This is a genomic window from Actinoplanes sp. 13 (genome assembly GCF_056134165.1).
The window spans coordinates 170594-217791 of record NZ_JBVYOQ010000012.1; the positions used below are offsets into that span (position 1 = coordinate 170594).

At 71.5% G+C, this 47198-nt stretch carries 44 protein-coding genes (1 of these 44 cut by a window edge); 23 read left to right on the forward strand and 21 right to left on the reverse strand.

The features are described from left to right. Together AC0NH5_RS23680 and AC0NH5_RS23685 are read left to right on the forward strand one after the other, a co-directional pair. Positions 1-545, forward strand: the 3' portion of a protein-coding gene (locus tag AC0NH5_RS23680) for a zf-HC2 domain-containing protein (protein WP_474407508.1). It extends 178 nt beyond the left edge of the window; the window shows 545 of its 723 coding nt (coding positions 179-723); its start codon lies beyond the left edge, outside the window; it ends in the stop codon at positions 543-545. 13 nt (positions 546-558) lie between these two features. Continuing rightward, the gene (locus tag AC0NH5_RS23685) at positions 559-1605 is read left to right on the forward strand and encodes a S66 family peptidase (protein ID WP_474407511.1); all 1047 of its coding nucleotides are present in this window, start codon (positions 559-561) and stop codon (positions 1603-1605) included. A 3-nt stretch (positions 1606-1608) separates the two neighbouring features. Here the strand turns inward: AC0NH5_RS23685 and AC0NH5_RS23690 are convergent, their stop codons facing one another. Beyond that, positions 1609-2085 (reverse strand): response regulator transcription factor, encoded by a 477-nt coding sequence (locus tag AC0NH5_RS23690; protein ID WP_474407512.1) that lies wholly within the window; start codon positions 2083-2085, stop codon positions 1609-1611. 54 nt (positions 2086-2139) lie between these two features. Between AC0NH5_RS23690 and AC0NH5_RS23695 the strand changes: the two genes are divergently transcribed. Continuing rightward, a complete protein-coding gene (locus AC0NH5_RS23695) occupies positions 2140-2643 on the forward strand; it encodes a GNAT family N-acetyltransferase (protein ID WP_474407515.1) in 504 nt (167 codons plus the stop codon). A gap of 73 nt (positions 2644-2716) precedes the next feature. Further along, positions 2717-3733 (forward strand): NADPH:quinone reductase, encoded by a 1017-nt coding sequence (locus tag AC0NH5_RS23700; RefSeq protein WP_474407518.1) that lies wholly within the window; start codon positions 2717-2719, stop codon positions 3731-3733. Between the two features lie 15 nt (positions 3734-3748). On the opposite strand, the gene AC0NH5_RS23705 is transcribed toward AC0NH5_RS23700, so the two are convergent. From AC0NH5_RS23705 to pseB, 6 genes are read right to left on the reverse strand one after another with little or no spacing between them, the layout of a single operon-like run. Beyond that, positions 3749-4741, reverse strand: coding sequence for a PseG/SpsG family protein (locus tag AC0NH5_RS23705; RefSeq protein ID WP_474407521.1), 993 nt, complete (start codon positions 4739-4741; stop codon positions 3749-3751). A 28-nt stretch (positions 4742-4769) separates the two neighbouring features. Continuing rightward, the gene (locus tag AC0NH5_RS23710) at positions 4770-5498 is read right to left on the reverse strand and encodes a cytidylyltransferase domain-containing protein (RefSeq protein ID WP_474407622.1); all 729 of its coding nucleotides are present in this window, start codon (positions 5496-5498) and stop codon (positions 4770-4772) included. Next, positions 5492-6979, reverse strand: a complete 1488-nt coding sequence (locus AC0NH5_RS23715; RefSeq protein WP_474407524.1) for a hypothetical protein — start codon at positions 6977-6979, stop codon at positions 5492-5494. The genes AC0NH5_RS23710 and AC0NH5_RS23715 overlap by 7 nt, the downstream gene beginning before the upstream one ends. Then, complete coding sequence (locus tag AC0NH5_RS23720) at positions 6976-7821, reverse strand: hypothetical protein (RefSeq protein ID WP_474407527.1); 846 nt, start codon at positions 7819-7821, stop codon at positions 6976-6978. The genes AC0NH5_RS23715 and AC0NH5_RS23720 overlap by 4 nt, the downstream gene beginning before the upstream one ends. Before the next feature lie 3 nt (positions 7822-7824). Beyond that, positions 7825-8943, reverse strand: coding sequence for a DegT/DnrJ/EryC1/StrS family aminotransferase (locus AC0NH5_RS23725; RefSeq protein WP_474407529.1), 1119 nt, complete (start codon positions 8941-8943; stop codon positions 7825-7827). Continuing rightward, positions 8943-9923, reverse strand: a complete 981-nt coding sequence (gene pseB / locus AC0NH5_RS23730) for a UDP-N-acetylglucosamine 4,6-dehydratase (inverting) (protein ID WP_474407530.1) — start codon at positions 9921-9923, stop codon at positions 8943-8945. Before pseB ends, AC0NH5_RS23725 begins: the two co-directional genes overlap by 1 nt. A 190-nt stretch (positions 9924-10113) precedes the next feature. Between pseB and AC0NH5_RS23735 the strand changes: the two genes are divergently transcribed. The 9 genes from AC0NH5_RS23735 (at position 10114) to AC0NH5_RS23775 (ending at position 21222) form a co-directional block, all read left to right on the forward strand. Then, the gene (locus tag AC0NH5_RS23735; RefSeq protein WP_378027657.1) at positions 10114-10356 is read left to right on the forward strand and encodes an acyl carrier protein; all 243 of its coding nucleotides are present in this window, start codon (positions 10114-10116) and stop codon (positions 10354-10356) included. Next, a complete protein-coding gene (locus AC0NH5_RS23740) occupies positions 10353-11084 on the forward strand; it encodes an SDR family NAD(P)-dependent oxidoreductase (protein ID WP_474407533.1) in 732 nt (243 codons plus the stop codon). Before AC0NH5_RS23735 ends, AC0NH5_RS23740 begins: the two co-directional genes overlap by 4 nt. Then, positions 11081-12313, forward strand: coding sequence for an AMP-binding protein (locus tag AC0NH5_RS23745; RefSeq protein WP_474407535.1), 1233 nt, complete (start codon positions 11081-11083; stop codon positions 12311-12313). Before AC0NH5_RS23740 ends, AC0NH5_RS23745 begins: the two co-directional genes overlap by 4 nt. Further along, a complete protein-coding gene (locus AC0NH5_RS23750; RefSeq protein WP_474407537.1) occupies positions 12310-13347 on the forward strand; it encodes a LuxE/PaaK family acyltransferase in 1038 nt (345 codons plus the stop codon). Before AC0NH5_RS23745 ends, AC0NH5_RS23750 begins: the two co-directional genes overlap by 4 nt. Continuing rightward, the gene (locus tag AC0NH5_RS23755; protein ID WP_474407539.1) at positions 13344-14531 is read left to right on the forward strand and encodes an acyl-CoA reductase; all 1188 of its coding nucleotides are present in this window, start codon (positions 13344-13346) and stop codon (positions 14529-14531) included. The genes AC0NH5_RS23750 and AC0NH5_RS23755 overlap by 4 nt, the downstream gene beginning before the upstream one ends. Further along, positions 14528-16825 (forward strand): hypothetical protein, encoded by a 2298-nt coding sequence (locus AC0NH5_RS23760; RefSeq protein ID WP_474407542.1) that lies wholly within the window; start codon positions 14528-14530, stop codon positions 16823-16825. Before AC0NH5_RS23755 ends, AC0NH5_RS23760 begins: the two co-directional genes overlap by 4 nt. A gap of 77 nt (positions 16826-16902) precedes the next feature. Next, positions 16903-18207: a sensor histidine kinase gene (locus tag AC0NH5_RS23765; RefSeq protein ID WP_474407544.1), complete on the forward strand. Its 1305-nt coding sequence runs from the start codon at positions 16903-16905 to the stop codon at positions 18205-18207. Positions 18208-18310: 103 nt separating this feature from the next. Next, a complete protein-coding gene (locus tag AC0NH5_RS23770; protein ID WP_474407547.1) occupies positions 18311-18955 on the forward strand; it encodes a LuxR C-terminal-related transcriptional regulator in 645 nt (214 codons plus the stop codon). Positions 18956-19026: 71 nt separating this feature from the next. Next, positions 19027-21222 (forward strand): MMPL family transporter, encoded by a 2196-nt coding sequence (locus AC0NH5_RS23775; RefSeq protein WP_474407549.1) that lies wholly within the window; start codon positions 19027-19029, stop codon positions 21220-21222. Between the two features lie 5 nt (positions 21223-21227). On the opposite strand, the gene AC0NH5_RS23780 is transcribed toward AC0NH5_RS23775, so the two are convergent. The 9 genes from AC0NH5_RS23780 to AC0NH5_RS23820 form a co-directional block, all read right to left on the reverse strand. Continuing rightward, positions 21228-21587, reverse strand: a complete 360-nt coding sequence (locus tag AC0NH5_RS23780; RefSeq protein WP_474407551.1) for a fluoride efflux transporter FluC — start codon at positions 21585-21587, stop codon at positions 21228-21230. Further along, on the reverse strand, positions 21584-21931 hold the full coding sequence (locus AC0NH5_RS23785; protein ID WP_474407554.1) for a fluoride efflux transporter FluC: 348 nt from the start codon (positions 21929-21931) through the stop codon (positions 21584-21586). The genes AC0NH5_RS23780 and AC0NH5_RS23785 overlap by 4 nt, the downstream gene beginning before the upstream one ends. A 145-nt stretch (positions 21932-22076) precedes the next feature. Beyond that, positions 22077-23063 (reverse strand): hypothetical protein, encoded by a 987-nt coding sequence (locus tag AC0NH5_RS23790; protein ID WP_474407556.1) that lies wholly within the window; start codon positions 23061-23063, stop codon positions 22077-22079. Further along, positions 23060-24079 carry a hypothetical protein gene (locus AC0NH5_RS23795; protein WP_474407558.1) on the reverse strand — a complete coding sequence of 340 codons (1020 nt, stop codon included), beginning with the start codon at positions 24077-24079 and terminating at the stop codon, positions 23060-23062. Before AC0NH5_RS23795 ends, AC0NH5_RS23790 begins: the two co-directional genes overlap by 4 nt. Then, positions 24076-25632, reverse strand: coding sequence for a hypothetical protein (locus AC0NH5_RS23800; protein WP_474407559.1), 1557 nt, complete (start codon positions 25630-25632; stop codon positions 24076-24078). Before AC0NH5_RS23800 ends, AC0NH5_RS23795 begins: the two co-directional genes overlap by 4 nt. Position 25633: 1 nt before the next feature. Beyond that, entirely contained in the window at positions 25634-26650 is a 1017-nt protein-coding gene (pseI, locus tag AC0NH5_RS23805) for a pseudaminic acid synthase (RefSeq protein WP_474407561.1), read from the reverse strand. Then, positions 26647-27120, reverse strand: coding sequence for a GNAT family N-acetyltransferase (locus AC0NH5_RS23810; protein WP_474407563.1), 474 nt, complete (start codon positions 27118-27120; stop codon positions 26647-26649). Before AC0NH5_RS23810 ends, pseI begins: the two co-directional genes overlap by 4 nt. Then, positions 27117-28178 (reverse strand): glycosyltransferase, encoded by a 1062-nt coding sequence (locus tag AC0NH5_RS23815; protein ID WP_474407565.1) that lies wholly within the window; start codon positions 28176-28178, stop codon positions 27117-27119. Before AC0NH5_RS23815 ends, AC0NH5_RS23810 begins: the two co-directional genes overlap by 4 nt. A 66-nt stretch (positions 28179-28244) precedes the next feature. Next, positions 28245-30518, reverse strand: coding sequence for a putative bifunctional diguanylate cyclase/phosphodiesterase (locus AC0NH5_RS23820; protein ID WP_474407568.1), 2274 nt, complete (start codon positions 30516-30518; stop codon positions 28245-28247). 87 nt (positions 30519-30605) lie between these two features. Here AC0NH5_RS23820 and AC0NH5_RS23825 point away from each other — a divergent pair, with 87 nt between their 5' ends. Beyond that, the gene (locus tag AC0NH5_RS23825; RefSeq protein ID WP_474407570.1) at positions 30606-32201 is read left to right on the forward strand and encodes an APC family permease; all 1596 of its coding nucleotides are present in this window, start codon (positions 30606-30608) and stop codon (positions 32199-32201) included. Here the strand turns inward: AC0NH5_RS23825 and AC0NH5_RS23830 are convergent. Further along, positions 32173-32673 carry a hypothetical protein gene (locus tag AC0NH5_RS23830; protein WP_474407572.1) on the reverse strand — a complete coding sequence of 167 codons (501 nt, stop codon included), beginning with the start codon at positions 32671-32673 and terminating at the stop codon, positions 32173-32175. The genes AC0NH5_RS23825 and AC0NH5_RS23830 overlap by 29 nt on opposite strands. A 171-nt stretch (positions 32674-32844) precedes the next feature. Here AC0NH5_RS23830 and AC0NH5_RS23835 point away from each other — a divergent pair, with 171 nt between their 5' ends. From AC0NH5_RS23835 to AC0NH5_RS23860, 6 genes are all read left to right on the forward strand, one after another. Beyond that, entirely contained in the window at positions 32845-34449 is a 1605-nt protein-coding gene (locus AC0NH5_RS23835; protein ID WP_474407573.1) for an alpha/beta hydrolase, read from the forward strand. Between the two features lie 234 nt (positions 34450-34683). Then, on the forward strand, positions 34684-35268 hold the full coding sequence (locus AC0NH5_RS23840) for a TMEM165/GDT1 family protein (RefSeq protein WP_474407575.1): 585 nt from the start codon (positions 34684-34686) through the stop codon (positions 35266-35268). 29 nt (positions 35269-35297) lie between these two features. Continuing rightward, complete coding sequence (locus AC0NH5_RS23845; RefSeq protein WP_474407577.1) at positions 35298-36509, forward strand: tetratricopeptide repeat protein; 1212 nt, start codon at positions 35298-35300, stop codon at positions 36507-36509. A gap of 184 nt (positions 36510-36693) precedes the next feature. Continuing rightward, on the forward strand, positions 36694-37431 hold the full coding sequence (locus AC0NH5_RS23850; protein ID WP_474407580.1) for a tetratricopeptide repeat protein: 738 nt from the start codon (positions 36694-36696) through the stop codon (positions 37429-37431). Between the two features lie 2 nt (positions 37432-37433). Further along, positions 37434-37820: a RidA family protein gene (locus AC0NH5_RS23855; protein ID WP_474407582.1), complete on the forward strand. Its 387-nt coding sequence runs from the start codon at positions 37434-37436 to the stop codon at positions 37818-37820. A gap of 65 nt (positions 37821-37885) precedes the next feature. After that, positions 37886-38611, forward strand: a complete 726-nt coding sequence (locus tag AC0NH5_RS23860) for a LamG-like jellyroll fold domain-containing protein (protein WP_474407584.1) — start codon at positions 37886-37888, stop codon at positions 38609-38611. Here AC0NH5_RS23860 and AC0NH5_RS23865 read toward each other — a convergent pair. Then, positions 38608-39810, reverse strand: a complete 1203-nt coding sequence (locus AC0NH5_RS23865) for a glycoside hydrolase family 18 protein (RefSeq protein WP_474407586.1) — start codon at positions 39808-39810, stop codon at positions 38608-38610. The two genes, AC0NH5_RS23860 and AC0NH5_RS23865, sit on opposite strands and share 4 nt — an antisense overlap. A 141-nt stretch (positions 39811-39951) precedes the next feature. Here AC0NH5_RS23865 and AC0NH5_RS23870 point away from each other — a divergent pair, with 141 nt between their 5' ends. Then, a complete protein-coding gene (locus AC0NH5_RS23870; protein ID WP_474407624.1) occupies positions 39952-42045 on the forward strand; it encodes an alkaline phosphatase family protein in 2094 nt (697 codons plus the stop codon). 6 nt (positions 42046-42051) lie between these two features. Further along, positions 42052-43233, forward strand: coding sequence for a PQQ-binding-like beta-propeller repeat protein (locus tag AC0NH5_RS23875; RefSeq protein ID WP_474407589.1), 1182 nt, complete (start codon positions 42052-42054; stop codon positions 43231-43233). Between the two features lie 105 nt (positions 43234-43338). Here the strand turns inward: AC0NH5_RS23875 and AC0NH5_RS23880 are convergent, their stop codons facing one another. From AC0NH5_RS23880 to AC0NH5_RS23890, 3 genes are all read right to left on the reverse strand, one after another. Beyond that, positions 43339-44172 carry an SDR family NAD(P)-dependent oxidoreductase gene (locus AC0NH5_RS23880; RefSeq protein WP_474407592.1) on the reverse strand — a complete coding sequence of 278 codons (834 nt, stop codon included), beginning with the start codon at positions 44170-44172 and terminating at the stop codon, positions 43339-43341. 28 nt (positions 44173-44200) lie between these two features. Continuing rightward, positions 44201-44914: a DedA family protein gene (locus AC0NH5_RS23885; protein WP_474407594.1), complete on the reverse strand. Its 714-nt coding sequence runs from the start codon at positions 44912-44914 to the stop codon at positions 44201-44203. A gap of 193 nt (positions 44915-45107) precedes the next feature. Next, positions 45108-45920 (reverse strand): RNA polymerase sigma factor SigF, encoded by an 813-nt coding sequence (locus AC0NH5_RS23890; protein WP_474407596.1) that lies wholly within the window; start codon positions 45918-45920, stop codon positions 45108-45110. A 351-nt stretch (positions 45921-46271) separates the two neighbouring features. On the opposite strand from AC0NH5_RS23890, the gene AC0NH5_RS23895 reads away from it, so the two are divergent. Further along, positions 46272-46676, forward strand: a complete 405-nt coding sequence (locus tag AC0NH5_RS23895; RefSeq protein ID WP_474407598.1) for an ATP-binding protein — start codon at positions 46272-46274, stop codon at positions 46674-46676. Positions 46677-47198 lie beyond the last annotated feature (522 nt).

Consider the following 47198-nt stretch of genomic DNA (forward strand, 5'->3'; position numbering starts at 1 on the left):
CGCGGCACCTGGGTGGCGGTGCTCCGCTCGCGGTCTCGCCGACCGCCCGGCCCAGCCCGCAGAACATCGAGGGTCTGCTCAGCCGGATGCGGGCGGAGAAGACCAGGGAGACCCGGGTGGCACGGGTGCGGTGGCTGGCCGCCGCCGCGGTCGTGCTGATCGCGGCCGCCGCGATCGGCTACGGGATCTTCACGAACGGCCGTGTCCAGCCGGGTACGGTGCCGGAAGCCCTGCCCAGCGTGACGCTCGTGACGTCGCAGTTCGAGGCGGCGCCCGGCAGCGGGATGACCGGCTCGGCCGTCCTGACCCCGAAACAGTGGGGCGTCGCGGTGGCGCTGGACGTGAGCCGAATGAGCGGCCAGGGACCGTTCCTGTGCCTGGTGCGCAACAAGGACGGCAGCACCGAGCAGGCCGCGGCCTGGGGCGACACCGCCAACGGCGCCGCCGAGGTCAGCGGTGCCAGCTCGGTGAAGATCGCTGACGTCGACGCCGTCCTGATCACCGACCGGGACGGAAAACTGCTTGGCACGGCGGCAGTCACCTGAAAGATGGGGGGGTATGCGACCCGACTTCCGCGTACCCCCGAAACTTCACCCCGGTGACCGCGTCGCGGTCGTCTCGCCCTCGTTCGCCGCGCCGGGTGCCTTTCCGGCGGTGCACGAGCAGGCGATGCGGCGGATCCGCACGGAGTTGGGCCTGGAACCGGTGGAGTTCCCCAGCACCCGGCGGATCGGCGCCACGCCGGTCGAGCGGGCCGCCGACCTGACGGCGGCCTGGGCCGATCCCGAGATCCGGGCCGTCTTCGCCACCATCGGCGGCGATGATCAGATCACCGTTCTGCCGCACCTGGACCCGGCGCCCTTCCGAGCCGATCCGAAGCCCTTCTTCGGCTTCTCGGACAACACCAACCTGCTGAACTGGCTGTGGAACCAGGGCGTCGCCGGGTACCACGGCGGATCGACCCAGATGCACCTCGGGCCGGGCGCGGCTCTTCGGCCACAGCACCTCCAGTCGTTGCGGGCGGCCCTCTTCGAGACCCGGGACCTGCTGATCGAACCGGTCGACGAGTTCACCGAGGAGGAGGTCCTCTGGGACGACCCGCGCTCGCTCACCGAGTCGGCGCCCCGCACCCCCTCCCCGGGACGGGTGTGGCACCAGCCGGACCGGGTGGTGAGCGGCCCGTCGTGGGGCGGCAACCTGGAGATCCTGCACTGGAACCTGGCGGCCGGCCGCTGGATCCGGCCGGTCGGCGACTACGCCGGGTGCGTCCTGCTGCTGGAGACGTCCGAGGAGATGCCGCCCGCCGAGGAGGTCTTCCGGATGTTGCGCAACGCGGGTGAGCGTGGGCTGTTGCAGCAGTTCCCCGCGGTGCTGGTGGCGACGGCGAAAGCCACCCACTTCGCGGCGCCGCGGCCGGTGGAGGACCGGCAGAGATACCGCGAGGAGCAACGGGAGGCGGTGCTTCGGGCGCTCGCCGGCTATCACTCGGAGGCGATGGCGGTGTTCGGGGTGGATTTCGGGCACACCGATCCGCAGTGGGTGTTGCCGTACGGCGGCCGGATCACCGTGGACGGCCCGAACCGCCGGGTCATCGCCCACTACTAGGGCCTAGGCGGTCCGGCGGTACTCGCGTTCGGGAGCCGGTGACGCAGCCGTCCTGCAGGCGGCGGCCAACGCCATCCGGGCGGCGGTAGCTGATCGGGCCGCCGGGCCGCCGGTGTGCCGCAGCAGGGCGTCCAGCCGTGCGGTGAGCTCCGCCCGGCGGAACGGCTTGGGCAGGTAATCGTCGGCCCCGGCGTGCAGCGCGGTCATGATCTGCTGCCGGTGCACGTCGGCGCTGACCACCATGATCGGGATCTCTTCGAGGTCCGGGACGCCGCGGATCCGGCGGCACAGGTCGATGCCGGAGCCGCCGGGCATCCGCACGTCGATCAGCGCGGCGTCGATGCCGCCGCCCCGGGTGAGAAGGTCGAACGCGCCGTCCGCGTCGGCCGCGGTCACGACGTCGTACCCCAGCCTGCGTAGCGCCATGGTGAGCAGCTCCCGATGATCGAGATCATCATCGGCGATCAGAACGGTGGGCACGCAGGTCTCTTCGGCACGGTAGGCAATTCACTGAGAGCGACGGAGGGTGGGCTTGTGATCAGGGTGGCTGAGGCGGACGAGATCGATCGTCTCCGGGAGATCGAGGTCGCGGCGGGCCGGCAGTTCGCCGCGTACGGCATGGACGAGATCGCGCGGGACGAGGCGTTGCCCGCTGCCGAGCTGCTCGCCTGTCAACAGGACGGCCGCGCCTGGGTGTACGTCGATCCTCCGGGCGAGCCGGTCGCCTATCTCATCGCCGAGTGGGTGGACGGCGTCGTGCACATCGAGCAGGTCTCGGTCGACCCGCGGCACGCCGGCCGCCGCATCGGCGCCGCCCTCGTCGAGCATGTCGCCGGGTGGGCCCATGACCGCGGGTCGGCGGCGCTGACCCTGACCACGTTCGCCGAGGTTCCGTGGAACGGGCCCTATTACGAGCGGTTGGGTTTCCGTCCGCTCGCTGCCGGTGAGCTGACCCCGGGGCTCCGCGAGATCCGGGCCGCAGAGGCCGCGCACGGCCTGGACCGATGGCCCCGCCTGGCGATGCGCCGCGATCTCTAGCGCTCACCCACCTCCCGGGTCGGCGTCCTCGCTCAACTGTGCGATCTCCACGAGGGCTCCTAAGGTGAGGGGCATGCGTGCTGCCGTGTTCAACGAGCCAGGTCCAGCCCAGTCCGTGCTGCGCAACGTCGACCGGGACCTGCCGTTGGCCGGTGCCGGCGAGGTGCGGGTGCGCATCGTTCTCTCCGCTGTGAACCCGACCGACACCGGCACCCGGGCGGGCCGGGGCGTTCCGGACGGCGTGGCTCCGCCCCGCGTGCCCAACCAGGACGGTGCTGGTGTGGTCGACGCGGTCGGTGAGGGCGTGCGGGATCTTGAAGCCGGTGATCGCGTCTGGGTGTGGGACGCCGCCTACGCCCGCGCCGACGGCACTGCCCAGGAGTACGTGGTGCTGCCGCGTCACCAGGTGGTGCGCCTGCACGAGGAGGTGCCCTTCGAAGTCGGTGCCGCCCTGGGCATTCCGGCGCTCACCGCGCACCGCTGCCTCACGCTCGCGGCCGACGGCCCGGATCGTCTGGCACCGGGCGCCCTGACCGGCCGGACCGTCCTGGTCGCGGGCGGAGCCGGGGCCGTCGGTAACGCCGCGATCCAGCTGGCCAAGTGGGCCGGCGCCACCGTGATCACCACGGTCAGCTCCGCGGGGAAGGGCCGGCTCGCCACCGCCGCCGGAGCCGATGCCGTGATCAATTATCGCGAGGAGGACGTTGCCGTCCGGGTCCGCGAGCTGACCGGAATCGGCCCCAACGTCATCGTCGAGGTCAACACCGAAAATCTGGACCTGGACATCGACGTGATAGCCCCGGGCGGGAACGTCGCGATCTACGTGCCCGGCAAGTTCACCGTGGCCGGCTTCAAGGCGATGCTGAAGAACGTCAGCCTCGACTTCGTCCTCACCTACACCACCACGCCCGAGGAGAAGACCAACGCGGTCGAGGCGGTGGCCGAGGCCGTGAACAGCGGCGCCTTCCGGGTGGGTGACGAGGCCGGCCTGCCGATCATCCGCTTTCCGTTCACCGACGTCGCGGGCGCCCACGAGGCCGTTGAGGGCCACGCCGTGGGAAAGGTGGTCATCGACGTGACGCCCGCCTGACCGCGCCCGCCCGCGTCAGGCGAGCAGCGCGTCGGCGACCCGCTCCACTCCGCGGCCGTCCACAGCGGACCAGCCCCGCGCGGCCAGCAGCGTCCGCTCGGCCGGATCGGTGAGCAGCCGCGCCAGGACCGAGGGGGCGGACGCGTCGAAGTCGCCCAGCCGGCCGAGTCCGGCGGCGTAACCGTTGGCGATGGTGCGCTCATACCCGAGGATCTGGTTGTCCACCACCCAGAGCAGCGCGGCAGCCCGGCCCAGGCAGAGCAACTCCCACGTCGACGTTCCGCTGGCGCTGATCACCAGGTCGGCGTCGATCAGCAGCTTGGGCAGGTGATCGGTCGGCGAGATGATCTCGAAGCGCTGCCCGGGCCCCGGTGCCACCTCGAGCAGCTCGGCGCGAAGGCTGTCGTCGGCAGCGATCACGGTGGCGTCGAACGGCACCCCGCTGTGCGTCAGCAGACGTGCGGCCTGCGGCGCGGCGCGGTAGGCGTCGGTGCCACCGAAGAAGGCCACGACCTTCGGGGTACGGGTCTCGGCGTGCACCGGTGCGGCAACCGGCCGTAACTGGCGCACCGAAGACCGCAACAGCGCGTAGTCGAGGCCGGCCAGCCGCACGTCCCCGACCTCGAGCACCGCGTCGAGATTCTGGTCGACGTAGATGTCGGCGGTCTGACCGCGCGGCTCACCGTCCACGATGGCCAGCACGCGCCGGCCCGTCCGGCGCACCGCCACGCTCTGCTGCGGCGGCAGCGTGTACGAGTCGATCACCACCGCATCCAGGTCGAGCCGCTCGACCGCCGCGACCAGGCCGACGGCGTCGTAGGGCGCGGGATGCCAGGGCAGCCCGCGCTGTTCGAGCTGGGACGCCGCCCAGGAGACGCCGCCCAGGTCGCTGAGGAAGTGCACGTCCACGCCGCGAGCGGTCAGCTCCTCGGCGAGGGCGACGCACCGCACCAGATGCCCGACCCCGGTCTTCGGTCCGGCGTCGCACCGGATCCCGACGACAGTCATGAGCGACCTCCGTCGTACCACCGAATGATCATGCCTGGTCGAGCTGCTTCTGGCGGACGTGGGAGTTGAGCGCCGCGAGGTCCGGCTGGTCGGCGAGCCAGTCGGCCAGGGTGCGGACCGCGACCGGGGCGTCGCCGAAGTGGTCGATGACCGCCTCGATCAGCTTCCAGTCGTCCTCGGTGTCCAGGGTGAGCCGCAGGTGCGAGAGGTCCGGCTGGACGGTCAGGCCGATGACGTCGAAGTCCTCCGGGTGCGAGTAGATGTACGACGTCACGTGCGTCCGATGGTGCTGGTACGCCAGCTTGTCGATCTCCTTGAGCACCCGGGCCCGGACCACCTCGACGTCCAGGCCGCGCGGCAGCGTACGCGTGATCGAGGTGGTCAGATAGTCCACCTCGGCCGCCGCGAACACGTGATGCGCCCGTGCCACCAGCCGCGGGTCGAGCAACGGGCAGTCCGCGGTGAAGCGCAGCACGGTGTCCGCGGTGTGGGTGTCGAGGACGCCGAGGAACCGGGCGAGCACGTCGTCGACCGGGCCGCGGTGCCAGGCGACGCCGATCCGCTCGCACTCGGCCACGATCGCGTCGTCGTCGGCTTCGACGGTGGTTGCGACGACCAGGTCGTCCAGGACGCCGCTGTCCCGGGCGGCGCGGACCACCCGGTCGAGGACGGTCCGTCCGGCCAGGCGGCGCAACACCTTTCCGGGAAGCCGGCTGGAGCCCATCCGGGCCTGGACGATGCCGAGAGTGCTCATGATCTTCCTTTGCGAAGGGCCTTGCGGGCGATGACCAGCCCGGCTTTGGCGGCTCGGTAGCCGAGGGATCCGCTGAACATCGCGATCTGGGCTTTCGCCCGGCCCAGTTCGGCATCGCGCTTGCCCAGCTCGGCCTCGAAGAAGTGGTTGCGTTCGGTGGCTTCGGCGAGTTGCCGGCGCAGCGTCTCCACCTGCACCTGGTGCTCGCGCCGGATGTCAGGGGCGGACTGCGGGCCGGGCACGGGCGGGGTGCCGGGCAGTCCGGCCGCCCCGGCGAGGACTTCGGTGAGCCGGTCCACGTCGGTGATTCCCGGCCAGGGGTGGGCGTACCCGCCGGTCAGCAGGGTGCGGGCGAAACGGCTGAGCGCGTCGGCGCGGTCCGGAACGCCGGGGTCGAGGCGGGCGAGTCCGGCGGCGTCCGGCGGGGACGGCACGATCACGTTGTCCGCGGCCGTTTCCGGCAGCGTGGCCATCCAGTCGGTGAGCAGCCGGCGCAGGGCCGGCAGGTCGTGCCGGAGTGCGGCGGTGAGCAGCATTTCTTCGAGCAGCCGCCCGGTCGGCAGGGGCCCGTCCGCCGCCCGGTCGCCGCGCACCACCCGCCGCTGCCATCCGTCCGGGCCGCCGGCCACCTCGACGACGGAGGTGTCGCCGGCGATCAGCGCCGGCGGCACCGGGAACGCCACGGTGGGGCGTGGGCCCAGGTGGGCGACGGCCAGCCAGCCGGGTGCCAGCTCGGTGCCGAGACCGCGGCGCACGGCCGCGGCGGCCATCCGGCGAGGATCACTCAAGACCGTTTTCGATGATTGGTACGCGGACGCGACCACCGCCGCCACGAAAGCCGCCAGCGGGTCCAGCGGCCCGTAGCGCAGCGTCTCGGGGGTGGCCAGCATCGCCGGCTCACCGGGCAGCGGCCAGACGGCGGCCAGCCCGGAGACCGGCAGTCCTTCGGCGCCGAGGATCGCGGCGAGCCGGTCTGCCCGTCCCGGCGCGGTGCCGAACTCGCCGAGCGGCCGCCAGTCGCCGGTCCCGGGCGCGGTCGGCGTCCCCGGGTCGACGAGGCGGTGGACCCCGAGCTCGTTCTCCACGGCGAGCAGCAGGGTCCCGCCGGGACGCAGGGTGCGCTTGAGGGCGCGTACCGCGTCGATCCAGTCGTACTGCGGTCCTTCGGGGGAGCAGAGCCGGCCGACGCCGTCCAGGGCGACCACGGTGTCGTAGCGTTCGTTCTCGGCGAGTTTGGGCAGCGTGCCGCAGAGCACCCGGACACCCCGCCCGGCCAGGCGTTCCGCCTCGGGCTGGGAGCGGACCAGGCAGGTCACCTCGAGCCCGGGGGCGAGCGCGTCGATCAGGGCGTCGTCGTGCGGCCCGGCGACCAGCACCCGGGTCAGGGCGGGCAGCCGGTCGAGCAGGTGCCGGTAGAGGTGGCCGCCGGCGGGCGGGCGCTCCTCCACGTATTCCGGCATCTCGCCGCCGATCATCTGGATCATGCCGCCACCTCCTCGAGGCGCCGGTCCGGCGCCGAGGTCCAGCCCAGGGTGGCCCGCAGCTCGGCGGGGGAGGCCAGATATCCGTCGCCCAGCTCGGCCAGCGCGGTGGCCAGGGCGGTCACCGGGTCCGGGGCGACGCCGTGCAGCTCCGGCCATTCGCGGCGGATCCGTTCGGCGGTCGGCGTGCTCTCCCGGGCCAGGTGCATCGGATCGCCGTAGACGGCCGGCTCACATCCCGCCGCCACGCCGTAGAGCACCGCGCTGCTCAGCCGGTTCGACGCCACCCGCCGGTGCCGGCGCAGCTCGGTGAGCTGCTTGTGCAGGAAGCGGGTGTCGGTCTGGTCCCGCATGTAGCCGCGGTACCCGTGGCAGATCACCCGGCCGGCCCGCTCGTACGCGGCGCGGATCCGGCTGTCCTGGTACTCCTGCCAGTACAGGCAGAAGGTGACCGGGCCGGGCTCGGTGGCGGCGATCTCGTCGATCAGCCGCCGGTGGTCGCCGTCGACCTTCTGCCCCTCCCAGCCGTGGAACGGGTACCAGATGGTGCCCTCCCGCGACTCCTCCGCCGCACCGGTGTCCGGTGTGGACCGCATCAGGTAGAGGAAGGGCGCGCCGATGACCGTGGCCTTCGGCCGGCCCATCGACCACGCGCGCCGCCGGGTCCGTTCGGACCAGACGAAGATCGGCAGGCCGGGCGCGTACGGCGTACCGGCGCCCAGCCCGTCCACCACGTTCCAGCCGTGCTGCAGATAGCCGTCGACCCGGGGCGGATCGGCCGGGTTCAGCCCGCAGTACCCGGCCAGCACGTGGGCGTGGCCGTAGAAGTGGTTGCCGTGGTGCACCCGCTAGCTCCCGAGGATGCCGCGCAGCACCTCGACCACGCGGTCCTGGTCGGCGTCGGCGAGGTCGGCGAAGAGGGGCAGGGAGAGCTGCTCGGCGTAGAAGGCCTCGGCCACCGGGCACATGCCCCGGCGGTATCCGAGGTCTTCGAAGACCGGGTGCCAGTAGGCCGGGATGTAGTTGACCTGCACTCCGATGCCGGCGGCGCGCATCCGGTCGTACACCTCCCGGCGGCGGCCGGCGAGGATGCGTACCGGATAGAGGTGCCGCATCGGGTCCGACTCCGGCCGCTGCGCCGGAAGGCGCAGGCCGGGCACGTCGGCCAGCAGCTCGTCGTAGCGGGCCGAGAGGTACGCGCGGCGCGCCTTGAACTCGCTCAGCCGCCGCAGCTGCGAGCTGCCCAGCGCGCACAGGACGTCCGGAAGGCGATAGTTGAGGCCGAACTCGGGCACCTCGTACCACCAGCCGCCCTCGTCGGCATGGCGCAGCTGGTCGCGGACCACTCCGACGGTGCGGAAGCTGCGTACCCGGGCCAGCAGGTCCGGCCGGATCGACGCGACCGCGCCGCCCTCGGCGGTGGTGAGGTTCTTGGTCGGGAAGAACGAGAACGTGGTCAGGTCGGCGAGGGTGCCCACCGGCCGGCCCTTGTAGGTCGAGCCGATCGCGTGCGCGGCGTCGCCGACCAGGACCGCCCCGGCGCTCTCGGTGACCTTGCGCAACCCGTCGTAGTCGGCCGGGACGCCGGCGTAGTCGACCGCGCTGATCACCCGGGTGCGCGAGGTGACGGCGGCCTCGGCCGCCGCCGGGTCCAGGTTGGCGGTGTCCTCCTCGACGTCGGCGAAGACCACCTTCGCGCCGAGCAGGGCCGCGCCGGAAGCGGTGGCCACGAACGTCATCGGGGTGGTGACCACCTCGTCGCCGGTCGTCACGCCGGCCGCCGCGTACGCCGCGTGCAGCGCGGTGGTGCCGTTCGTCACCGTGACACAGGGCGCGCCGGCGACCCGGGCCAGGTCGGCCTCGAAGTCGGCGACCCGCGGCCCGGTGGTGAGCCAGTCGCTGCCCAGGGCGGCGACCACCGCCTCCACGTCGGAGGAGTCGATGGACTGACGTCCGTAGGGCAGCATCACTTCTCCGCGAGCAGGGTGCGCATGTCGTCGACGGAGAGCCAGAGGTCGTTGTTGTCCGAGCGGTAGTTGAAGCCGTCGGCGACCGGGTCGCCACCCTCGGGAGCCTCGTAACCCCAGCTCGCGGCGACCGGCTGGACCACGTACCGGTCCTTGAAGCGCAGCGTGCGGCGGCTGTCGTCGGCCGCGATCATCTCCTCGTGCAGCTTCTCGCCGGGACGCATGCCGACCTCGTGGGTCGGTGCGTCCGGCGCGACCGCCTCGACCAGGTCGACGATCCGCATGCTCGGGATCCGGGGCACGTAGAGCTCGCCGCCGCGCATCACGTCGAACGAGTCGACGACGAACTCGACCGCCTGGTCCAGGGTGATCCAGAAGCGGGTCATCCGCTTGTCGGTGATCGGCAGGCTCTTGCCCTCGGCGGCGAGCTTGCGGAAGAACGGGACCACCGAGCCGCGGCTGCCCATCACGTTGCCGTAGCGCACCACGGCGAGCCGGGTCGGGTGGGTGGCGGCGTAGTGGTTGCCGGCGATGACGATCTTGTCGGCGGCCAGCTTGGTGGCGCCGTACAGGTTGATCGGGCTGGACGCCTTGTCGGTGGAGAGCGCGACGACCTTCTTCACCTCGGCGTTGATCGCGGCGTCGATGACGTTCTGCGTGCCGTTGATGTTGGTGGCGACGAACTCCGACGGGTTGTACTCCGCCGTGTCGACCTGCTTGAGGGCGGCCGCGTGGACGACGTAGTCGATGCCGTGCATGGCCCGGGACAGGCGCTCGCGGTCCCGGATGTCGCCGATGAAGAACCGCAGGCGCGGGTCGTCACCGAACATCTGGCGGACCTCGTACTGCTTCAGCTCGTCACGCGAGAACACGACGATGCGGTGCGGGTCCAGGTTGTCGAGCGCGTACCTCAGAAAGGCCTTGCCGAACGAACCGGTGGAGCCGGTGACAAGGATCGAGGAGCCGGCGATTTCAGACACGTTTGTTCTCCGGGGGGATCAGCGATAGGCCGGTACGAGCCGGAAGCATAACCAGCTCGATCGGCATTTCCACAGCTGCGCGGAAAGGCAAGTGTCAGTTCATTTTCAGTTAATCCGGCATTGGTCGGCAGGACTATGGGGCTGCGAGAAAGTAGGACTCCTCTGATCACCCCCCACCATGGAGTACCACGTGAGTGAGCTGCAGAAACTGCGTGACGCGTTCCGTACCGCGCTTGACCTTCCGGCGGACGCGCCCGTGGACGAGCTGCGCTACCAGGACTTCGAAAAGTGGGATTCGCTGGCTCACATGTCATTGGTCGCGACCATCGAAGATGAATTCTCGGTAATGATCGACACCGACGATGTCATCAATATGTCCAGTTTTACCGAGGCCGTGCGAATCCTCGGTAAATACGGGGTGGACGTCAAGTGAGAGTCGCCCTCGTGACGGGGGCGTCGCGCGGCATCGGCCGGGCGACCGCGCACCGTCTCGCCGAGCAGGGCTACGACCTGATCCTGCACGGCCACGGCGAGGCCGGCGTCGCCGAGGCGGCCGCCGCACTCGCCGGCAAATTCGGGGTCACGGTCGCGCACTCGGCCGGTGACATGGCCGACCCGGCCACCAGCAAAGCGCTTGCCAGGCTCGCGTTCGAGCGGTTCAAGCGGCTGGACGCGCTGGTGGTGAACGCCGGCACGCACGCGGCCGGGATGCTCGGGATGACCGACGACGCCACCATCGGGCGGCTCTTCGCGGTCAACGCGGCCGGCGCGGCGTACACGTTGCAGAACGCGGTCCGGCTGCTGGCCCGCGGACAGGACCCGGCCGTCGTGCTGACCGCCTCGATCACCGGTACGCACGGTGTCGCCGGCCAGGCCGTCTACGCCGCCTCCAAGGCCGCCGTGATCGGGCTGGCCAGGTCGGCCGCCAAGGAGCTGGGCCCGCGTGGCATCCGGGTGAACGCCGTGGCGCCCGGATTCATCGCCACCGACATGCTCGACACGTTGGACGAGGCCGGTCGCGCCGAGCGCATCGCGGACACCGCCCTCGGCCGTCTTGGCACCGCCGAGGACGTGGCCGACGTGATCGCCTTCCTGCTTTCCGATCAGGCCCGCTTCGTCACCGGACAGGTGATCGGGGTGGACGGGGGATTGACGCTGTGAACCTGCTCCATCCGGACGCCCGCGTCGTCGACGCGGTCACCGGCGAGTCCCTGACGCCCGCGCTGATCGACGCCGCGGCGGCCGAGCTCACCGCTTCGGGCGGCCGGGGCCCGCTCTTCCTGCCGATGCCGTCGACGGTGCCGGCGGTGGCGCGTTACCTGGCCGCGCTGCGACTGGGCCGGCCGGTGGTGCTGCTCGACCCGGAGGCCGACCACACCGGCCTGATCGGGCGTTACACGACCGGCGAGGTGCACCCCGATCTGGCTCTGCTGCTCACCACGAGCGGCTCCACCGGCGACCCGAAGCTGGTCCGGCTGTCCCGGTCCGCGGTGCTGGCCAACGCCGGTCAGGTGGCCGAGAGCCTGGGCATCACCGGGGAGGACGTCGCGATCACGACGTTGCCGCTGTTCTACTCCTACGGGCTGTCCGTGCTCCACTCGCACCTGCTGCGGGGCGCGACGGTCGTGCTGGAGCGGACCGGCATCATGCAGAAGGACTTCTGGACCGCCGTCGACACGCACGGGGTGACATCGCTGGCCTTCGTCCCGTACCAGTTCGAGATGCTGAGCCGGCTGCGGTTCGACCCGGCGAAGTTCCGTTCGGTGCGGACGATCACCCAGGCCGGCGGCCGGTTGCGCGCCGATCTCATCACCGATTTCGCGCAGCGGATGGCCGGCGCCGGTGGCCGGATGTTCGTCATGTACGGCCAGACCGAGGCGGCGCCGCGGATGGCCACCCTGCCGCCCGGCCGGATCGCCGACAAGCTCGGCTCGGTCGGACTGGCGATGCCCGGCGGCGCGTTCACCATCGAGGACGGCGAGGTGGTCTACCGCGGCCCGAACGTCATGATGGGGTACGCGGAGAGCGGCGCCGATCTGGTCAGAGGTGACGAACTGGGCGGCGTGCTGCGCACCGGCGATCTCGGCCGGCTCGACGACGAGGGCTTCCTGTTCATCACCGGCCGCCTCAAGCGGATGGGCAAGGTGTTCGGGGTCCGGATCAACCTGGACGACGTCGAGCGCCACTTCCCGGTCGCCGCGGTGGCCGGCGACGACAAGCTGCACGTCTTCGCCGAGGGCATCTCCGCCGACGAGGGACGGGCCCTGCGCACGAAGATCGCCGAATGGCTCGGCACCCACTTCACCGGGGTGCAAGTGCGCCCGATCGAGGCGCTGCCGCTGTTGCCGAACGGCAAGACCGACTACCGGGCGCTGGAGGCGTCGTTGTGAGTGTCTTCACCCTGCCGCAGGCCGCCAAGGAAGAAGTCCTGCTGAAAGAGCTGTCCGCGCTGGTCTCGCTGCATCGCGAGCGGTGCGAGCCGTACGCGCGAATTCTGGACGCCTCCGGCTATGCCGGGGCGTCGGAGATCGCCGAGCTGCCCTGGCTGCCGGTCCGTCTCTTCAAGACCCTGCAGCTGAAGAGCATCCCGGACGACGAGGTCTTCAAGGTCCTCACCTCCAGCGGTACGACCGGTGAGGTCAGCCGGATCTACCTGGACAAGGCCGCCGCGGCGGAACAGACCCGCCGGCTCGGCGCCACCTTGCAGACCGTGCTCGGCCCGAAGCGGCTTCCGATGCTGATGGTCGACTCGAAGGGGATCCTGAAGGACCGCCGTTCGTTCAGCGCCCGGGGCGCGGGTGTGCTGGGCATGGCCACGTTCGGCCGGGACCACCAGTGGGCGCTCGACGTCGAGGGCAACGTCGACCTGGACGGCATCCGCGACTTCCTGGCGAAGCACGGCGATCAGCCGTTCCTGATCTTCGGGTTCACCTTCCTGGTCTGGTTGCACCTCTACGAGATCGCCCGGGACAACGGCCTCGACCTGAGCAACGGCATCCTGATCCACTCCGGTGGCTGGAAGAAGCTCGTGGACCAGGCCGTCTCGCCCGAGGAGTTCCGGTCGCGCCTGGCCGGCGTCGGCCTCACGAAGATCCACAACTACTACGGCATGGTCGAGCAGATCGGGACGATCTTCCTTGAGGGACCGACCGGTGGCTCGCTGTACTGCCCGGACTTCGCGGACGTGGTGGTCCGCGACCCGGAGACCTGGGCGGAGCTGCCGCCCGGCAAACCGGGTCTCCTGGAGGTGATCAGCACCCTGCCCACCTCGTACCCGGGGCACGTGCTGCTCACCGAGGACCTGGGCGTGGTGCACGGGATCGACGACGGCGACTGGCCGGGCAAGCGCTTCTCGGTGCTGGGCCGGCTGCCCCGCGCCGAGGCCCGGGGTTGCTCGGACACGTACCGGGAGGCGGCACAGTGATCACTTTCCGATTCGGCGCCGAGGGCGATCTGACCGCTCCGTCCGAGGATCGGCTCACCGTCGGCGACCCGCGTGTCGTCGACTTCCTGGCCCGGCTCGCCCGCAAGCTCCTCGCGCCCGCGGTGGCGCGGCGGCACCCGGAGCTGGGCTCGCTGGGTTACTTCCTGCGCCCGGCAGAACTCAGCCGGGCGGTGGAGAAGATGGCCCGGCAGGACGCGCTGGTCTTCCCGCGCGGCAACGTCTTCCACGTGCCGCCGGCCAATGTGGACACCATCTTCGTGTACTCCTGGGCACTCTCCGCGCTCGCCGGCAACCACAACGTGGTGCGCATCTCGTCGCGGTCGGCGGGCGCCGCCGAGGTGATCCTCGACGCGCTCAACGAGATCGACGCGGACCCGATCATCGGGCGCACCCAGCGGATGGTCACCTACGGGCGGGACGACGCGGTCACCGGCGCCCTCAGCAAGTGGTGCGACCTGCGGGTGATCTGGGGCGGCGACGTCGCGGTGGACACCATCCGCAAGCACCCGCTGCGGCCGTCCGCGCGGGACCTGACCTTCCCGGACCGGACGTCGTGGGCGGTGCTGTCCGTGCCCGGGTGGCGGGCCGCCGACCCGGGCGCCCGGCGCACCGCGGTGGTCGGGTTCGCGAACGACGCCTACTGGTTCGACCAGGCCGCGTGCTCCTCCCCGCGGACCGTGTTCCTCGTCGGCGGGCAGGCCGATGCCGCCGAGGTGCGCCGGGAGTTCCTGGACCTGCTGCTCGACGTCGTCGACCAGCGGGGCTGGATCGTCGACGCGGCGATGGCGGTGGAGAAGCGGGTCAACGCCTACGGGCTCGCGGCGACCGGAGCGGCGTCCGCGGTGGACTTCCCGGACAACCGGATCACCGCGGTCACCCTGACCGGGACCGTGGCGGCCCCGCGCCGCTGGATCGGCGCCGGCGCGTTCCCTTTCGCCGAGGTGAATTCCTTGCTCGATCTGGTGCCCGCGATGAACCGGCAGGACCAGACCGTCAGCCACTTCGGGTTCACCCCTGCGGAGCTGCGCGCTTTCGCCACCGAGCTGGGCGGTCGCGGTGTCGACCGGATCGTGCCGTTCGGCTCGGCGTTAACGTTCGGTTCACTCTGGGACGGCTATGACCTGCCCAGCGAGTTCACCCGGCTCACTACTTTGCTGACGTGACTCAGACGCTTGCCGAGCCGGTCGTCTCCGCACCGGCTCAGCCGGCTGCCCGGCGTTTCGCGCGGCTGTGGTGGTCCCTGCTGCCCTGGCTGATCCCGGCCGTGGCGGCGGTGTGGGTGCTGCGGGACGCGGAGACGCCGGACCGGCAGATCGCCGTCTACGCGGCGTACTTCGCGCTGGCCGTGGTGCTGCCCGGCACGCTGGTGTTCCGGGCGCTGCTGGGCAGCCGCGGCAACTGGCCGGAGGACCTCGGCCTCGGCGCCGCCACCGGCCTGCTGGTCCTGCTGGTGGGCTGGGCGCTCGCCGCCGCCACCGGGCAGCAGCAGCTGCTGCCCGGCTGGCCGGCCCTGATCGTGCTGGTGTTCCTGCTGGTGCCGAGGCTGCGCCGGCACTGGCGGCCGGCGGCCGGTGAGCCGCTGCCGCTGGGCTGGTCGTGGGCGATGGCCGGGGTTCTGGTGCTGGTCGTGGCGTGGAGCGTCCCGGTGTTCAACGGGGTCCCGCGCCTGCCGGCGAGCGTCGAGCTCTATCCGGACCTCTACTACCACCTCGCGCTGGTCCACGAGATGACCCGGTCGATGCCGTTCCGGGTGCCGCAGCTGGCCGAGGAGACGCTGCGCTACCACTACCTGTCCGACGCCGACATCGCCGCGGCCAGCATGATCACCGGGATCTCCCCGGTCACGGTCTTCCTCCGGCTCTGGATCCTGCCGGTCATCGCTGTGGCGGTCGTCGTCTTCGCCGCGCTCGGCCGGAGCGTGAGTGGCCGCTGGTGGGCCGGCCCGGTGGCGGCGCTGCTCGGCTTCGTCGGCCAGACCGTGGTCGCCGGAGCGCCGGCCGGCCCGCCCGGCATCGGACTGCCGATCAGCCTGCTCAGCCCCTCCCAGACGTACGCGATGCCGCTGATCGGCCTGTTCGTGGTGATCGTGGTGGACGCGTTGCGCGGGCGATCGCTGCGCTGGGGCTGGGCTCTGCTGCCGGTGCTGGCGGTGGCCTGCGCCGGGGCCAAGGCGAGCGTGCTGCCGCCGCTTGCGGCCGGCCTGCTGCTGGCGATCGCGGTGACCCTGGTCTTCCGGCGTCGGATCCCGTGGACGGCGCTGTGCCTGCTGGCGGTCACCGCGTTCGGCATGGTGGTCGGGCTGCGCCTGTTCGCCGGTGGCGGCGCGGGCACGCTGGAGGTGCAGTTCCTCGCCACGGTGCGCTGGTTCTCGCCCTACCAGCAGATGCTCGGCGGCGAGGACGGCGTGGACCGCGGCGGGCTCTGGCCGCACGGCGTCGCGAACGCCGACGTGGCCGGCCGCTGGTTCGTCGCCTGGGCCGTGGTGTGGTGGCTGCTGGTGCAGGGGCCCCGGCTCGTCGGCCTGGTCCTGACCCCGCGCCGACGCGACGAACAGGACACCGTGCCGTGGCTGATCGCCGGCATCGTGATCGCCGGGACGCTCGCGATGTGGCTGCTGTACCACCCGTCGGCGAGCCAGATCTACTTCTTCAACGCGGTGCTGCCGTTCTGCGGGGTGCTGACCGCGTGGGCCCTCGCCGACCGGGCGCGGAGCTGGTGGGTGCCGGTCGCCGGCGCGGTGTCCGGGCTGCTCTGGGCATGGCTGGCGCCCGTGGTCGAGGCACCGGTGGAGCCGACCCTCGGCGCCTGGGCGTGGGCGCTGGCCGTACCCCTGCTGAGGACCGCGGCGCTGGCAGCCGGGGTCGCGCTGATCGCCGTGCTGATCTGGCGGCGCCGCGCCCTGCGGGCGGTGCCGGTGGCCCTGATCGCGGCGCTCGCCGCGGCCGGCCTCTTCTCCTCGGTGCAGAACAGCGTGAAGTACATCGCCGACCCGGCCGAGCCCCGGACCGGGACGAAGTCGACGGTCCGGGTCAGCGAGATGCGCGCCGCGCTCTGGCTCGACGAGCACGCCGGCCGGGATGACGTGGTCGCGACGAACGTGCACTGCATGCCGATGTGGGCGCCACACATGTGCAATGCGCGCGCGTTCTGGGTCGCCGCTCTGACCGGCCGCCGCGTGCTGGTCGAGAGCTGGGGTTACTCGGACAAGACGGTGGCCGCGAACGGCGAGAACGGGTTGCGGTACGTGTATCAGCCGGCGCCCGACCCAGAGATCTTCGCGCTGAACGAGCGGGTGTTCCGCAAGGGTGATCCGGCGGCTGTGGCCAGGCTGCGGGACGAGTACGGCGTACGGTGGCTGTTCGCGGACATCCGGGCCGGCCGGGTGTCGCCGAAGCTGGCCTCGGTGGCCACGGTCCGCCAGCAGCGTGGGCTGGTCACCATCTACGAGTTGAGGTGACGGTCGGGTTAACCCTACTGTCGATCGGGCGGCTCGCGGGATCGGAGAGGGGGCTCCGGATGCCTAGCGTAAGTGACATGACGACGACATATTCCGGTGTTGAGACGAGCTCGGGTGTGGCCCGGCGCTATCTGCGCCAGCTGGGCATCGACACCCAGTACGTGCTGCTCGGCTTCCCGCTCGGCCTGATCACGCTCGTGCTCTGCGTCACCGGCTTCGCCGTCGGCATCGGCACCGCGATCATCTGGATCGGCCTGCCCATCCTGGTCGCCTCGCTGGCGATGTCCCGCGGGTTCGCCATCCTGGAGCGGGCCCGGATCGGGCCGGTCCTGGGCCGGCGGGTGCCGCACCCGGTCTACCGCTCGGCCCGGTCGCAGGGCTGGGTGCGCCGCAGCATGGCCCCGTTGACCGACGCGCAGTCCTGGCTCGACCTGCTGCACGGCGCCTTCCGCTTCATCCCCAGCACGCTGGCCTTCGCCTTCGTCCTCACCTGGTGGGCGGCGACCCTGGTCGGGCTGAGCTACCCGCTGTACGACTGGACGATCCCGCACACGCCGGACAACTACGAGCTGCCCGAGCTGATCGGCCTGGGCGACTCGATGGCCGCCCGGATGTTCGTCAACGTCACCATCGGGCTGTTCTTCGCCGTCACGCTGTACCCGGTGGTCCGTGCCGCCGCGCTGCTCGAGGCGTTCTTCGCCAAGGGCCTGCTCAGCGGCGTCGACAAGCTGCGGCAGGAGGTCGCCCAGGCGAACGCCGACCGGGACGTCGCGCAGCAGCAGAAGGCGGCCGCGGTCTCCGCCGAGGCGGTCGCCCTGCGCAAGCTGGAGCGGGACATCCACGACGGCCCGCAGCAGCGCCTGGTGCGCCTCGCCATGGACCTGGGCCGGGCCGAGCAGCAGTTCGGCACCGACCCGGAGGCGGCCCGCGCCACCGTGGCCGAGGCGATCTCCCAGACCCGCGAGACGCTGGACGAGCTGCGGGCCCTGTCCCGTGGCATCGCCCCGCCGATCCTGGTGGACCGGGGACTGCGTGCCGCGCTGACCGCGCTCGCCGGCCGGTGCACGGTCCCGGTGGACCTGGACGCCCCGCCGCTGGACCGGATGGACCCGGCCGTCGAGTCGACCGCGTACTTCGTGGTGGCCGAGGCCCTGACCAACGTCGCCAAGCACAGCCACGCCAACGAGGTGCAGGTCAGCGTCGAGCGGATCGCCACCGGCCTGCTGGTGACCGTCTACGACGACGGCGTGGGCGGCGCCAGCCTCGCGAAGGGCCACGGCCTGGCCGGGCTGGACGACCGGGTGCGGGCGGCCGGCGGGGTGCTCGCGGTGGACAGCCCCGAGGGCGAGGGAACCCGGCTCACCGCCGCCCTCCCCATCTGAGCCCCGTGCACTTCCCTGCGTGTGGATTTCGGGTTCGTATGTGGGCCGAACTCCACACGCTGGGTGGTGCCCGGGCGATAACACGATCTGACAGCATGGCGGCATGCGGGTGGTTATTGCGGACGATGCGGTGCTTTTGCGCGAGGGCCTGATCCGGCTCGTCGAGGAGAACGGCCACACAGTGGTGGCGGCCGTCGGCGACGGGCCATCCCTCGTCTCCGCGGTCGTCGAGCACCGGCCGGACGTCTCCATCGTGGACGTGCGGATGCCGCCGTCGCACACCGACGAGGGGCTCCGCGCCGCCGTCGAGGCCCGCGCCAAGGTGCCGGGCAGCCCGATCCTGGTGCTCTCCCAATACGTCGAGGTGTCGTACGCCGACGATCTCCTGGCCGACCGCCGCGGGGCGGTCGGCTATCTGCTCAAGGACCGGGTCGCGCTGGTCGCCGACTTCCTCGACGGGCTGACCCGGGTGGCCGAGGGCGGCACCGTGCTCGATCCCGAGGTGGTCGGCCAGCTTCTGGTGCGCCGCCGGCGTGACGACCCGCTGCGCAGCCTCACCCCGCGCGAGGGCGAGGTGCTGGGTCTGATGGCCGAGGGCATGTCGAACACCGCGATCGCCCGCAAGATGGTGGTCACCGAGGGCGCGGTGGAGAAGCACGTCCGCAACATCTTCACGAAACTCGGCCTGCACCAGGACGAGGAGCAGCACCGGCGGGTGCTGGCGGTGCTCGCCTACCTGCAGGGGTAGGGCTAGCCCTACCCCGGAACGGGGTGGTCGCCATATCGATCGGCCACTTCGGACTCCATAGCGTCTTCACCATGGAGAACAGGGAAAACGTCAAGGGGATCGCGGCACGTGTCGCGATGTGGAGCGCCCGCCATCGGACGCTCGCGATCCTGGCCTGGGTCGCATTCGTCGTGGGCACCGTCGTGCTGAGCGCACAGGTGGAGACGACACAGGCCAACTACGCGCTCGCCGGGCACGGGGACTCCGGCCGGGCGGATCGGATCATCGACGAGGCCGGGTTCCCGGAGCGGCCGGCCGGCGAGATGGTGCTGATCCAGAACCGGGCCGGCAGCGACCGGGTGACCGCTGCGGAGGAGGTCACCCGGACGCTGAAGACGGTCACCGACGTCACGGACGTGCAGGCGCCGATCGAGGCGCCGGACGGCCGGTCCTCGCTGATCACCTTCAGCATCGCCGGTGACCCGGAGACGGCGAGCGAGCGGGTCACGCCGGCGCTGGACGCGGTGACCCGGGTGCAGAACGCCCATCCGGACCTCTACATCGCCCAGGCCGGTGACGCGAGCGGCGACAAGCTGATCGGCGACGAGCTGGAGTCCGGCCTCACCCGGCTGTCCATGCTCTCCATCCCGGTCACGCTCGGCATCCTGCTCATCGCGTTCGGCGCGGTGGTGGCCGCGCTGCTGCCGGTGGCGCTGGCGATCATGTCGGTGCTCGCCGCGATCGGCCTCATGGCGGCGGCCAGCCGGTTCGCGCCGGTGGTCGACGAGACCACCCACGTGATGCTGCTGATCGGCCTGGCCGTCGGCGTCGACTACTGCCTCTTCTACATCCGCCGGGAACGGGACGAGCGGCGCAAGGGCGCCGACCCGCACCGGGCTCTGATGATCGCGGCGCAGACGTCGGGACGGTCGATCTGGGTCTCCGGGCTCACCGTCATCGTCGCCATGGCCGGCATGTTCTTCACCCAGGACGTCACGTTCGTCAGCTTCGCGACCGGCACCATCCTGGTGGTGGCGACCGCGGTGCTCGGCTCGCTGACCGTGCTGCCGGCTCTGCTCTCGGCGCTGGGCGACCGGGTGGACGCCATCAAGATTCCCGGGTTGTACCGCCGGAACAGCGAGGGCCGGGTGTGGAACGCCCTGCTCCGGGTCGTGCTCGCCAAGCCGTTGATCTCCGCGGTGGTCGCGGTCGGCGCGCTCGCCGCCCTCGCCGCGCCCGCTCTCGATCTGGAGACCAAGGGGCAGCGGATCCAGGACGTGTCGCCGGACGCGCCGGTGATCCAGGCGTTCGTCGCGATCGGCGACGCGTTTCCCAGCAAGACCACTCCGGCCCGGATCGTCGTCCGGGGCGACGCTGAGGGCGCCCGGTTCGAGCAGGCGCTGACCGACTTCCGGGCCGCCACCGCGGGCAGCGGCGGCAAGCTGGTCGAGCCGATCGACGTCGAGGTCAACCCGGGCGGGAACGTGGCGATCGTGTCGGTCGGCCTGGCCGGCAAGGAGGAGAGCCCGGAAGTGATCAGCGCGGTGAACCTGCTGCGCGACCGGGTGGTGCCGGACACCTTCGGGCAGATCCCCGGCGCGACCGCCCTGGTCACCGGCAACGCCGCGGGCAGCATCGACTACAACGAGCGCCTGGCCGAGAGCCTGCCCTGGGTCTTCACCTTCGTGCTCGGACTGGCGTTCCTGCTGCTGCTGGTGTCGTTCCGCTCGGTCGTCGTGGCGATCACCGGTGTGGTGCTCAACCTGCTCTCCGTCGCGGCCGCGTACGGCATGCTGGTCTACGTCTTCCAGTACGGCCACTTCGAGAAGCAGCTGGACTTCGTCTCCGGCGGGGCGATCACCAACTGGATGCCGCTCTTCCTCTTCGTCATCCTGTTCGGGCTCTCGATGGACTACCACGTCTTCGTGGTGAGCCGGATCCGTGAGGGCCATGACCGGGGCCTGCCGATCCGCGAGGCGGTCCGGGAGGGCATCGGCAGCACCGCCGGCGTGATCACCAGCGCGGCCGTGGTGATGGTCGCGGTGTTCGGGCTCTTCGCCACGCTGCCGCTGATCGCCACCAAGGAGCTCGGCGTGGGCCTGGCTGCGGCCGTGCTGCTCGACGCCACGATCATCCGGGCGGTCCTGCTGCCGGCCGTGATGACGCTGCTCGGACGGGCGAACTGGTGGCTGCCGCGCGGGCTGCGCTGGCTGCCGGAGATCGCGCACGAGCCGCCGGCCCGGCCCGCCGCCGAGCCCACCGAACGGGAGCTGACCCCGGTGAGCTGACCGGGTCAGCCGAGCAAGGGAGCGAGGGCGCCGCCGAGCCAGGCGGCGCCCACGCCCGCGCTCACGCTGAGCAGCGGATATCCCAGGGCGGCGCCGATCGCCCCGCGCCGGGCCAGCGCCAGCGTCTCCCAGCTGAACGTCGAATAGGTGGTCAGGGCCCCGCAGAACCCGGTGCCGAGCAGCGCGACCAGCCCGGGGGAGAGCCGCAGGCCGAGCAGGAGGCCGAGCAGCAACGAGCCGGCCACGTTGACCGCGAGGGTGCCCCACGGGAAGCCGGGGCCGTACCGCGCCTGGAAGAACCGGTCGGTCAGCAGGCGCAGCGGCGCCCCGACGGCCGCGCCGAGGACCACCAGCAGCGCGGTCATCGGCGGAACACCGAGGCCGCCACGCTGCCGGCCCAGGCCGCGAGCAGGGCGCCGGCCACGGTGGCCGCCAGATAGCCGGGGCCGTCCCGGAGGATCTCGACGCTCGCGGTGGAGAAGGTCGTGTACCCGCCCAGCACCCCGGTGCCGAGGAACAACCGCGGCAGCCGACGCTCGACGAGTGTGTAGAGCACGCCGATCAGGAAACAGCCGGAGACGTTGATCAGCCAGGTCGCCCGCGACGTGCCCGGCCAGGCCAGCACGACGCCGTACCGCGCCAGGGCGCCGAGGGCGCCACCGACCGCGACCGCCAGCAGGGCGGACCGGTCCACGTCGAGACACGTCACCGCCAGCACGTTAGCTCACCGGAGGCCGGGCGGCCGGGGGGACGTGGCGGCGTCCACCCCGGCCGGTTCCGGGCGCTCACGTACGACGGAGCGTATCGGTCCACTGTAGGGGACGATCTTGATGAGTGGGCACCCGGCCCGAGTGTCAAGCCAGCGCGCAACAATCGTCGTCACTGCTGGTCGCGACGCGGATACCGGACATCTCGACGCCGGTGGCGCGCTCATACAGCACCGGTGACCACGAGTCACCGGTGCCGGTGCCGGCGAGCCGGCAGTCGCGGATCACGGCGTCGGTGTAGGCGAGCACGCTCACCACGCCGTCGATCTCGCTGCGCCCCCAGCCGGCTACGCGGACCGCATAGAGCGGGCCGGACCAGCGCACGCACACGTCGCTGATCTCGATGCGGGCGCCGACGTCCTCGGACGAGGAGACGAACCGGTCGGTGTTGTCGCCGGGGAGCAGCCGGAAGCCCATCTCCACGTCGCGCAGGCAGGCGCCGGTGACGCGGACGTCATGGATCGAGCTGAGGTAGAAGCCCTCGACGGCGTCGCGGACACGCAGGCCGGTGACGGTGAGCCGGTTCGGGTGGTACGTCGCGCCGCTGATCGACGCGACGTCGGCTCCCGCGGCGCCCCAGTGCACGGCCAGGCCGGTGTAGCCACCGGTGACCGTGAGGTCCGCCAGGTGCACCGCGCGGACAGCGCCCATCACGCCGATGCCGTTGGCGGTGCGCAACTCCCCGTGGTCCACGTGCACCCGCCGCACGTCGATGCCCTCGATCCAGGTGGGCTCCGCCGGGTACAGGTAGTCGCCCAGAGTGATGCCGGTGCCCCGGTCACCGCCGTGCTCGCCCGGGTCCGAGGCCGCCGGGCGCAGCCCCAGATCACTGATCGACACGTCGGAGCCGACCACGTGCAGCACCGGATGGCCGGTGCGCGCCTCCGCGACCAGCCAGGTGTCGGCCGCTGACACGCCGCGCACGGTCCACCCACCCGGCACTCGCAGGCCGTCCGCCAGCGGGTGCCGGCCGGGCGGCAGTTCCAGCTTGCCGGGCGGCCGGCTGTCGAGCAGGTCCTGCAGCATCCGGTGGTTCGCCACCGGGTCGGTCCCGAGCGCCGGGCGGTGGGTCATAGCTGGTCGGCCCTCTCGGTGGCGAGCGGGGCGGTCCCCGGCGCCGGGATGGTGGCGGACGGCGCGGGCACCGCGAGCGGCGTGAGCCGCCAGGAGAGCGTGGGCTGCGGCCGCACCGAGCCGAGCAGCACCGGCCCGGTGGCCGGCCCGGCCGGCCGGATCTCGGCGTGGCCGTCCCGGCGGGTCACCTTCAGCGCCACCGGTTCACCGGTGAGCAGGTCGGCCGCGACCACCTCGTCGAGTTCGCCGGGCCGGTGCGGCACCGCGCGCAGGGCCACCCGGCGGGCCGCCCGGGACAGCTTGAAGACGGCCCGGGCCGGCTTGCGCCGGGTGATCCGGTTCCGCGGCGAGATGGGCAGTGGAGGCGCGACCGGCACGGTGCCGGTCGTCAGCCGGAACGCGCTCGTGGCGCCCGGCTGCAGGACCGCGAAGTCACAACCGGAGAACCCGGCGGGGCCTTCCGTCACGGCGGGTGCCGGCTGCTCCCGTACCCCGATGGTGTTGAACCGCAGGCCGATCGCGGAGCGGGCGCTGAGCCGCCCGGCCGCCCACGACGGATGCCCCATCTCGCCGATCTCGACGATCAGCAGACCGTCGCCGTCCAACTCCTCTGCCGTCAGGTCGAAGGAGATGGTGGCCTCGGCGCTCGCCGCGCCGCGCCAGCCCTGCCGCCGGGCCAGCACGGCGGCGCCCCGGATCCTGCCCTGGGCGCGGAGACCGACCAGGCGGGGCAGTTCCGGCGCGAGCCGGGAGGGCCGCACCCGGTCGGCCCACCAGCGGGTGGCGACCTCGTCCAGGCCGATCGAGACGCTGACCCGGACCGGGTGGCCGGTGCTTCGCACCTTGACCGCCACCGCGCCGAAGTCGCCGGTGACCCGGCCCACGATGCCCTGGCCGCGGACCACCTGGTCGAGGATGGTCACCGACGGGTCGAAGCCGCGGGTCAGGTTCAGCGGCAGGGCGGCCGGCGAGTGCGGCTCGTCGAACTCGGTGCGGAACCAGGAACCGACGCTCATGACAGGTCGGTCCGGGTCAGCAGCGGCTCGCGCCGGGTCCACATCCGCTCGACCGTGCTGAACAGCGGGTCGGCGTCGCTCTCGATGTGCCGGAACGTGGCCCGCATGGTCTTGAGCAGGGTGTTCGTCGGCCACACCTCCCACTGCGGCACCTGCGGGGTGACCACGTCGGAGCCGCTGCGATAGAGCCACAGCCAGAGCCGGGCGCGCCGGACCTGCTCCTCGGTGACCAGCGTGGCGCCGTCGCGCAGGGCCTGGATGCTCTCGTCGAGCGTCTTGAAATACCCGTCCTGCGAGTCCACCACCGTGGAGAGACCGCATGAGCTCCACTCGGACCAGCCGGCCTGGATCACCGGAATGCCGTACGCGGGCAACTCGTTGCTGACGCTGCCGCGCACCGTGACACCCAGGTCGGTGAGGCTCCAGAGGGCATTCTTGCTGATCGCGGCGCTGGGCCGGAAGATCAGATGCTTGTCCTTGCGGTGCTTGCGGGAAAGCTCGTCGAAGAAGCCGGTCGAGTCGTACAGCGCCTGGCTGGGGTGGTCGAGGAAGAGCCACTGGGCGTCGTCGCGGGCGGCGGCCCAGGCGGCGGTCTCGGTGAACCAGTCGGCCAGCGACGGGAACAGCTCCCGGTTGGTGCCGAGCGCGTCCGAGACGGCGTGGTTGAAGACCGCCACGATCGGCCGGTCCGGGTCCAGGCCGAACCGGGCCGCCGTGTGTGAGCGCAGCACCGCCCGCTCGGCCGGGTTGCTCAGGTCCACCGACGCCGACGTGCCACCGCGCCACCAGCTGGGCCGGCCCAGGTTCACTTTGGCCCGCCAGGCGATCAGCTCGGTCACCCGGTGCAGTTCCGCGCGCCGCGACCACACCTGGGTCTCGAACATCTCGCCGATCTGCCGGGTCAGCTCCTCCCGGAACGTCCCGGCGCCGCTGTCGTGCTCAGGGAACAGCGCGTACGCCTTGAGGCACCCGGTCTGCTGGGTGTGCACGACCGGCACCGAGCTGCGCCGGGCCACGTCCACCGCGAGGCCCCACTGGTCGTAGTCGACGTGGCTGGTGACCAGCGCGACCACGTTCTGCTGGAACTGCTCCTCGTAGAAGGCGGCGAGGGCGTTGCCGTACCGCACCCGGTCGGCCGGCGGGTTCGCCCGCAGCCGGGGCAGTTTCGCCAGGCGGGCGTCGGTGGCCGCGATGTTCTGCGACACGTCGAACGACGGCTTCGCGTCCGAGCGGCGCACGATGTCCCAGACGTCGATGGTCTCGGTGGCGGCGTACGCGGCCGCCAGCTCACGGACCACCGCGACGTCGAAGTCCTTCCACAGGGTCTGGTGCCAGGCCTCCTCCACGCCGGTGAAGACCACCATGCGGGCCGGGTGGATCATCCGAATCGCGTTGGCCACCGCCAGGTTGCGCAGGGTGACCCGCAGGTCCTGGTGGAAGGCCTCGACCAGGATGACCGCGTCGTCGTCGGCCGGCGGGAGGTTCTTCTGCCAGAAGACCTCGGCAGCGTTGAGGAAGTGCTTCCACTCCTGCTTGTTCGCTTGCAGGTGCACGTCAGATCAGATCCCAGGTCAGTGGAGTGCCCTTGGCGGCGTCGGTACGGAACACCCGGCCCAGCACGGTGCCGATCTGGTCCGGTTGCAGGCCGCCGGTCGGCCGGATGGAACGGACGTTGTGCTCGGTCACCGGCTCGCCGGCGACGACGTCGGTGACGACATAGAGCGAGCGCCGGAAGCGCAGGCTCTCCTGCTCCGCCTCGGTCGGGCCGATGCGGGTGGTTCCCAGCGACTGCCAGGCCCGCTCCGACTCGACCACGAGCGCGGCCAGCTCGGCGGGCTCCAGCGAGAACGCCGAGTCCACGCCGCCGTCGGTGCGGTCCAGCGTGACGTGCTTCTCGATCAGGACGGCCCCGAGGGCGACCGCGGCGATCGGAACGCCGATGCCGAGCGTGTGGTCGCTGAGACCGATCGGCAGCCGCAGCGCCTCGGCCAGCACCGGGATGCGCCGCAGGTTGGTCTGCTCCGGCGGTGCCGGGTACGACGCGGTGCAGCTCAGCACGGTGATGTCGGTGGCGCCGGCGCCCTGGGCGGCCTGGACCGCGGCGGTGATCTCGTGCAGCGTCGCCATACCGGTCGAGATGATGAGCGGCTTGCCGGTCGAGGCGCAGAGGCGGATCAGCGGCAGGTCGGTGATCTCCGACGAGGCGATCTTGTACATCGGCGCGTCCAGCTTTTCCAGCAGCTCGACCGCGGTCCGGTCGAACGGGCTGGAGAACGGGGTGATGCCCCGCTCGCGTGCCCGGTCGAAGATCGGGCCGTGCCAGTCCCACGGCGTGTGCGCCCGCTCGAAGAGCTGGTAGAGGTAGTCACCGCCCCAGAGGTCGTGCCCGGAGGAGATCTGGAAGCGCGGGTGCTTGACGTCCACGGTCATGGTGTCCGCGGTGTACGTCTGGATCTTGATGGCGTCCGCGCCGGCGTCGGCGGCGGCATCCACCAGTTGCAGCGCCCGGTCGAGGGAACCGTTGTGGTTACCCGACATCTCCGCGACGATGTACGGCTTGGTTTGGCTCATTTCGCTCTCTCTGTCGCTTTCCGCTCGGTCCAGACGACCATCTTCGGAACTCCGTCGACCAGCCGTTCATATCTGCGCGTCTCCCGGAAACCGAAGCGCCGGTGCAGCGCGAGCACCTGCTCGTTGTCGGCCAGCGTCTCGCCGCCGAGGGTCTCGAGGCCGAGCGTGCCGAACGCGTACTCCACGGCTTCCTTCTCCAGCCGCATCCAGGCCGGCAGCAGCCGCGGGCCGAGCCCCTCGACGTCCAGGTAGAACGACCAGGTGCCGCCGTTGAAGATCACCACCCCGGCCGGCCGGCCGTCGTCCTCGTAGATCAGGACGTGGCCGCTGCGTGCCGCCCACCAGGCGGCGTGCTCGGCGGGCTGTATCTCATGGGTGGTGAGGCTGACCGCGCGTACAGCTGGATGGTTGCGCCAGCTCAGCACCATGTCGCGGTCGGAATCGGAGGCGGGTCGAAGCACGCCCGTCAACGTATGGAGGTGGTTTGGACCCGTTGTTGCGGTGAGGGGAGGTCCGGGGAAACCACAGGTGTCCGTTCGGTGGACCGGCGCCTGATCCCGGCCACCCGGTAACCGGTCCGCATCGCGGCGTACACCGCGTAACTGTTCGCGGCGACCAGCCGGTGCTTGAGCCCCGGCGTGCCGGCCGGCGGCAGGTAGCCCGCCGGACGGTGCCGCCGGTACAGCCCGGCGATCCCGCGGAAGTACGCCCGGCGGCGGCTCGGGTGCACGCGGCCATCGTTGCCGGCGACCACCAGCAGGTGGCTGATCATCAAGGTGAACATCCGGACCCGCAGCGCCGGGTCCACGCCGGCCCGATCCATCCACTGGTGCAGGCGGTCGTACTGCTCGAACGCCTCGAAGTGCCGGTCGCTGCGGGTGGCGGTGATCGCGCCGAACCGGCCGACCCGGTAGTGGTAGCAGACCCGGTTCAGCACCTCGACGCGGTCGGCGGCGAGCAGCACCGGGTTGCTGAACGGCACGTCCTCGTACCATCCGGGCGGAAACCGCAGGTCGTGCTTGGTCAAAAAGTCGCGGCGCATGACCCGGTTCCACGCGGTGTGCTGCACGCCGAGCAGGCGCTCCAGCGTCGGTGGGCCGGACAGCAGCGGTGAGCTGGCGTCCCGTTGCACCCGGCCGTTCTCGTGCACCCGCAGGTGGTCGATGAGCAGCACGTCCGGCTCGGCGTCCCGGAGCCGCTCCAGCACGGCCCGGACCGAACCGGCCGGCAGCCAGTCGTCGCTGTCGACGAACCAGACATAGCGGCCACGGGCCTCGGCCAGGCCGGCGTTGCGGGCCAGGCCGAGCCCCACGTTGCTGGACAGGTGCAGCACCCGGACGTCACCGTGGCGTGCGGCGTACCCGTCCAGCATGGCGCCGCAGGCGTCCGGCGAGGCGTCGTCGACCGCGATGACCTCGACCTGCGCGTTCTCCTCAGCGGTGAGCCCGGCGCGGATCGACTCCAGACACTGGTAGAGGTAGCCCTCGACCGCGTAGACCGGCACTACGACGGTCAGCAGAACATCCATCAGGCCACCGTCGGCCCCTTGTGTGAATGGCGGGGGAACCCGAGCTGTCTGGGATCTACCTCACAGTCAATTCGCCGGGAACAGCAGGTGCTGCATCGCCTCCGGGGTCAGCGGCTCGGCGAAGTAGTAGCCCTGGCCGAGCTCGCAGTTGCCGTCCGCCAGCTCACTGAGCTGCCCGGCGTCCTCGATCCCCTCGGCGATCGTGGACAGCTGGAGCGCCTGCCCCAGCTGGATGATGCCGAGGGTGAGCGCGGTGGCGGCCGGCATGTCGCCGACGTCGTCCACGAACGACTTGTCGATTTTGATGATGTCCACCGGAAACCGGCGCAGGTACGCCAGTGACGAGTACCCGGTGCCGAAGTCGTCGATCGCCAGGCGTACGCCCAGCTCCTTGATGGCCTCCAGGCGCCGCAACGTCTCCGGGCGATGATCGACGATCAGCGACTCGGTGAGCTCGATGACCAGGCAGTGGGCCGGTAGACCGCTCTCGGCCAGCGCGGAACGCACCACGTCCGGCAGGTCGGCGCGTTCCAGCTGGACCGCGGAGAGGTTGACGCTGACCGTCAGCGGCTGTTCACCTTCCCGGCGGGCGTTCCATCCGGCCGCCTGCCGGCAGGCCTCCCGCAGCACCCATTCGCCGATCGGCACGATCATGCCGGTCTCCTCGGCGAGCGGGATGAAGTCGAGCGGCGGGATCATCCCGCGCTCCGGGTGCTGCCAGCGGATCAGCGCCTCCAGGCCGGTGATCTCCCCGGTGCGCAGCCGCACGATCGGCTGGAAGCGCAGCTGGAACTCGTGGCGCAGCACCGCGCGCCGCAGGTCGGCCTCCATCTCCAGGTGCCGCTGGAAGGACTCGCGCATCTCCGGCTCGAAGACCGCGTATTGATCCTTGCCCTGTTTCTTGGCCTCGAACATCGCCAGGTCTGCGCGGACCAGCAGCTCCTGGGCGTCCTGTTCGCCGTCCCCGCCGTAGGCGACCCCGACGCTGCAGGTCACGAACGTCTCCCGGCCGTCGAGGTCGAACGGCTCCCGCATCGCCGCCACGATCCGGCGGGCCACCGGGATGACCGCCTCCACGCCCGCGATGTCCGGCAGCAGCACGGCGAATTCGTCGCCGCCGAGGCGCGCGGCGGTGTCGTCGGTGCGCAGGCACTCCCGGAGCCGCTCGGCCACCGCGACCAGCAGCTGGTCGCCCGCGGTGTGCCCGAGCGCGTCGTTGATCACCTTGAATCGGTCGAGGTCGACCAGGAGGGCGGCCACCCCGCCAGACCGGCTCGCGGTGAGGGCGTTCTCGGTGCGGGTCACGAACAACGACCGGCTGGCCAGTCCGGTGAGGCCGTCGTGGAACGCCTGGTTCATCTCGCGCAGCGTCCGCGCGTCGGTGATGGCGAGGCTGACGTGCTCGGCGAAGGCCAGCAGCATTTCCCGCGACGGCTTGTCCCACTCCCGCGGCTCGGCGCAGACACCGACGAACATGGCGCCGACAACGACGCCGTCCTCGTGCACCGGCACCGCCATCACGCTCTTGAGCTCACCGCGCGCCACCTCCGGGACGGCGATCGGCGAGCCGGCGTAGTCCTCGACGGCCACCAGTTCGTTCCCCATGATCGCGAGGCCGGAGGCGCCGAGGCCGGCGATCGGCACCCGCTGCAACCGGGCCACGCCCTCGTCCGGGATGCCCCGGCCCGCGACCAGGCTCGCCCGGCTCGGGTCCTCGGCGTCCAGCACGAGCAGGCCGGTCAGCGCGACGTCCATCAGCTCGGCGGCGCCGGCCGTGATCACGTCGAGGATCCGCCGCAGCGGCTCCCGCCGGGCGATCGCCCGTTGCACCGTGCTGAGCTCGTCGAAGAGGCGCTGGCGGCGCTGCAAGGAGTCGATCAGCCGGTTGTTCTCGGCGGCCTGGCTCCGCTCGGCCTCGATCAGGTGCAGCGCCTGCAGGCTCAGCTCCAGCACCCGGGCCATGCCCCGGAGCAGGCAGACCTCCTCGACGCTGAACGCTCCCTCGCGCCGGCCCACGGCCAGCATCCCGGAGGGCGTTCCCCCGAGCGGGGCCGAGGCCATCGCGTACGGATGCCCGTCGACCTCCAGGCCGGCGCGGCGGCCGGCGGCGATCTCGGAGAGCGCGTATGCCGGGATCTGGTCGGCGGGCAGCCCGGCGGCCGCCATCACGCCGCCGTCGACCATCAGCACCGCGAGGTCGGCGCCGAGCGCGCGCCCGGCGCACTCGACAGCGGCGCGCTGCGCGGCAGCTTCGTCGGACAGGTCGGCGACGACGGCGAGGAACTCCGTCAGTTGCTGGGTGGCGGGCACGTGGTTGCAGTCGGCGGGCTTCCGGGTCAACTGAGGAAAATGCCAACCTGGTCACGAACGGTCAGTGGTTCATTACCGAAGGTTGCCAAATCGAGAGTGGTACGTCTGAATGGACCAGTGGGCACACCCGAGGATGAGTTGCCGAACACCCTCGCTCGCGGCCGCATCGGCGCCACCTTCGTCGCCTTTTTCGGTCTCGCGGCCGCCGCCCCGGTGGTCACGCTGGTCACCCTGGTGCCGTCCGCGTTCGCCGGGGGAGCCGGACCGCTGGTCCCGCTCGTGTTCGCCTCGGTGGCCCTGGTCCTGCTGCTCTTCTGTGCCGGGCAGACGGCGATGACGCGGCGGGCGGCGGGTGCCGGTGGGGCGTACCCCCGGATTGCCCGCGGCCTCGGCCGTCCCGCCGGCCTGACCGCCGCCTGGCTCGCGGTGGCCGGCTATCAGGCGATCCAGTTCGGCCTCTACGTCTTCGCCGGTGTCGCCGCCGCTCCGCTGCTGGGCGTCTGGTTCGGCCTCGCTGCGCCGTGGTGGGTGGTGGCCGCGGCGTGCTGGGCCCTGGTCGCGGCGGCCGGCACCATGCGGGTGGAGATCGCGGCCGGGGTGATCGCCCTGTTGACCGTCCTGGGTGCGGCGATCCTCGCCGGTGTCGCCGCCGCGAACGTGGTGGCGCCGTACGCGGATCGGGTCCCCGCCGACGCGATCGCCCCCGACCCGGCCGCGATCGACCGTCCGCTCCTCGGTCTGCTGCTGGCCGCCGCGGTGCTGGCCTTTGCCGGTTTCGAGACCACCGGCGCCTACGCGGAGGAGTCCATCCGTCCCGGCCGGGGCGGTCCCGGGGCGACTCTGATGATCGCTCTGCTGCTGTGTGGCGTCTCCTGGTCGATGATCGTGGCCGCGGGGCCGGCGCTGATCACCGCGGTCGCCGGTGATCGGGGCAGCGAGTTGCTCGTCGACCTGGCGGCCGAGCGGGTCGTGCCGTGGGCGGTCACGCTGGCGCGGGTGGCGCTCTGTCTGGGCGTGCTGGCCGGCCTGCTGGCGCTGCATCACGCCATCGCCCGCCATCTGTACGCGCTGGGCCGCGAGCACGTGCTCCCCGGAGTGCTCGGCCACACCGGCCGCCGCACCGGCGCACCCCGCGCCGCCTCCCTGACCCAGTCGCTGATCGCGGGCGCCGCCGTGGCCGGGGCCGCGCTCGCCGGCGCCGCCCCGGGTGCCGGCACCGCCCGCTGGCTGATCACCGGCGGCGCGCTCAGCATCCTGGTGCTGTTGGCCGGCATGTCGCTGGCGGCGCTGCTGCACCTGAACCGCCGGCCGGGCGACGAGGGCGCCTGGAGCCGCTTCGTCGCGCCCGTGCTGTCCACTGTGTCCCTGGCCGTACTCGCCCTGCTGGCGTTCCGTGATCTGCCCGCGCTGCTGGGTCTGCCGGCCGGCAGCGCCCGGGTGTGGGCGGTGCCGGCCGCTCTGGGGGTGTGCGCGCTGCTGGGGGTGGTGCATGCGGTGCTGCTGCGGGGACTGCGGCCGGTGACCTATGCGGGTATCGGCCTGGGTGGCGTCGCGATGGTGATCACGCCGCGACCCCCGCACGCCGAGCCGGCGTCGCCGGTGCCGCCGGCCGAACCCCGGATCCCGGCGCAGCGCGCACCGGGCCGCCATCGCCCCGAACGAGCCGGCCATCCTCCGGTCGAGTTCAGCCGAAGAACTCCTGGACCTGGATGAGCGTCAGATATCCCTGCTGCTCCAGCTCGCGCGGGATCGACGGCAGTCCTCTCGCGGTGACCGGCACGTCGTCGACGTCCGAGGTCGGCGCCGACGGCTCCGGTGTCGGCGGCAGGTCCGGCAGCGCCATCGCCTCTTTGATCACCTCGAACATGGTCCGCACCTCGGAGCTGGCCCGCCGGGCCAGCTCGTCCGGGCCCGACCCGACCGGCGGCAGCTCGCAGGTGAAGTTCGCCCGCAGCTGGTCGTCGATCCGGCGGATGTCGGCGCTCGGCCGAAGGTGGTCGAGGCGCCCCTCGGTGACGATGCCGAGCTCACATCCGGCGAAGCCGGAACAGTGCCACCACTGCTGCCAGCGCGGGTCCGCGTCGAGGGTCTGTACGGCGTGCTGGAGCGCGACCAGGTAGTACCGAGGGGCCCGGCCGTCCCGAGTTGCCGTCCCCAGCCTGGGGTGGAGCCAGAACTCGTCCATGGTTCGCATGGTGACAGGCAAATCGGCCGCTCGCGGGCATTCCGGGCGCGCGCGTCGGAGTGTCGGCGACTGACCGGGCCGATGGAAATAACCGATAGGCCCGGCGTGGAGGGGTGGAAACTGTCCGATTCACCCACAACATAAGGGGTGAATCAGACACAAGGGGCAAACATGAGAAGATTCTGGGCGGCTGCCACCACGGTCGCGCTCTGCGCGGTCGGCGCCGCGGTCACGGCAGCACAGGCCGACACGCGGGGCGCCGGGCGGACGGCGGCGCCGGCGGCCATCACCTGGGGCCCCTGCACGGACGCGACGCTGAAGGCGCAGCGGGCGGAGTGCGGCTTCGTCAGCGTGCCACTGGACTACCGCAAGCCCGAGGGCACCAAGATCCAGCTGGCCGTCTCGCGGGTGAAGAGCACCGTGCCGGCCGCCAAGCACCAGGGCGTCATCCTGGTCAACCCGGGCGGTCCCGGCGGTCCGGGCCTGAGCATGGCGACGCTCGGCTCGCACGTGCCGAAGGGCGCGGGCGCCGCGTACGACTGGATCGGCTTCGACCCGCGCGGCGTCGGCGCCAGCAAGCCGAAGCTGACCTGCGACAGCGACTACACCGGGTACAACCGCCCGCCGTACGTCCCTACCACCGCCGCGATCGAGAAGGCTTGGCACGCCCGGACCAAGGCCTATGCCGCGGCCTGCGCCAAGGCGGGCGGCGCGCTGCTGGACAACATGCGCACCGAGGACGCGGTCCGGGACATCGACAGCATCCGGCGCGCTCTCGGCGCCGACCGGATCAGCTTCTACGGCTTCTCGTACGGGACCTATCTCGCCCAGGTCTACGCCACCCGCTACCCGGACCGGGTCCGGCGGATGGTGCTCGACGGCGTGGTCGACCCGAGCCGGGTCTGGTACCGCTCGAACCTCGACCAGGACGTCGCGTTCGACCGCAGCATCAAGGTCTACTTCGCGTGGCTCGCCGAGCACGATTCCGTCTACCGCCTGGGCCGCACCGCCCGGGCCGTGGAGCGGCTCTATTACCGGCAGCTCACCGAGCTGGCCGCGAAGCCGGCCGGCGGAGTGATCGGCCCGGCCGAGCTGACCGACATCTTCCTGCAGCCGGGCTACTACATCTTCGGCTGGGAGGCGACCGCTCAGGCCTTCTCCGCGTGGATCAACCGGAAGGACCCGCAACAGCTCAAGCGGCTCTACGACGAGCAGCACCCGCAGAGCGCCGGCTCCGACAACGGGTACGCCGTCTACCTCGCCGTGCAGTGCACCGACGCCGGCTGGCCGTCCGACTGGCGCACCTGGTCGAAGGACAACTGGCGGGTGCACCGCCGGGCGCCGTTCGAGACCTGGGGCAACGCCTGGTACAACGCGCCGTGCCGGCACTGGGCGGGCCGGCCCGGCCGTCCGGTCGCGGTGACCGGGCAGAAGGCGCCGCCGGTCCTGCTGATCAGTGAGACGCTGGACGCCGCCACGCCGTACTCCGGGGCCCTCGAGGTGCGCCGCCGCTTCCCGCTGGCCGCGCTGGTGGAGGGGGTCGGCGGGACCACGCATGCCGGCTCGCTCTTCGGCAACGCGTGCGTCGACGACACGATCGCCGACTACCTGGCGTCCGGCGCGCTGCCGCGGCGCGTCAAGGCGAACCGTTCCGACAAGCAGTGCCCGCCGATCGCCAAGCCCAAGCCGGGCGCGCCGGCCGCCACCCCGGCCGGCCGGCAGACCGGGTCCCTGAGCGACCGTCTCCGCCTGCAGCGGAGCGTGCTGGGCAGCTGACGTCGAAGTCACAGGGTCCGGCGGCCGAAAGCCGCCGGACCCTGGGCTATGATCGGACCCGCGAAGGGGAGTAGCTCCCAATGTCGCGGTCGACATACTGGCCCCGGTCTCCGGGGTCCGGCCGCGCGGCCTTGATCTTCAGGCGAGCGAGACCTTCGACCAGGCAGCATTCATTGCGGCCGGGTCGAGGTCGCCCTGCGTCTCCTCCCGGCCGTGTCGAACCGGGAGACGTTTGTGGAAGGCTTTCTGGCCGCTACGGCCATCAGCTTTGCGGTGATCTTCGTCGCCGAGCTGGGTGACAAGTCCCAGCTCATGGCGATGACCTTCGCCACCCGATACAAGACCTTCCCGGTGCTCATCGGCATCACCGTGGCGACCGCGGTGGTCCACCTGGTCTCCGTCGGCATCGGGTACGGACTCGGCGCCACCATCCCGACCGGCTGGATCTCGCTGATCGCCGGTATCGCCTTCCTCGGCTTCGGCGCCTGGACGCTGCGCGGCGACCGGCTCACCGACGAGGAGAAGAACAAGGCCGAACGGTCCACCGGCTCGGCGATCCTCGCCGTCGGCGGCGCGTTCTTCCTCGCCGAACTCGGCGACAAGACCATGCTCGCCACCATCACGCTGGCCACCCAGCACGGCTGGTTCGGCACCTGGGTCGGCTCCACGATCGGCATGGTCGCCGCCGACGCGCTCGCCATCGTGGTCGGCCGCTACCTCGGCCGGCACCTGCCGGAGCGGGTGATCAAGTACGGCGCCGCCGCGCTCTTCGCTATCTTCGGCATCTGGTTGATCGTCGAGGGCGCCACCCACCTGTGACGAGCCGAAAGCTGCGCGAAGGAGTCGTCGTGACGGAGTCCCGGTCCGAGATGGCCCGGATGCAACTGCTCCGCGGCGAGCCGGCCGCGGCCGCGGAACTGCTCGGCGCGGTGCTCGCCGCGGACCCGGACGACGTGACCGCGCTGGTCCTGATGACCCACGCGCAGCTCGCGCTGAAGAAGCCGGAGCTGGCCGAGGAGACGGCCCGGCGTGCAGTGCGGCACGCCCCGGAGTGGCCGGACGCGCTGGGCGCGCTGAGCCGGGTGCTCACCGCGTTGGACCGGCACGACGAGGCGATCGACACGGCCCGGGCGGCGGTGCTGCGGCAGCCGGACAACGCGTACCGGCACAACCGGCTGGCCTGGGCGCTGCTGGAGGAGGGCCGGCACTCGGTCGAGGCGGAACACGCGGCCCGTGAGGCCGTGCGGCTCGACCCGGACGAGGCCGACTTCCGGATCACGTACGCCATGGTGATGAAGCAGCTCAACCTGATGGACCGGGCTCGGCAGGCGTTGCGCGACGCGCTCAGCCTGGACCCGCAGAACGCGGTGGCCCAGCACGAGCTGGCCGCCCTGGACGTCGTGCACCATCACCCGTTCGCCCTGAACCGGCTGGCCCGCGGCGCGTCCGGGCTGGTCAACGCGTTGCGGGCGGATCCGCGCCAGGAGGCCAGCCGGTTCCTGCTGGACATCGCGCTGCGCCAGTTCCTGGTCTACACCTCGATCATCCTGGTTCTCCTCGCATACGTCGGCTGGCGGTTCGCCGAGGGCTCACCGGCGGCGGCCCGGGTGGTGGCCGCGCTGGCGGCGGTCGCTCCGGCCGCGTACGCCGGCTTCTTCCTCGCCCGGCTGGACCCCGCGCTGCGCGGCTACCTGCGCGATCTGCTGGCGCACGGCCGGCAGCGGATCGCGGCCGTGGCCGCCGGATCCGCTGTCGTCCTGCTGCTGGTCGCGGTGGTGGCCCCGGACGGCTGGCTGTCCGGGCTGCTCGGCTCGGCCACCGCGGCGGGCTTCGCGGTGCGCCTGCTCACCGCGCCGGCCGAGGAGCAGGGCGAATCGGGACGCGGCCTCTCCAGTTACTCGCTCTGGCTGGTCGCCGGTGTGCTGCTCGCGGTCGCCACCGGCCTCGCGGCCACCGACGCCGCCGATCCGGCCTGGCGACCGGCTGCGGTGACGGCCGCCCTGGCCGGCGCCGCGGCGTGCTTGTTCATCGTTTTCCGCCGCCGGCGAGCAAGCAGATGAAAACCCTGTTCTTGTACGGCTGGAGCTTCACCGACCGCATCGATCCTGTCCCCGGCTTCGCCGCTGCCGCGCGCCTTCGTCCCCGTTGCCGCCCACTGCTGCCGCGGGCTTGTTCTCAGTTTTCGCCGGGTGCTGCCGAAGTAGATCGCGTGATCTCCATCCCCGTTCTTCCCGGAGTGGCCCGATGACCGACCTGGCCCAGTCCTCCCGGGCGGCGGCGCCCGTCACCCCCACCGGCTCCGTGACCGCCCCGGCGCGTGCCTTCGGTGACCCCACCGACGCCGGCGTGGCCCGGGCCGCCGCGCTCTTCGAACACCTCCAGCCCGAGCGTGCCGCCGAGATGCTGGCCCCGGTGCTGGCCGCCGACCCGGGCTCGGCAGCCGGGTGGATCCTGATGGCCCGCGTCCGGCTCGCCATGGACCAGGTCGAACCGGCGCTGGACGCGGCGACCCGTGCGGTCGAGCTGGTCCCCGACGACCCGCGCCCGCTCGGCATCGCGAGCCGGGCGCTGACCCTGCTGGGCCGGCACGACGAGGCGATGAGCATGGCGTACCGGGCGGTCGTGGTGGAGCCCAGGAACCCGCTCTGGCACGACCGGGTGGCGTGGGCGCTGCTCGCCGCGGACCGGCAGATCGCCGACGCCGAGCAGGCCGCGCGCACGGCAATCGGGCTGGACCCGAACGAGGCGCACTACTACTTCACGCACGGGGTGGCGCTGGCCGCGCTCGGCCACGTCGACCAGGCCCGGCAGGCGCTGCACACCTCCCTGCGGCTGGAGCCGGGCAACCCGGTCGCCAAACACCGCCTGGACGTGCTGAACGGCGACGCGGTGCCGGTGCCGGAGAAGAAGAAGCGGGGCTGGAAGCTGTTCGGCCGCAAGGAGGAGAACAGGCCGGTCCGGCCCGAGGAGTACCGTCCCTGATCGTGAGCGAACGGCGATCGATCTTCAGCGGCTCGGCCTTCGAGGAGCGGTTCGGCTATGCCCGGGCGGTGGTCGACGGCGACCGGGTGTACGTCTCCGGCACGACCGGTTTCGACTACGCCACCATGACCATCTCCCCGGACGTGACCGAGCAGGCCGAGCGCTGCCTGCAGAACATCGAGGCGGCGCTGGCCGAGGCGGGCGGATCGATCGCCGACGTCGTGCGCGTGCGTTACCTGCTGCCCGACCCGGCCGACTTCGAGCTGTGCGCGCCGGTCCTGCACCGCTGGTTCGGGCCGGTGCGGCCGGCCGCGACCATGATGGTGTGCGGCCTGCTCGACCCGCGGATGAAGATCGAGATAGAGGTCGACGCTCGCCTCGGACGGTGAAAAGGCGGACGTTTACAAACGGTCATATGGCTTCACAAGTAATAATTCGGGGTATGCGATCGTGTTTGTCCGCTGCCCTGCTGGCCATCCTGGCCGTGGTGGCTCCCGCACCGGTACAGGCGAGCGGTCCCATCTCGGACCCACAGGCCACCCCGAAACCGGTGACGATCGCCCGGTACGGCTTCAACGGGCGATCCAGCTTGATCATCGACGAGTCCGGTCACGGGCACACCCTGCGGATCCTGTCCTTCCACGGCGGCCGGGTCCGCCCGGTGGTGCACGGGCCCGGCACGGCGCTCGCCTTCCCCGGCAGATGCACCGCCCAGGTCTGCCCGCACGTGGTGCTGCAGAGCCGGAACTCCGCCGACCTCAACCCCGGCACCCGCGACATCGCCTTCGGCGCCGACGTGCTGCTCCCGCCGGGACAGACCAGCCAAGGACAGAACGTCCTGCAGAAGGGCTACTCGCGAACCAGCAGCCAGTACAAGCTCCAGATCGACGGCGCGGCGGGCCGGCCCAGCTGCGTGCTGGTCGACGAGCGGCGGCCCACCATCCGGATCGCCCGCAGCTCGGTCACCACCGCGGACGGGCGCTGGCACCGGATCCACTGCCGGCGGACCGGCGCCGTGCTGCAGATCTACGTCGACGACGTGCTGCGCGGGCGCACCGCCCTGCCACCCGGGCTGTCGGTCCGGAACAACCAGCCGCTGAGCATCGGGGCGAAGGGCGCCTATCGCGACAACGACCAGTTCAACGGCGTACTCGACAACGTCTGGGTCCAGATGGGTTAGGAGCTCAGCGCTGCGAGCAGGGCGCCGTCGGGGGTGTCGCCGGAGAGTTCCCAGGCGAAGAGGCCGCCGAGCGAGCGGCTGCGGGCGAAAGCGACCTTCGCGGCGATCGTCTCCGGGGTGTCGTAGGACCACCACTGGGTGCCGCAGCGGGCATACGCCGTCCCGCCCACCGTGCCGGTCGGCGGGCAGCGGGTAGCCAGCACGCGGTAATCCTCGATGCCCCTGCCGTGCCGGCCGGGCGCCGGCCCGGTGGCGGTGGCGCCCGGCTCCGGCCCGGTGACCCCGGTCCAGCCGCGTCCGTAGAAGCCGATGCCCAGCAGCAGCTTCTCGGCCGGCACGCCGAGCGCCAGCAACTCGCCGACGGTCGCCTCGGTCGTCGCGGTCTCGCGCGGGATCCCGGGGTAGGCGCTCAGCGCGGAATGCGGCGCCGTCCGGCGCTCGCCGGCCGTGACGCTCGCCCCGAAGTAGTCGTACGTCATGGCGCCCAGCCAGTTCGCGTGCCGCGCCGCCCCGGCGTAGTCGGCGGCCCGCAGCTTGGTGACGTCACCCGGCACCGCCGTGCTGATCAAAGCGTCCGGGCCGAGTGCGGTCCGCAGCGCGCCGAGCATCCGGGTCAACGCGTCCGGCCCGCTGGTGTCGCAGGCCAGACCGCAGGCGTTCGGGTACTCCCAGTCGATGTCGATGCCGTCGAAGAGACCGGCCCAGCGCGGATCGTGCAGCAGTGTCCGGCACGACTCGGCGAACCGCTCCGGATCCTCGGCCGCCGCGGTGAACCCGGCCGAGCCCGTCCAGCCACCGAACGACCAGAGCAGCTTGAGGTGCGGATGAGCGGCCTTCAGCTTGCGCAGCTGACCGAAGTTGCCGCGCAACGGGTCGGCCGGCCGGTCCCCGACACCGTCCACACTGTCGGCCGCCTTGACCGGCCTTCGGTGCGCCGCCCAGCCGTCGCCTTCCGCGCACCGGCCACCGGTTACCTTGCCGAACGCGTACTTCAGGTGGGTGAGGCGTCCCGCGGCCCCGCTGTCCCGCAGGTTCTTCACCCGGTAACCGCGGCCGTAGACACCCCACTCGGTGAAGTAGCCGGCCACCACCCGGGCCGGCTCAGGCTCCGGTTCCGGTGGAGCCGGGCGGGGCCCGGAGTTGCACGAGGCGAGGAACGCCGCAAGGACGAGGAGGATCAGAGCCGACCGGGAACGCACCGGCACGAAGGTAACCGCTCGACCCCGGCGGCGGCTCGTCGTTCCCTCGTACGGGTGTGACCTGCACCGTGTCCTTGGTGACTCACCCGGGACGCCGCGATCAGCCTGTGCCATCGTCATGGCGTGGCCATCAGTCCGCAGATGCCGCCGGTCCGGGACCCGCACGTTCTCCACCGGCGTGCCGAGCTGCGCGCCCTGTTCGCCTGGCGCCGGGTCCTCAACCGGATGCGAGCGGTCCTGCGCAGCGCGCTGACCACCTTCGTGGTGCTCACCCTCACGCTGTGGCTGATGCCCGGCGTCGCCGCCAAGGACCTGGCCGATGTGCTGGGCCTGGTCGTGCTGGTCGCCGTGGTCGGTGCCGTGCTCCGCCCGCTGCTGCTGCTCGGGATCACCGCCCTCGGCGGCTGGGGCGCGATGCTGCTCGGCGTGGTCGCCCAGGTGGTGGTCATGGTGGTGGCCCTCGAGCTGGATCCGGCCGAGCAGATCAGCGGACTGCCCACGATTCTGGCCGCCGCGATCCTGGCCGTCGTGGTCGCCGCGCTGCTGGACTGGATGGCCGACAGCGGCAGCGACGACACGTTCGTCCGGGAAGCGCGCCGGCTGATGCGGGGCGTCCGCCGCCGGGCGTCCCGGCGGGCCGGCGGCCCGCTGCTGAGCCTGCGCCGGCCCCGCCGCGGTGCCCGCCCCGGCCTGCTCATCGTGCAGCTGGACGGGGTGGCCGAGCCGGTGCTGCGCTGGGCGGTCCGGGCCGGCAACCTGCCGACGCTCGGGCACTGGCTGCGCACCGGCAGCCACACCGTCAAGGCGTGGCACACCGGCCTGCCGTCGACCACCCCCGCCTCGCAGGCCGGCATCCTGCACGGTGCCACCCGGCAGATCCCCGCCTTCCGGTGGTACGAGAAAGAGACCGGCAAGGTGATGGTCTCCAACCGCCCACGCGACGCCGCGATCATCGAGAAGCGGCTCAGCGACGGCAACGGACTGCTCCGCGACGGCGGCGTGAGCATCAGCAACGCGTTCAGCGGGGATGCCACGACCAACCTGCTCACGGTCAGCCACGCCGCCCTGCCCGGCCGGTCGGCCCGGGGCTGGGCCGCGTTCATGGCCTCGCCGTACGGCTTCACCCGGGCACTGGTGCTCGGCGTCGCCGAGGTCCTCACCGAGCTGCACCAGGCCCGCCTCCAGCGCCGGCGCAATCTTCAGCCCCGGGTCAGCCGCTCCGGCGCGTTCCTCGCCCTGCGTCCGGCCGCCATGCTGCTGCGCGACGTCAACGTCTCGCTGATGGCCGAGCAGATGGCCCGCGGCGTCCCGGCGATCTACTGCGACCTGGTCGACTACGACGAGGTCGCCCACCACGCCGGTCCGGCCCGCCCGGAGTCGATGCGCCAGCTGGAGAGCCTGGACCGGATGCTCGGCGTGCTGGAACGGCTCGCTCCTGAGGCCGCCCGCCACTACCACCTGGTGGTGCTCTCCGACCACGGGCAGAGCCAGGGTGCGACCTTCCGCCAGCGGTACGGCGAAACCCTCGACGAGGTGGTCGACCGGCTCGCCGGACCGGACTGGGTGGCCGGTCCGCACCTGCCCGCCGAGGAGGAGGGGCAGAAGGAACCGGAGAACACTGTCCCGTCGAACGCCCCGCTGATCGTGGTCTCCTCGGGCAACCTGTCGATGCTCTATCTGACCCGCTTCCCGCACCGGCTGAGCCGGACCGAGATCGAGGAGGCGTACCCGAAACTGATCAGCGGGCTGGCCGCGCACCCGGGGATCGGCCTGGTCGTGGTCAAGGACGACGACGGCCCGGTCGTGTACGGGTCGGGCGGCTCGCAGCGGTTGCGCGACGGTGCGGTGACCGGTGTCGACCCGCTCCGGCCGTACGGCCCCCGCGCCCGCCGGGACCTGCTGCGTCACCAACTCTTCGCGCACGTCGGAGACCTGGTGCTGATCAGTGCGGTCGATCCGGTGACCAGTGAGGTCTCGGCGTTCGAGGAACTGGTCGGCTCGCACGGCGGCCTGGGCGGCTGGCAGACCGACGCGGTGCTGGTCCACCCGGCGGGCTGGCCGGTCGCCGACGAGCTGGACGGCCCGGACGCCGTGCACCGGCAGCTGCTGGACTGGCTGATCATGCTGGGACTGCGCGAACCGGAACCGGCGCCGATCACGGCCGGTGACCCGGTGCGAGTCCAAGATGCCGAACCGGCCCGGACGGCGCGACTTTCGCCGAGCCGCGAGGGTTAAGGCAATGTGCGTTTCCTTCACCTGGCCGGAAAGCTCCTCCTGACCGTTCTGCCGCTCCTTTTCGGCACAGTTCTTCTCAGCACAGCTGCCCCGGCACAGGCCGTCGGCACCGGGGTCCGGGCCGGGCCCACCTTCAACGGCACTGTCTACGCGATCGCCTACCGCGGAAGCACCGTCTACGTCGGTGGCTCATTCACCCGGGCGACCTGGGCCGGGCGCACCTACGAGCGGCAGCGGCTGGCGGCGTTCGACGCGCGTACCGGCGTTCTGCTGAGCTGGGCGCCGGCCACGGACAGCACGGTGCGCGCGCTGGCCAGCGCGGGCGACAGCGTCTACGCCGCCGGGTACTTCCACTCCGTCGGCGGCCGGAAACGCGACTCGATCGCCCGGCTCCACCCGGAGACCGGCGCACTGCGCTCATTCACCCACGACATCGACGGCACCCCGTACGCCCTGGCCGCCGGCGGCGGGCGCCTCTACCTGGGCGGCAGCTTCACCGCGGTGGACGGCGTCAAGCGCCGCAACCTGGCTGCGTTCTCGCTGACCACCGGCCGGCTGGACCGCGCCTGGAAGGCGAACGCCGACGACCGGGTGCACACTCTCGCGATCGCCGGGTCCCGGCTCTTCCTCGGCGGTGCCTTCCACAAGGTCAACGGGGTGAGCAGCACGCTGCGCCTGGCCGCGGTCAGCGGCCGCACCGGCGCCCTGGACCGCTATTTCCGTCCCACGGTGACCGCCGAGGTCAACGCCGTCGCGGTGGACGGCACCGGCGTCTACGTGGCCACCGGCGGGCAGGGCGGGCGTGCGGTCGCGTACGCCCTGAACGGCACGATGCGGTGGCAGCGGGTGTTCGACGGGGACGCGGTCGCGATCACCACGCTGAACGGCATCACCTACGTCGGCGGGCACTTCGACCGGGCCTGCCTGACTCCGCGCAACGGGCCGCAGGGCGCCTGCATGGACGGCTCGGTGCCGCGGGTGAAGCTGGCTGCGATGACCGGCAGGGGCCTGCTGACCAGTTGGGCTCCGCAGGCCAACGGCGTGATCGGTGTACGCGTGCTGGCCGCCAACCGGTCCGCCGGCACCATCGACGCCGGCGGCGACTTCACCACCATCGCCGGCCAAGTCCGCCCACGGTTCGCTGTGCTTGCCGGCGTCGCCTCCGGCTCGCTGGCATTGCGCCCCTGAGGGTCGACGGCGAGGGCACCGAAAACGACGTCGCTTCGCTGGCCGTTCTCGGTGCCCTCGCCGTCGACGGGCGCAATGCGACTCTGGTTGCGCGGAGCGGGTTGCTCAGGTGAGTTTGCGGCGGGTGAGGAACTCGCTGATCGCCCAGTAGCGGGTGGGGGCGAGGCGGGTCAGCCAGTCGCCGGCCTTCGCCTCGGGGGTGATCAGCAACCGCGGGCGGCGCGCCTGGATCGCCGCGACGATCTGCCGGGCGGCCTGCTCCGGCGGCATCCGCAGCGCGCGCTCGGCGAACCGGCGCGCCTGCGCGGCCTGCTCACCGGTGGGATCGAGGCCGCTGACCCGGGCGCCGGCCGCGATGTTGGTCCGGATTCCGCCCGGATGCACCACGGTGACCCCGACACCGCGCGGCGCCAGCTCGTGCCGCAGCGCCTCGGTGAAGCCGCGCACCGCGTATTTGCTCGTCGCGTACGCCACCTGACCGGCCGGCGCCAGCAGGCCGAACAGGCTGGACATGTTCACCACGTGCGAGCCCGGCCGGTCCAGCAGCTGCGGCAGGAACGCCTTCGTCGTCCGGATCACCGCGTGCAGGTTGATCTCCAGCAGCCAGTCGATGTCGGCCTGACTGTTCTGCTCGAACGTCCCGGTCAGCGTCACGCCGGCATTGTTGATCAGAAGATCGGCGCCGCCATGGCGGCCCAGCACCTCAGCGGCCAGGTCCGTCCGGTCGCCACCATCGCTGAGATCGCAGTGGTACGGGTGAACGCCGGCTGCACCGAGCTGTCGCGCCATCCCGGCGACCTGTTCCAGCCCGTCCGCGTCCCGGTCCACGAGCGCCAGGTTCGCCCGCCGCCGTGCCAGGTCGAGGGCCAGGGCCGCGCCGATCCCGCTCGCTGCTCCGGTGAGCACGCAGGTACGCCCCGCGAACGCGAACCTCTGCATCACACGCGCCTTCCTGCCGGGCTCGGCGTCAATGCAAGGCAGCCGGGGGATCTGTCCGGGAGTGATCAGGTGGCTCGATCGGCAGCGGGGGCTCGGCGGCCGCTTCCGCGGCTCGTGCCCGGCGCCGGCGCACGTGTCGCACGTGCAGGGTCACGTAGATCGCGACGGCGACGGCCACCAGCCCGATCGCGATCCAGCTGTACTTGTGGGCGTACCCCATGATCACCACGAGGTTGGAGCCGAACCAGTACGCGACCGTGCACCACCAGCCCACCCAGAGGGCGGCGCCGATGGCGTTGTAGAGAAGGAACGCCTTCCACGGCATCCGGGTGATCCCGGCGATGACACCGTTGAGCTGTCGGAGCCCGTCGATGAACCGGGCCACCACGATGATCGAGTTGCCGCGACGGGCGAAGAACTGCTCGGCGCGTTCGAGCCGCTCAGGGGTCACGAATATGTACTTGCCCCACCGATGGACGGCCTTACGGCCACCGCGCAGGCCGATCCAGTAACCGATGTTGTCGCCGACCACCGCGGTCACGAACGACACGATGGCGACGATGTAGATGTTCAGCCGCCCGTAGCCGGCGTAGATCGAGGCCGCCACCATGATCGTCTGGCCCGGCGCGGGGACGCCGAAGCTCTCCACGCCGATCACTCCACCGATCGCCAGATAGCCCCAACGGTCGAGAATCGGGGCGACACTCTCCAGGATTCCGGGGAGGGAGGCTGTAGGTGACATCCGCTACACGGTAGCGCCAGCCGGGAGCGAGCCCACACCGACCTGTTCCGGAAGAGTGATCGGACCTTTTCTGATCAGGCGAAGTGCGGCTTTTGATGGCAGTCGGCGCTGTCCCGGCGGATCTGAACGCCCACGGACAAAGCGCGGCGGCGCCGGACCGTGTGGTCCGGCGCCGCCGCTTGGGGAGGCTTTGTCAGAGCGCGTCGGCCGCCAGCTGACCGCGCAGCTTGGTCAGCGCCTTGGTGAGCAGCCGGGAGACGTGCATCTGCGAGATGCCGATCTGGTCCGCGATCTGCGACTGGGTCAGGTTGCCGTAGAAGCGCAGCGTCAAGATCTTCTGCTCGCGCTCGTCCAGCGTGGCGAGCGCGGGGCCCAGAGCCACGCGGGTCTCGGCGATCTCGTACTCGTAGTCCTCGCCGCCGAGGGTGTCGCCGAGCTCGGTGGTGCCGTCGGCGCTGATCGGCGTGCTGAGGCTGGTCGCGTTGTAGGCGCGGGCGCCTTCCAGGCCCTCGAGCACGTCCTCCTCGCTGATGCCGAGGTGGGCGGCGATGTCCGGGACTGTCGGGCTGCGGCCGAGCGAGTGGGTCAGCGTGCTGTTGGCCTCGGTGATCGCGAGACGCAGCTCCTGCAGGCGGCGCGGGACCCGGACGGACCAGGTGCGGTCGCGGAAGTGCCGCTTGATCTCGCCGATGATGGTCGGGATCGCGTAGCCGGCGAAGTCGACGCCGCGCTCGGGGTCGAACTTGTCGACCGCTTTGATGAGGCCGACGGTGGCGGTCTGGATCAGGTCGTCGGTGGGTTCACCGCGACCGGAGTAACGGTGGGCGAGGTGGCGCGCCAGCGGCAGCCAGGCCTCGATCGCCCGGTCCCGCAGCGCAGCCCGTGAGGGGTGGCCGGCAGGCATGGCGGCCATCGCGCTGAGCAGCTCGGCCGCGCTGTCGGCCGGAGCCTGGGCGCTGGCGGCTGTCGACGGCGACACCGCGGTCGAAGTCTCAGTGACGGTCATGTCGTGGTCCTCCCTGACACCTTTCCGGAGAGCCGGTCCCGCGATGGGGACCCGGGTCGGTCGGGCGTTGATTTCCATGGGCAGCGGAAACAAACCGCAGTCCAGGCACACTTGGCCGTTCGGTTACGGAGACTCTATCCGACAGGTCCAGAGAAGACTAGCCGAAAGTATGAGTCATTTATGTAACCAAACCAGGGCGAATAGGGTAACCGCGTCGACTTTGTTCTTCTTCATTCCCCCGATCGGCGCGATCAGGCCTCCATTGCACCCCTAAATGGGGGTAGCCGTCCGGCCGGTGGGCAGAACTGGACGGACCAGTGCTTAATGCCGATGCGCGTGGAAGATGGACGGATGACCGCGTTGCCCGTCTCGGCTCCGCACGTCGGCGCCGTCGAGCTGCATCGCTGGGCGCTCGACGACTTCCGCGGCCTGCGGACGCTGCGGGCCGCGTTGCGCGAGGCGCTCGCCGGGATGGATACGAACGAGATGGAACGGATCGCGGTCGTCGCCACGGAACTGGCCACCAATGCCCTGCGGTACGGCCGGCCACCGACCGAGGTCCGGCTGATGTCTGTCGGTGATCGGTTCGTGATCGACGTAGCGGACCGGGGGATGGGCGCGGAGCCCTCGTTCGATCTGGACCGGCCGCTCGGGCGAGGAGGGCTCGGGTTGGTGCTGGCGTCGCACTTCGCACTCGACGTGGGTTGGTACAGGACGGCCGACGCCAAGCATGTGTGGGCCAGCTTCCCGGGGTGAGCGGCTCTCCGGCGATCCTCGCCTGCACTCTCTTCCACTGTTCCTTCCTTACCTACGCGTTCCTCCCTACCGCTCGCCTCCTCCTCCTCCTCCTCCTCCTCCTCCTCCTGCTGCTGCTGCGTCCTCCTGGACGCCCCGTCTCCCGCGGCGGGCCGCCCGGCTCGACCGGTACCGGGCCGCTGCCTCGGAAATGCAATTCCTGCTCACCAATCGCGCCTGAACTCAGCGTTCACAGCAGCCACGGCGAAGAGTGGGGGCCGATTTGGCGCTCCGCGGAGGAAGGGGTAAAGTTTTGCGAGCCGGCAGGGAAACGGGCGAGCTCGCGGAGAGATCCGCAGCGGCCGTCCTGCCAAACCCCGAAGACCGAGTGCGACGACTCGTCGCGTACTCTTCTGCGGGTCCGAGCGGTTCAGGCCCCCTGATTTGGTGGGACGGAATGGCGAGGGTAATGTAGAGCGAGTGCCCCGGAGGGCGGGCCGCGGAAGCGGGTCGTGTGATGGTGTGTGGTTGTTCTTTGAGAAC

Bases quoted from the DNA above. Each gene is read 5' to 3' on its own strand.
- AC0NH5_RS23870 (WP_474407624.1), top strand. From the start codon at position 39,952: ATGCCGCCGGTCCGGGACCCGCACGTTCTCCACCGGCGTGCCGAGCTG.
- AC0NH5_RS23715 (WP_474407524.1), bottom strand. From the start codon at position 6,979: ATGATCCAGATGATCGGCGGCGAGATGCCGGAATACGTGGAGGAGCGC.
- AC0NH5_RS23770 (WP_474407547.1), top strand. From the start codon at position 18,311: ATGCGGGTGGTTATTGCGGACGATGCGGTGCTTTTGCGCGAGGGCCTG.
- AC0NH5_RS23700 (WP_474407518.1), top strand. From the start codon at position 2,717: ATGCGTGCTGCCGTGTTCAACGAGCCAGGTCCAGCCCAGTCCGTGCTG.
- AC0NH5_RS23685 (WP_474407511.1), top strand. From the start codon at position 559: ATGCGACCCGACTTCCGCGTACCCCCGAAACTTCACCCCGGTGACCGC.
- AC0NH5_RS23775 (WP_474407549.1), top strand. From the start codon at position 19,027: ATGGAGAACAGGGAAAACGTCAAGGGGATCGCGGCACGTGTCGCGATG.
- AC0NH5_RS23850 (WP_474407580.1), top strand. From the start codon at position 36,694: ATGACCGACCTGGCCCAGTCCTCCCGGGCGGCGGCGCCCGTCACCCCC.
- AC0NH5_RS23880 (WP_474407592.1), bottom strand. From the start codon at position 44,172: ATGCAGAGGTTCGCGTTCGCGGGGCGTACCTGCGTGCTCACCGGAGCA.
- AC0NH5_RS23725 (WP_474407529.1), bottom strand. From the start codon at position 8,943: ATGCTGCCCTACGGACGTCAGTCCATCGACTCCTCCGACGTGGAGGCG.
- AC0NH5_RS23890 (WP_474407596.1), bottom strand. From the start codon at position 45,920: ATGACCGTCACTGAGACTTCGACCGCGGTGTCGCCGTCGACAGCCGCC.
- AC0NH5_RS23895 (WP_474407598.1), top strand. From the start codon at position 46,272: ATGACCGCGTTGCCCGTCTCGGCTCCGCACGTCGGCGCCGTCGAGCTG.
- pseI (WP_474407561.1), bottom strand. From the start codon at position 26,650: ATGAGCCAAACCAAGCCGTACATCGTCGCGGAGATGTCGGGTAACCAC.
- AC0NH5_RS23705 (WP_474407521.1), bottom strand. From the start codon at position 4,741: ATGACTGTCGTCGGGATCCGGTGCGACGCCGGACCGAAGACCGGGGTC.
- AC0NH5_RS23765 (WP_474407544.1), top strand. From the start codon at position 16,903: ATGACGACGACATATTCCGGTGTTGAGACGAGCTCGGGTGTGGCCCGG.
- AC0NH5_RS23835 (WP_474407573.1), top strand. From the start codon at position 32,845: ATGAGAAGATTCTGGGCGGCTGCCACCACGGTCGCGCTCTGCGCGGTC.
- AC0NH5_RS23795 (WP_474407558.1), bottom strand. From the start codon at position 24,079: ATGAGCGTCGGTTCCTGGTTCCGCACCGAGTTCGACGAGCCGCACTCG.
- AC0NH5_RS23790 (WP_474407556.1), bottom strand. From the start codon at position 23,063: ATGACCCACCGCCCGGCGCTCGGGACCGACCCGGTGGCGAACCACCGG.
- AC0NH5_RS23780 (WP_474407551.1), bottom strand. From the start codon at position 21,587: ATGACCGCGCTGCTGGTGGTCCTCGGCGCGGCCGTCGGGGCGCCGCTG.
- AC0NH5_RS23885 (WP_474407594.1), bottom strand. From the start codon at position 44,914: ATGTCACCTACAGCCTCCCTCCCCGGAATCCTGGAGAGTGTCGCCCCG.
- AC0NH5_RS23815 (WP_474407565.1), bottom strand. From the start codon at position 28,178: ATGGATGTTCTGCTGACCGTCGTAGTGCCGGTCTACGCGGTCGAGGGC.
- AC0NH5_RS23830 (WP_474407572.1), bottom strand. From the start codon at position 32,673: ATGGACGAGTTCTGGCTCCACCCCAGGCTGGGGACGGCAACTCGGGAC.